The sequence below is a fragment of the Pseudomonas soli genome (genome assembly GCF_021283165.2).
GTDB lineage: Bacteria > Pseudomonadota > Gammaproteobacteria > Pseudomonadales > Pseudomonadaceae > Aquipseudomonas > Aquipseudomonas soli.
Genome location: NZ_CP128543.1, coordinates 4,357,619 through 4,413,985, shown reverse-complemented (window position 1 = coordinate 4,413,985; position 56,367 = coordinate 4,357,619). Strand labels below are relative to the sequence as shown.

Below are 56,367 nucleotides of genomic sequence, written 5' to 3'. Positions count from 1 at the left end.
TCCAATGTTCCCGTCGCATTAGGGGGGACGTTTCTCGACCCGTGCGAATCGTCCCTTAGCAAGAAGCCTTGCTTTCTTGAGAGTGCCTCTATCCGGCCGCGTGGTGTGGCCGGGCTTGATGGAGGTACATCCCATGCGACCTGCTCCCTCGCGGCCTGCCGCCGCTGCCGTCACTGCGACCTCGCAGCCTCAACGCTACCTGACAAACGACGAAGCCGCCGACTACCTGCGGCTGTCGCCGCGCACGCTGGAGAAGCAGCGGGTGATCGGCGGCGGCCCCAAGTTCCGCAAGTTCGGCCGCCGCGTCATGTACGCGGTGTCCGACCTCGATGCCTGGGCCGACCAGCGCAGCTACGAGGCCACGTCCGATCCCGAATACGCCGAGCGCCACGCGGGCGACTACCGTGATGGCCGCTGATCGTCGGCGCGTGGGTGGCCTTCGCCATGTCCAGCCCGCCAGGGCAAGCCTTGCCGCAGCGCGAACAGCTCGATCTGTTCCGCGCGCTGCCGGGCGACATGGCGCCACGCGATTCCCAGGACTTGATGGCCTTTCCGTTCTTCTCGCTTGCCAAGTCGCGGCGCACGGCGCCGATCGACTTCCGCAGCGGGAACGTCACCATTCGCGTGGAAGGCACGCAGGAGCACGGCATCGCAACGATATGGGATGCCGACGTGCTGATATGGGCCGCCTCGCAGATCGTGGAGGCGCGCGACGCGGGCCTGCGCCCGTCGCGCTGGATACGCGCCACGCCTTACGAGATTTTGCGCTTCATCGGGCGCGGCACGTCCCTCAACGACTACCAGCGCCTGAAGGCCGCCCTCGACCGGCTGCAATCGACCACGGTGGCCACGTCCATCCGCGAAACCACGGGAAGGCGCTTGCATCGCTTCTCGTGGATCAACGAGTGGAAGGAACTCGCCGACGCCAGCGGCACCCCGCTGGGCATCGAGCTGATCTTGCCGGACTGGTTCTATGCCGGCGTGCTCGACGCCGCCCTGGTGCTGACCATCGACCCGGCCTATTTCCGCTTGAAGGGCGGTATCGAACGCTGGCTGTACCGCCTGGTGCGCAAGCATGGCGGGCGGCAGGAGCACGGCTGGCAATTCGACTTCCGACACCTGTACCGCAAATCCGGCAGCGCGGCCCGCTTCTCGGACTTCGCCTACGACGTGCGCGCCCTGGTGGCGCGGCAGTCGTTGCCCGGCTACGTCCTCGGCATCGAGCGGATGCCGGACGACAACACCGAGCTGCTGACCTTCCGGCCCGTGCCGCACGCGGCACGGGGATAACTGCGGGAGAACCTGTGGACGGCCTCGTGCTATCAGGAGTACCGGGTATCGTGCTATCAGGAGTACGACCCTCGTGCTATCAGGAGTACGAAAACGCCGGAAAGCCAACAACGGCGCGGGTTTGCGTTCCCTCTAACTTACCTAACAAGAAATACATAACTTTTAGTAGAAGCGCGCCGTTTCGGTGGACAACCACGAAACGGCACGGCCAGGCCGGCTTTCCAGCTCGGAGGGCCGCGCCATGATCTTCGCGTTTCTCAACCAGAAAGGCGGCGTCGGCAAGACCACGCTCGCCACGCACATCGCCGGCGAACTGGCGATGCGCGGCCTGCATGTCATCCTGCTGGATGCCGACCCGCAGGGGTCATCGCTCGACTGGACGCAGCGGCGTAGCCAGCAGGGCCTGCCCCGTCTGTTCAGCGCCGTGGGCCTTGCCCGCGAAACGCTGCATCAGGAAGCGCCAGAACTCGCCAGGCGGGCCGATCACATCATCATCGACGGCCCGCCGCGCATCGCCGCCCTCGCGCGTTCCGCGCTGCTGGCGGCCGAGCGCGTGCTGATCCCCGTGCAGCCCAGCCCCTACGACGTATGGGCTTCTGCCGAGATGGTCGCACTGATCCGCGAAGCACAGGTGTTCCGGCCAGCGCTGCGCGCGGCCTTCGTCATCAACCGGCGCGTCAGCACCACCATCATCGGCAGGGAGGCACGGCAATCGCTGGCCGAACAGCCGCTGCCCGCGCTGCGCTCGGAGATCCACCAGCGCATCGTCTTTGCCGACAGCGTAGCCGCTGGCCGGCTCGCCCGCGAAACCGCGCCCGACAGCGCCGCTGCCCGCGAGATCGCCGCGCTCACCGACGAACTGCTGCGGTGGCCGACATGACTGGGAAGCCACCACCACGCAGCAAGCGCGTCGGCATCGGTGCGCGTCCCCCAGCGAATCCGCACGCCGAAGCGTGGATTCGCCAGGGCGACGCAGATGCCGTGCAGAAAGGCGACCTCTACACCGCTCGACTGACGCTCGACATCACGCCCGCCATGCGGGCGCGCATCAAGGTGTCGGCCTTCACGCGAGGCGTGACCGTAGCCGAACTGCTGCGCGACCTGCTGGAGCGGGAGTTTCCCCCGGAGGGCACGCCGTGAACGCATCCGCTTCGACCGCCCACACCCCCAAAGCAAGTGCGCCCACGGCTGCGCCGCCGCCGGCGCCTTCGACACTCGCCGGCCAGGCCGGCAACGTGCCGCTGACGCGCGTGGCGCTGGCCTACATCGAACCGCGCTTCAAGCTCTACCTGCGCTTCGGCGAACCGGCGCGCACGCTCCAGCTCGACCGCTGGCGGCGCTGCGCCGTGTTCCTGCCGAACGCGGTTCTGTGCCGCATCCGTTGGCAGGCCAACGACTACGGCACGATCCGCTGGCAGCTCATGGTGATGCAGACCGCCACGCCGCTGGACGCCGTGCAGCGCATCCCCGGCGTGCAGCCGGGCGCGCGTCTGCTGCTGCACGCCGAAGGCGATGCCAACGTGCGCGCCGTGCTGGAACGCATCGACGGCATCGAGGCGCTGGGCATCGCAGCCGCAGACACATCGCCCGCGTACTGGCGCACGCTCGCGAACCGGCTCGCAGCGCGCTCGGCGCTACCCACATACACCGCAGAACGGCACGCCGCCTGGCTGGCCGGGAGGGCATTGCCATGACCACGATTTCCACGACCGGCCCCGTGCCGCATCCTCGCTCGCGCCTGCGCGCTCGCCTCGTGCTGGCAGGCTTCGCCACCGTCGGCCTCGCTGCGCTGGCCTGGGCGGCGTTCGTGCAGCCCCTGCCGCGAATGGCCTACAACCCGTCCGACAGCGTGGCGGTCGGTTGGTATCGCATCGAACCGTTCGACCCGCGCACCGCCTCGCGGCCACGTCCGCTGTCCGTGGACAGCATCGTGCTGATGCCGCTGCCCGACAGGGCCGCCATGCTGGCTGCGCAGCGCGGCTACCTGCCGACCCGCGTTCCGCTGCTCAAACGTGTGGGCGCAGTCGCGCCACAACACGTTTGCATCGTCGCCGGCCAGGTTCGCATCGACGGCGTGCCGGTGGCCGCCGCCCTGCCTGCCGACCGGCTGGGCCGGCCGCTGCCATCCTTGCAGCTTTGCCGCCGTCTCCAACCGGGCGAACTGTTCCTGTTGAGCGCGACCAACCCGGCGTCGTTCGACAGCCGCTATTTCGGGCCGGTCAGCGCGTTCGCCGTGATCGGCGTTGCGCATCCGATCTGGCTGGAGACACGTCCATGATGGCCGCCGATTCGCTGCACTTTGCCGCGCCTCTCATCGTGCCATCGGGCATGTCGTTCTACTGTTCGTCGCCGTGTCGTCGCGCGTGCAGTGCGGGTGCATTCGCACCGCACTTCGCGCTGCCTTCGGCGCAGCCGCCCAACGTGCAGGCGTCTTGCCTCGAACGCGCCTGGCCTGCGGCCATTGGCGTGTTCGCCGGCGGGCTGGCTGCTCGTGCAGCAGCGCCGCCGGGCCGCCGATGCCCGGAGCGGGAGCGAGGGGCAAAGGCGGAAGGCAAGACAAAAGGGTTCGGCACTCTGCCGCCCGCAAAGCCAGTCTGCACGTGGGGGTGGCGCGGCACGGCGCGGCTTCGCCGCCGTGCCGCGTGGGGCGCGAGGCACGCGCCGATGCAGGCATGTCCGCGTGCTTCGCACGCTCGGACACGCCGGAGCTTGCAGGGAGCACAGCCATGACCGACCGCGGCGACCATGATTTCTGGGTGCGCCCTGGCGCGCCGAAGAACCGAGGCAAAGGCCAGGGCCAGAGCTTCGTTTCCAAGGTGCTCAAGCAGGCTGGCAAGGCCAGCGGCGGCAAGTCGGCGGTGCGCCGTCCTACCGCTGGCGGGAGCGGCCAGCACGCCGGCCAGCGGCCCGGCTCACGGCTTGGACGCGGCCATACGGCGGCGCGCTTCGCAGGCGCAAAGCTGACCCCTATGTCACGGCGCGTGACCATCAAGACGCTGCTGGTCAACCAGCGCAACGCCAGTCCGCAGTCGCTCGCCAAGCACCTGCGCTACATCGAGCGCGACGGTGCCGGCCGGAACGGCGAGCCGGGCCGTGCCTACGGGCCGCAGACCGACGAAGCCGACCTCGATGCCTTCAAGGAACGCTGCCAGGACGACCGACATCATTTCCGCTTCATCGTCTCACCTGAAGACAGTGCGGAGCTGGACGACCTGCGCACCTACACCCGGCACCTGATGAACCGGATGGAGGCCGACCTGGGGACGCGGCTGGATTGGGTGGCGGTCGATCACTGGAACACCGACAACCCGCACACGCACCTGATCGTGCGCGGACGCGACGATACCGGCAAAGACCTCATCATCGCGGGCGACTACATCGCCCACGGCTTCCGCCATCGCGCCGCCGAGCTGGCGACGGAATGGCTGGGGCCGCGCACCGAACTGGAGATCCAGCAGACCTTGCAGCGCGAGGTGGAGCAAGAGCGGTGGACGAGCCTCGACCGCACGTTGCAGCGCGAGGCCGGCGAGGATGGCCGGGTGCAGATCGAACGCTTCAACGAACCCCGGCTGCAACGCCAGCGCCTGCTGCTGATCGGCCGCCTGCAACACTTGCAGCGCCTGGGCCTGGCCGACGAGGTGCAGCCCGGCACCTGGGCCGTCCATGCGGACGCGGAGAAGACCTTGCGTGCCCTGGGCGAGCGTGGCGACATCATCCGAACGATGCAGCGGGCCATGAGCGGCAAGCCTCGCGAGCTGGCGGTGTTCGAGCCGGGCGACGACGGCCGCACTATCGTCGGTCGCGTGGCTGCTAAGGGTCTGGCCGACGAGCTGCACGACCGCGGCTATCTGGTCATCGACGGGTTGGACGGCAAAGCCCACTACGTCGCGTTGGACGCCCGCGACGAGCTGGCGAACTATCCCATCGGCGCGGTGGTGGAGGTACGCGGTTCCGCCGAGGTGCGGGCGGCCGACAAGAACATCGCCACGCTGGCGAGCAATGGCCTGTACCGCACCGATCACCACCTGGCGATCGAGCAAGGCCGAGCCAAGCCCGGCCGCGACCCGCAAGAGGCTGTGGCGGCCCATATCCGCCGGCTGGAAGCCCTACGGCGGGCCGGCATCGTGGAGCGCGTGGCCGAGGGGTTATGGAAGGTGCCGGACGACTTGGCCGAGCGTGGCCGCCAGTACGACGCGCAGCGGCTGGGCGGCGTGGCGGTCGAACTGAAATCGCATCTGCCGATTGAACGGCAGGCCCGCGTCATCGGCGCGACCTGGCTGGATCAGCAGTTGATCGGCGGCGGCAAGGGACTGGGCGACCTGGGCTTTGGCGGCGATGCTAGGCAAGCCTTGCAGCAGCGCGCCGACTTCCTCGAAGAACAGGGGCTGGCCCAGCGGCGCGGGCAGCGGCTGATTCTCTCCCGGAATCTGCTGGAAACGCTGCGCAATCGGGAGCTGGCGCAGGCCGCCCAGCACATTGCCGCCGATAGCGGATTGGAGCATCGGCACGTCACAGACGGGCAGCGCGTAGCCGGCATCTACCGGCGCTCGGTCATGCTCGCCAGCGGTCGCTATGCGCTGCTCGATGACGGCATGGGATTCAGTCTGGTGCCTTGGCGGCCGATAATCGAGCCACGACTGGGGCAGCAGATCGCCGCGACTGTACGCGGCGGCGGTGTGTCATGGGAGGTTGGACGGCAAAGAGGTCCTGGGATTGGATCGGGGCCGTAGGCTGTCGTACCGAGTTAAGGTGTCGAGCAGCGTTTTGGCCCTAGCTTCTGTGCTCCGTTAAGACGACTAGTCTGTGCTTATCGACGACGCTGTGGGTGCATGGTTGCTTGCCAATTCCGGTGCAACTCGCAAACGCGCTGCCCCGACCTGAACTGCCCATTCAACGATCTGCCCGGCCAATATATCCGTGGCGACACCGAACGCGCTCACCACATCGGCCTCTCGCTTGCTGCCTGTGGCTTGGATTGCTTCGAAGCGTCTACTGGCAATAGCAGTCCGTTTGGCCGGATCGACCAGTTGCACATCGAGCCGAACCGCGGCGATCGCTTCAGTGCCGCGGTATTCGAGCTGGAACGCCCGCAGCGTACTGCGCAACTCCATATCGGCGCTCATTGGGGTGCTATCGGTAATCACGGAAGTCGACCGCCCATCGCGCATGAAGGCTTCGACGATTCGGTCACGCAGCAGCACCGGTGCGGGGTCGGCCCAACGCACTCCTTGCCAAGCCGACAAGCGACCATCGGGCTGCGCAATGAACAGCCGCTCCGAATCCAGGACGCGACTACTCTCAGGGGCGTAGACGCGCAGCGCCCCGGGTCCCGGAACGGCGCGCGGCGTACTCTCCGCCTGGGCGATGTGATAGTCGGGCAATTTGTAGGTGACCATTGGAGCTGCTTTGGGAAGCACACTGCACGCGGACAAGCCGAGTACTAGCGTCATAGTCACGGCAGCGACGGGAATCATCCTGGCGGAAGTGTTCACGGCTTGGTTTCCTCAATGTTCTCTCCACCGAGCAGGTATTGCGCCGGATTGCGATCCAGTCGGCGCAGCACGGTGTTTAGATTGGCCAGCGCCTGCTGGAGTTCGTGCATGGCAGGACCTGTGGCGGCCAAGCCCTGGTTCAGCGATTCCTGATTGTTTTGCAGTAGCGTCTCAACCCTGAAAGCGGCGCGTTCGAGGGATGCCGTTGCATCACGCGTGTTCACCATGATTTGCTTACCATCGTTATTTAGTAGCAGGTTGGCATCGCGAAGAGTGCTATTTGCTTGGCGCACGGCAGCTGTCGATTCTCTGCTTGCTTCGGTCAGATTGCTGATTAACGTCGCGATCTCGGCCCTCTGGTCAGCGACCGCGCCCGTGGTCTGTTCAAGATTCACCAGACTGCGGTGCACAAGAGCCAAATTCTCCTTCGACAGTAACTCCTGCGTGCGCAGCAAGATGCCGTTGAGTGTCGTCATGCTGTTCCCCTCACCGGAGACCAGGGATGCCATCGCCGAACGTGGTGCGAGGATCAACGGTTCCTCGTCCTCTCTCCGATCCAGCAATGGCACGTTTGGCCCACCGTCGCTCAACTCGATCACCGCGTTGCCGGTAATTCCCGTGATGACCAATTCAGCGCGGGTATCCTGCCGGACCGGGATGGTGGCATTGATGCGTACGCGCGCTATCGCCCGCCTTGGGTCTCGCGGTGAAAGAGAAAGTGCAACGACTTCGCCAATCGTGATTCCGCTGTACTGAACCTGGCTGCCGGGCGTAAGCCCGGTCACTGGCTCATCGAACATAATCCGGTAATACTGGTAATCGTGGTCGGAACGTGTGTCGCTGAGCCAAAGCGCGAAGCCAATACCAATCGCACCGAGCAGCACGACGAACAGACCAATGAATACATGATGGGCACGTGGTTCCATGATCAGACCACCTCGTTCTCAGAGTTTAAATATTGCGTGCGCCCAGCCCAATGCGTGCGCGACGGAAGAATGATGCAGATGCGGAGGGGTTTCATGGCTGCGTCTCTTGGCTGGAAGCACCAGTGGCCTGTGCGGCCGCACGGCCACGGGGGCCGTGAAAGTATTCCTGTATCCACGGGTGCTTGAAGCGCTCGACTGCCTCGATGCCGTCGTTGATGAGTACCTTCTGGTTCGCCAGGACCGCGACACGGTCGCATATGGTGTACAGCGTATCGAGGTCGTGGGTTACCAGAAACACCGTGAGGCCCAGTGCATTGCGCAGGGTCAGAATCAATTGGTCGAAAGATGCAGCCCCGATTGGATCCAGTCCTGCGGTGGGTTCGTCAAGAAACAGGATGTTCGCATCAAGCGCCAAGGCTCTCGCCAGTGCTGCTCGTTTCACCATGCCTCCGGACAACGAGGCCGGATACTTGTCTCCCGCTCCGGCAGGCAACCCCACCAAGCCCAGCTTGCTTCTTGCCAAACGCTCGGCAAGAGGCCGCGCCAGACCGACATGCTCGATCAAAGGAAGAGCGACGTTCTCCAAGACGGTCAGCGATGAATACAACGCGCCCTTCTGGAACAGAATGCCGAACCTTCGCTCCATACGCGCGCGCGCAAGCCATTGGGCTCGCAGTAGGTCGCGCCCCCCGATACGGACCACGCCCGAATGCGGCTTCTGCAGCCCGACGACGCTACGCAAGAGCACGGATTTCCCGGTGCCTGACCCTCCCACCACGCCAAGGATTTCCCCGCGCCGCACGTCCAGGTCTAGGTCCTGATGGACCTGCTGGGTTCCAAACCTGTTGTCCAGGCCGCGCACTTCAATAGCGTGTCGCACACCGTTGTCGGTGTCTTGCTTCACCGCGCTCACCAGCCCATCTCCATGAAGAACAGTGCAGCGATGGCGTCTATCAGGATCACCATGAAGATTGATTGCACGACACTAGACGTCGTGTGGTCGCCTACCGACTCAGCGCTACCGGCGACCTTGAACCCTTCATGGCAGCCGATAGCGGCGATCATCACCGCGAAGAGCGGGGACTTGCTCATTCCGACAAGAAAATGGCGCACCTCGATTTTTTCCTGCACGATGGCAAGGAACTGTGCGGGAGGAATTTCCAAGCTCAGTGCGCATACGGTGGCGCCGCCCGCAATGCCAGCCAAGATGCCTACTAAGGTGAGCAGTGGCAAGGACACAAGAAGCGCCAGCACGCGTGGCAGCACCAGTAACTCGATGGGGTCGAGCGCGTTGGAGCGAAGCGCATCGATCTCTTCATTTGCCTTCATCGAACCGATTTGGGCGGTGTACGCGCTTGCGGTACGGCCTGCAATCAATATGGCCGGGAGCAGCACTCCGAACTCGCGCATGAACGAGAAGGCGACCAGATGCACCGAGAAGATGCTCGCACCGAAGTTGGCCAGCACCGTTGCTCCCAGGAACGCCACCACCATTCCTACCATGAAGCTCAGTAGCGCCACGATGGGAATGGCGTCCACCGCTGATCGCTGGATTTGAGCGATCACCGAGGTCGCGCGCCAGCGACGCGGGTGACGAACGGTACGGCTCCATGTTTCGATGATCTGGCCCACGAACCCGGCCAGACCAAGACACGCACGACAGCCCTGTTCCAAGGTCAGGCCTATGCGTCCCAGACCGCGGAGCAGAGGATTCCCGCTCACCGCTGCTTTCTCCGTCTTCTGCTGATCGGTAGCAGCGGCGGCCAGCGCTCTCATTAGGGCGAGGCGATCCGAGGACAGATTTGGAGCTGCCTCCGGCCGGTCGAGTATCGAGTCTGGCCCGAGAATTTCCACCAGCAGAGCCGCGCCGGCGGTGTCCAGTCTCTGGACTTGCGTCCAGTCGAGTAAGGGAGTGGCGTACCCCTCGGCATGACTGATGCGGGCGGCGGACACGGATTTTGCCAGACTGGCGTAGTGCTCTATCGTCCAGTCGCCACCCGCCAGCCATTTGTGATCACCGCCGACCATGGCATCCTGCCGGAGCCAAGCCTGTGAAGCGTTGCTCATGGCTGCGTGTCCCGCCAAGCGCTGTCGATGCGCTCGATGCAGTTCGTGATCGCCGCTTTGGCATGACCCAGCAATGTGTACGAACCGGCGAACTCTTTAATGACGTTGCCGCGCTCGAAGCAACTGGCGGCAGCAACCCGGCGTCCCGTCCTTAAATCGACTGCTTCGAACTCTAGGCTGGCACCACCCGTCGTCACGGGTCCAACCAGCAGGGTCGTCATTGCATTGACTGCCCGATTCGGTGTCTGCAGTTCGGTGACCGCTACACGCACCCGAACCTGTCCCGCGCCACCTGGGGGGGCGGGACTTTTGCCTTCCTGGCGTTTCAGTTCGCTCGTCACATGGTCTAGCACTTCGCGCTGCTGCGCGTCATCGAGCCCATCGATGCGACCCGAGGCGGTCTTGATCTGCGCTTCTTCCACCACGACAGCGGCATAACGCTTGGGCTCGAATCCCGCTGCGCGGTACATCAGTACGTTCTCGTATCGTGTCGGCGATAACTTCTCGTAGTCGCCGAGAAATCCGGAGCGCGTCATGCTGTTGGTCGCGCATCCAGAGAGCGCGCCTGCTACGCAAAAAAAGATGCCGCCGCGGATCAATGCAGTTTTGCTCTTCATAATGGGTCTCCTTGATCAAACGAAACTAAGACAGGCAATGCCTGCTGCGATGAGGGCGGTGCCAGACCAGCGCGTTACCGATGCGACATCGCCTAGTAGGAGGGCGCCGACGCCCAAGTTTCCAAGTAGCCCGATTCCTGCCCAGGCTGCAGAGGCCGCGCTGATCGGAATCCGCTTGAGCGCGAACCACAAAAGTGCGCCGCTGGCCGCCATGCACGTCACTGCCACACAGAGGCCGACCCAGCGCATCGGACCGCCCGCCGTGATGGCCCGCAGGCCCAGTGGATAGCCCGCTCCTAGAACCCCTGCGGCAATGACAATCGACCAGGATTTCCAGATCAGCGGATGGGTGCTGAATCGCATAAGCCTAGCGAGACATACGCATGAAGCGTGGGTGCATACGAATTCTGAGAATGCGCAGCACGCGGCGGCTCGCAAGAGACTCATGAGCGATCTCCATGCGCGGTGGCGACACTCAGGTTCCACGGCCCAATTCGCTTGATTCCAAACAGGACTTCGTAAAGCAGCGGAATCAAGCCCAACGTCACCAGCGTTCCGAGTGCCAGCCCACCGATCATCGCGATCGCCATCCCTTTCCATAATGGTCCGGAGAAGAGCATGAGTGGCACCAGTCCCGAAATGCAGGTGACCTTGGTCATCACGATTGGACGAAGCCGTTGTATCGCGGCCCCAACCAAGGCTTCATGGCGTGGCAGGCCTTCCGCTAGCCCCTGGTCGATGCGTTCCAGCAAGAGCACGGCGTTGTTGACAATGATCCCGAACAGGGCCAGTACGCCGAAGGTCGCCATGAAGCTGAAAGGTGTGCCGGTCAGCTTCAGAGCCAATACCACGCCGATAAGCGTGAAAGGGATCGTCGCGAGGATCACACCGAGCTTGCGGAAAGAATTGAACTGCCATACGAACAGCATCAGCATCGCCAGAAATGCGAGGGGCATGTAGGTCGACAGCGCGGCGTTCGATTCGGCGGCTTCCTCGATCTCGCCGCCAAGTTCAACCGAGTAGCCCGCGGGCAGGTCCAGGGCAGCGACGCTAGGCGCCAGGCGGTTGATGATCTCCTGGGCGGTGTAAGAGGTGTTCTGTCCTTGCACGGTGATCGTGCGGATGAGATTGCGCCGTTGGATGACCGAGGGCTCGCTCGCGAGCGATACGTCTGCGACCTGAGCCAGCGTCACCGCTGGACCGCCGTTGGTGGGATAGATGAGCGTCGCGCCTACGTCTGCCGTGCTGCGACGCTCGCTTACGATACTGCGCAGGACGATCGGGACGGAGGTGTCACCGTCGCGAATAACCGAGATCGATCTGCCGCTGTAGCGGACATCCAGCCCGCCAGCGATGTCTTCAGTCGTCACGCCCGCCCGACGCGCGCGGTCCTGGTCGACCCGTACGTCGATGCGGCCAACGCGCGTATCCCAATCGTTCTTGACGTTGATGGTGCCGGGCAGCTTGCGCAGCGCTGCTTCGATTTTGGACGCGGCCCCCAACAATACCTCCTCATCCGGACCGCTGACGCGATAAATGGCAGTCCCTGACTCGGTCGCACCGAGCGAGAAACGCTTGGGCTCGGCGCGCACGTCGCCATGTGCTTGCGCAAAGTAGCTGCGGGTGCGGGCGAGGACGGCGTCGATGTCGCTCTTCGGCTTCAATGTGACAACGAAGTACGCGATGTTCGATGCCGGCAGTGGTGGATTCAGGCTAAGGATGAAGCGCGGGCCACCATCGGCGACGTAGCCGATGTGATCGGAGACTTCTGGATTGATGTTCGTGTCGCCCAGCCAACCACTGATCTGCTTCACGCGGGCGAGCGTTTCGCGCGAGTCGGTACCGGGGGCGAGCTGCACCGGAATCTGGAACTGAAGCCGGTCGGACTTGGGCATGAAATCGTACGGCAGGGTGGTGAAGCCATACAGCGCAATGGCAAGCGCCGCGATCATCGACGCTACATAGACCGCCTTATGGTGGAGCACCCACTCCAGTACGCGCCGGTAGCCACGGTAGAAGCGGGTGTCATAGGCGTCGCCCTGCTCCTGCTTGTGATGGGGTTTGGCGAAGTGGTAGCACAATAGGGGCGTGACAGTCAGGCACAGCAGCCACGAAGCGAACAACGTCAGTGCCAGCACGACCACGAGATTGTGCAGATACTCGCTCGTGGCGTTCTGGCCAAAAAAGAACGGCGAGAACACGATCACGATCACGAGCGAGGACGTGAGCAGCGGAATGGCGAGCGTGCGGCCCGCCTCGAGGCAGGCATGCTTACGATCTTCGCCACCGGCCAGGCGGCGTTCGATGTCTTCGGCAATCACAATGCCGTTGTCCACCAACAAGCCGAGCGCAATGATGATGGCGCCCATCGAGACGTTCTGAAGCTCGATGTTCATCGCGCGCATGACGATGAGTGCACTGAGGATCGTCAACGGCACGATCATGCCCACGATGATCCCGGTGCGCCAACCGAGAAATAGCACGACGACACCGAGGACGACGATGATCGTCTCCATCATGACGTGGTTCATTTTGCCCATCTCGTGCTTGACGACATCGGCCTGGAAAGTGACGTATGACAGATCGAAACCCGCCGGCAGCAGCTTCTCCTGGTCTGCAACCCGTGCTTTGAGCGCTTTTCCGAACTGCTCCACGTTCTGACCGGAGGCCATCGAAACCGCCATGACGACAGCGGGCTGGCCTTTGTAGATGGCAGCAGATTCCGGCGGATCGGCTGGCCGCACACTCACCTGCGCCAGTTCACCCAATGCGATCGTCGGCACGGGCGCCGTACTACTTTGCGGTCGTGGCAGCGCGATCGGCATTGCTCGCAGGGAGGGAGCGTCACGCACTTCGCCACTGACCGCCAAGGTTGCATTGATGCCGCCGACAACAATTTGTCCACCCGAAGCGACGACGTTCTGTTTGACGAGTTGGTCGATCACCCCCTGTGGTGTCAGCTCCAATCGCGCGAGCCTAGGCCGATCGAATTCGAGATAGACGCGCTCTTCCTGCAGGCCGTAGAAAGTGATGCGCTCAATACCAGGCACGGTGTACAGGCGGTCGCGCATCTGCTTGAGCGCGACGCGCATCTCGCTCATGGAGTAACCTGGTGCAGTGACCGCAATCGAGGCAACCGCGACGCGGCCGAAGTCTTCGTCGACGAAAGGCCCCATCGTGCTCTGTGGTAAGGCATCCTTCGAATCGGCGACCTTGGCCCGGACGCGCTGCCAGATCGGTGCCAAGTCGGTGTAGCGGTCCCAGATCGTGACCTGGATCATGGCGCTGCCTGCGCGCACGGTGCTCGTCACGCGCTTGACCTCTGCCAGTTCGCGCAAGCGCTCCTCGATCGGCCGGGCAATGAGTTGCTCAACGCGTTCGGCGGGCAGCCCCGGGTTCAACGCCGTGACCATCGCATCGCGGACCGTGACAGTCGGCTCCTCCTGAGAAGGAAAATTCAGGAAGGTCGCGATGCCGGCGACGAAAATGATGAGCGCTACAAAGTAGGTAAGTCGACTGGCGCGCAGCGCCATCTCGGTGATCTTCATGATGAAGTAACCTGGTGGATCGCGTTAGCGCTTGGTCAATTGAGTGGTGGCTTCCAGTGGTGTCACTGGCTGTCCATCGGTGAGCCATCCTCCTCCGGCGGCAACCACCGTCTCGCCGGGCTTGAGTCCAGCGAGGACGCGCGCGCTGTCTCCTTCCTGTACCGGCGTGAAGCGCACCGCGCGACGGTGCACCTTCTTATCTTCAGGGGTGTAGACGAAGACGGAAGCCTCGCCCGGCTTCGTGCCGAGCACCAGCGAGGCATAAGGTATGGATACAGTCTCGGGCCGAGAGGTCTTGGAGGTTGCCGCAGGTGCGTCGAGCACGACCTGTACGGGAATACCTGGCCGAAGTGCGCGCGCTTGCGCGTTATCTTCAGGCACTAGCACCACGGGTAGGAGCGAGCCATTTTCGGCGCGCAGACCGACACGACGTACCACCGCTCGGATTGGTTGTTCGGCTCCGCTCCAGCTCAGTTCTGCGCGTTGGCCGACATCTATGTGAGGTGCCTGTGTAGTAGACGCGTTCGCGATGATCTCAGTGCCACTGCGCACGCCGTCGACCTGAAATACCGGCGCACCAGCAGCAATGTCGGTGAACGCCAAAGCCAGCTTTTCCGCCACGACACCATCGAAAGGAGCGACGATCATCGTGCCACGTTGTGCTCGTTCGGCCAGGCCAAGCGCCGCCTTGGCAGTGCGCGCTTGACCCTCTGCGACCGCTAGCTGCGCCTTCGCGCTCTCGAACGCAGCAGGGGAGATGACTTCGCTTTCGAGCAACCGGCGCTGTTGATCTGTCTGTACACGTCGATCCATCAGGCCGGCTTCGGCGGCCGCCAGGGATGCTTGCGCTTGTGTCACGCGAAGCCGGTCAGGTTGCGCATCAAGTTCTGCCAGGACTTGGCCGCGGGAGAACCGTTCACCCACGTCGACGTTCAACTTGGCGATCCGTCCTCCTGTTTCAAATCCTAGGATGCTGCGCTCGGTTGCTCGCGCCGAGCCAGTCAATTCGATGCGAGAGCTATGCGGGAGATCCGACTGCGCGGCGGCGAGCTTCACTGCGCGCGGAGGCTCGGATACGGTGGATTGCGAGTTTCCGCACCCTGAGAGCAGAGTCGAAATGGATAGTGTGCAAGCAACCGCCAAGGAGCGCGGTGCGCACGCGGTCATGACACCGCTACGGACGCGACTCATGTGCGTCCTTTTGCCGGGACAAGTTCGAGATGGCCCGAGGCGAGATCCTGGAGCGCCCGAAAGAAATGCCGCCGCTCTGCGGGTGCGAGTATTGGCAAACCCAGAAGATCGGCGAACAGGGCGCCATCCAATGCCAGCATGATGAGTGCCGCGGTCTCGGTGCCACGCGGGGATCGACGCACGCGTTCGTACTGCACGCGGTACCACTCGCGCAGTGGGTCGAGAAGTGTTGGATCTTCCGCAGCTGCCGCGAGCAGCGCTGCGCCCATCTTCTGCATCTCGTCGTCGGGCATCGCTTCCACCTGGCTCGACAGCCAGGGGTCCGGATCTCCGGCAAACCTGCGCTCGTGATTGGCTTGTACCGCGTCGAACGCCCGGATCATCTCGTCGATCAGTGTCACGAACAAATCGCGTTTGGTCTTGAAGTGATAGAGAAACGCCCCTTTGCTCAACCCGGCCCGCACAACGACGGCGTCCAGTGTCAAGCGACTGGCACCTTCCTCCAGCACCAGTTCGCGGGCGGCCTGCAGGATGCGGTCGCGAGTTCGCTGGGCTCCTTGCTGGAGGCCGGGCTGCGCATCGGCGCTGCTATGGGCAGTGGACGGGGGGGGCAACTTTGTTTTCGCGCGGGGCGGCATGGTCGTGCTCCAAAAAAGCTTGAGTCATATACAGTCCAGACGGTATAGTAGAAGCCATACAACAGTCCGTCAAGACTTTTTCGGAACGCAAGGAGCTGCCATGTCTCAAATTCTTGAACGCTATCGCCTCATTGCCATGATTTCTCCGCTACTGCTTCTTGCGGCCTGCAGCCATGCCCCGCACTCTGCCGATCCACCTCGCCTGGATGTACCGGCCCATTTCTCAAATGAAGAGGGAGGTGAAGGCATCTTGGACAAATCGTCCCGCCGTACTCTTCCCGTCGATTGGTGGACGGCCTACGGCGATCCGCACCTCAATGCCTTGGTCCGGGCGGCGCTGGAGCGCAATACCGAACTGACGATTGCGCGAGCGCGCGTGGACGAGGCATCGGCCGCCACGCGGCGAGCACGGGCCTCCCTGCTCCCCTCGTTGTCCGCGGGCACGCAGGCAACTCGAGGACGCGACTATTCAGAGAACGTTGCAATCGGCAATGATGGCCGCGCCACGTTGTCCGCATCGTGGGAGGCAGACCTGTCGGGACGGCTTTCGCAGGCAGCAGAAGGTGCGCGCCTGGATGCGGTGGCAGCCGAACAAGCGTGGGTTGCCACGCGGTGGCAGGTCGCGTTTGAAACAGTGTCGGCGGCTGTGCAGCAGCGCCAAGCCAGTGAGCTCGAAGCGCTAGCCGCGGCGCGGCTGGCATCCGCAGAACGACTCGTCTTGCTGATGCAACGGAAGTTCGAGGCCGGACAAGCTACCGGCTTCGACATCGAGCGTACCCGCGCCGGCGTCGTCGCACTGCGCGTGGAGCAAGAGCAACTGCGGCGTGCGCGCGGCGAGGCGACGCATGCACTCGATGTACTAGTGGGACAAACGCCCGGAGCGCCTGCAGCTTCCCCAACTCTTGCGTCGCTCGCCGTCCCGGACTGGACACCGACACGCATACCTGCGGACCTGCTGAGTGAGCGGCCCGACGTGCGCGCCGCCGAAGCGAAGTTCGCCGCCGAAACCGCGCGCTGGAACGCAGCCGAAGGCGAACGCTTCCCCAGGCTGGTGTTGGACCTGAGCGGCGGACGGCAGCGCGTAGAGAGTGTGGGAACCCGCATCACTGGAAACATTTTTTCACTTGGGGCCGGGGTGTCGTTGCCGATCTTCGATGGTGGCGCGATCCGTGCCGGCATCGAGACCGGAGAGGCGCGCAGCCGAGCTGCCCGTGCGGAGTTCGAGCGCACTTTGTTGAGTGCTTTGCAGGACGTAGAGAACGCATATCTCGGTTGGCATACGCAGCACGCAGCACTGGAGCATCAGGCCGAGGGTGTCGCAGTCGCGGAGCGTCAGCTCGATCGCAGCCGACGTCTGTTCGAGGCGGGACAAGTGGACGCCACGGTGGTGGCCGAGGCTGAGGCCGGGGTGCTGTCAGCGCAGGCTTCGCTGATCCGCACGCGGGCCGAGACAGCCATGCAATGGGGCGTCCTGGCAAAAGCATTATCCGGCTCTCCTGTTTGATCGCAGAAACATGCTGGAGCAGCTTGCGAAGGCTAGCTAAATAGCGTGACGCAAGGCGAAGGTGGTGAGGCCTGAGTGATGAGGAATGCGAACATGGAAATTCGACACCTGCGCTACTTTCTGGCGGTGGCAGAGGAGCTGCACTTTGCCCGAGCCGCAGAGCGCCTCCACATAGAGACATCGCCGCTGTCGCGCGCCATCAAGGAACTTGAGGAAGAGTTGGGCGTAGCGCTATTTGCGAGAACCACTCGGAGCACCCGCTTGACTCGTGCGGGCAGGCTCTTCTTTGAGAGCGTGCCGCGTGTCTTCGCAGCTTTGCAGCAGGCGCGCGACAGTGTGAACGCCGCAGCCAATGGCTTTCATTGCCAGCTCCGTATTGCATTGTCTGATGGAATCACGCCATCGCGCCTGCCTGCGTTGTTGGCGCTCTGCCGGCAGGAAGAGCCGGAAGTGGAAGTTCGCTTCTTCGAGGTGCCTTTGGCACAGCAAATCAAGGGATTGTGTGGCGAACTGTACGATCTCGGCTTCGCTCAATCGGATGAAGTCGGCGAAGGCATCATCGCCGTGCCGGTGTGGAGTGACCCTCTGATGGTAGCTGTGCCCGCACGGCACCCCTTGCTATCCCACAAACAGATTCCCCTAGAAGAGCTGTTGCGGTATCCGCTGGTGCTCTGCGACGCGGTGGCGTGTGAGGGCCATGCTCGGCAAGTTGAACGGGTGCTACGTCGCGTGGACATAGAGCCACTGATTGCCGAACGCGTGACTTCCAGCGATCTAATGATGGTCCTGGTTTCGGCGGGACTTGCACTAGGCCTCACAGGAGGCGCGCATATCACAGCCAGCAGGGAACAGGGGGTGGTCGCACGGCCGCTGACTGGACGTTCGCCAATGCTCACGACCTATCTACTACGGCCGGCCAGCGAGCCGTCAGAAATGCTGACTCGCTTCATGGAACGCGTTCATTCGATCAAATCTCCAGATGCCAAAGGTCGGCGGTAAACCATCACACAATCTCCCAAAGAAAATTAACCATGAAGAAGATTGCTCTCATATTGCTTTCCTCGACATTGGCAGCCTGCAGCCCATCTGGGAAACCAGATAAAGCCAACCTTCCGACAGTCGATGAATTAGCGCTCAATCCTGAGCGTCTGAAAGAGTTGCGCAAGCAATGCAAGTTGGATCGACCAATGCTGGGCGACCAACTATGTAACCGGGTTGCCGAGGCTACGCGAAAGCGCTTTTACGAAGATGGCGATGTGCCCCACACCACGCCTAAAGAGCCGCCGAAGTTCTAAGCTGGTGGTCATGCCGGAGTATGTATGCCGGATATGAAAAATTTGAAGGAGAATCGCAATGGGTTGGATCTATCTTGTTTTGGCTGGATTGTTTGAAATCGGATGGCCGGTCGGGCTGAAAATGGCGCAAGAGCCAACATCGCGTTGGAGTGGGGTCGCAGTAGCCGTCTCTTTCATGACAATTAGCGGCGCCTTCCTATGGCTTGCTCAGCGTCAGATACCGATTGGGACTGCTTATGCGGTGTGGACGGGTATCGGAGCGGCGGGAACTTTCTTAGTCGGAATTCATTTCTATGGCGACCCAACCTCCCTGATGCGATACCTTGGCGTGGCGTTGATCATCCTGGGCGTTATCACGCTCAAGTTATCGAGTTGATCGCTAGCTCCATTGGTAGCGTAGTCGCTAGGCGACCCAGCTCCCAGAGTGGATCGGGCGCTGGGAACTCGTACGGTCACCTCCTCTCTCTAGTCGCTATGTGACGAGCTTGCCGGCGCCTCGGGAGAGTTCGAGCCAGTGCGCGTAAGGCGGTGGGAGCACCCATTCCGGGTGGCTCCACCTTCAGTGCCTGCGCCAAGGTGACCTGAGTACGAACTTTGTAGCCAGTCAGGCAGTGAGTTCGGAGGGGATGCTATCGGATTGGATCCAGTTGCGCCGGATCGTCGCCGGCGGTTTGTAAGCATGCGCGCTATGCGGCCGCTGCTCGTTGTAGAACTGTCGCCAACGTTCGATCAGCACCTTCGCTTCGGTCCGACTGCGGAACCATTCGCGGTTGAGCAGTTCGTCGCCCATCGTTGCCTGCGAAGTCAGGACCAGCAGAATCCTGAGGGGAGTTCTCATCATGGTTTTCTCCGTTCAGACGCTTGGGATCAAGCGGCCGGAGACCACTACGCCTGCTTGGCTTTGCGCGCTGCCTCGACCAAGCTGTCGAGCCAGTCCTGATGGCCGTTGATCATCGGGTTGGGTTTGGCGTTGTGCAGCTCCTCGGCCGGTTTGCCCTTCTGAGTTTCCTGCGTGAGGATGCGCACGCGCCTGCCGTCCAGGTTCTCAACCAGCCAGGCGTGATGCACATCCAGGCGCGTATCTGTGCCTTCCTCGCCGGACCAGCCGTGCCAGGCCACGCGGCCGGGTTGCCCATCCGCAGGTGGCACGTATTCGTTGCACTGCCCCTCTACCGGGAAGCCGAAGGTCTCGAAGTAAAACCGATCGCCGTCGGCCAGTACCGGGCCTTTGCCGTCATGAAAGCACACGTTAGCCGAGTTGGCGTAGTAGCTTGGCCACAGCGATGGTGTGACGAGTAGAGGCCATACGTCGGCCGCGCTCAAGCCGGCGGCGATGATCTCATTGGAGGCGAAATTCTCAGTAAAGCCCGGCGTGTAGCCTTCGGGCCAGAGGATGGCGTTCTGTTGCTTGCTCATATCGAAGCTCCTTCACAAAATGTCGATGACGCAACAGGGGTGGCTGCGTCATTCAAGTGGTCATGGAGCAAATCATGAGCCTCCATCTGCAATAAGTGAAATCCTAAGTTTCTATTTTTGATATCATAAAATATGATATCAAGGCCTAGGTTCTGCCATCCACCGACTAGGCTATCTCGCAGCGGCGCTACGAAAGGGCGCGTCTCCAATTGAGCCGACTGATTGCTTATTTGTAGTGCGAGGTAGAGTTGTGCTGAGCATGACGATAGGAGCGATCTTGCCTACTTGTTGTTAGCACAGGAAGTGAACAGCAGTGCTCGTATCCAGCGATGTGCTGGATCGTGATGGGTGCGTTCGTGCCAAGCAGCCGTCTTGGTGAACCCCGGTATCTTCACCGGCGGCAGGGAGATAGCCAGCTTGTCCATACCGGCGACCAAGCGGCTCGGCAAGATCGCAACCATGTCACTGGCACGCAGGATGTCTGGCAAGATCAGAAAGCTCTTGACCGACAGTGTGACGCTGCGTCGTTTGCCCAACTGTTCTAGCGCATCGTCGGTGACGCCGCGGAAACCTCCACCATCGTAGGAAACAAGCGCATGGTCGAGAGCACAGAACTGTTTAACGGTCAGCTTGCGCCCCATAGCCGCAGGATGGTCTTCCCGCAGGACACACACATAGTGTTCCTTGAACAGCTCTCGGGCATGCAGATTTGGCGGAGTGATCTCTGGCGTCAGGAGGGCTAAATCGATCTGACCGCGCTCAAGCTGGTTCTGTAGCTGCCCGCTCTCGACTGGCACTAATGAGACTCGTACACGCGGTGCGTGCCGTTTAAGTGCCGATAGAAATGGGACAGCAACGGCACGCAGCGCATAGTCCGTCGCGGCGATGGAGAAGGTCAGTTGTGCGGTGGCCGGATTGAAGGAAGGTGGCTGGAGCAGCGCGTCGATTTCGGCGAGCACCTGCTTGACAGGCATCCCTAGATCCAGCGCCCGCTGCGTTGGAACGATACCCCGCTGCGAGCGCGCGAAAAGCGGGTCACCGAAGCTCTCGCGCAACCGCGTCAGCATGCCACTCAAGGCCGGCTGGGTTAGTCCCAGACGGGCCGCCGCCCGTGTCACATTGCGTTCGTCTAACAATGCGTCCAGCGCCTTGAGCAAGTTGAGATCCATACTCTTGATATTTTTCATTTTTATTCCAATCTTAAATATCATCGTTTTTCATGATATCTAAATATTGCCTATGAGTGGAAGCAAGGCCCATTGACGGCTTTTTTTGGGTAACTTGCTTGGAACTCTGTATGCGCCGCAGTGCGCTTTCGCTTGCGGCGCTTTTCTTTGACTCGCCACCGCGCTCATTCTTTCTTTTCCCTCGACCATTGTGCTGCGAACGGTCTTTGACCGGCACTAGCCCAGAACCGATCCTGACGCCTGCGACACCCCCTGTGCAACGCTTTCAATGAGACACCAGCGCAGGAGAAATCGGAGGACAGGTCATGCAAGGGACGAACGTTCTGTTCGGCCAGATCGCTGTGGTAATCGGCATCGTGATCGCCGGCGTCTGGGGCGCCACACAATGGACAGCAGCGACCCTTGGCTATCAAGTACGCCTCGGATCGCCCTGGTTCGATCTTCTAGGTGTACCGGTTTATCACCCGTGGCGCTTGTTCGAATGGTGGTTCTTCTTTGATGCCTACGCGCCGCACGTCTTCGACACAGGCGGTGCGATTGCGGGTGGTAGCGGTTTGTTCGCTTTACTCGTCGCCATCGCCATGTCGGTATGGCGTTCTCGGCAGTCGCGGCTGGTTACGACTTATGGTTCGGCACGCTGGGCCGATGCCGTCGACATCCGCAAAGCTGGACTGACCCTCCCGGCGGGCGTCTTCCTCGGCCAACACGACGACCAATACCTCCGACATGAGGGGCCGGAACATGTCCTGAGCTTCGCACCCACGCGCTCGGGCAAGGGCGTGGGCTTGGTGGTGCCTACGTTGCTTTCGTGGCCGGCGTCCGCCGTCATTCACGACATTAAGGGAGAGAACTGGAAGATCACGGCGGGCTGGCGTTCGCGCTTTTCGCACTGCCTGCTTTTCAACCCCACCGATAGGCAGTCGGCCGCCTACAACCCGCTGCTTGAAGTCCGGCGCGGCGCACATGAAGTGCGCGACGTGCAGAACATCGCCGACATTCTGGTTGACCCTGAAGGTGCGTTAGAGAAGCGCAATCATTGGGAGAAGACCAGCCACGCGCTACTGGTCGGTGCAATCTTGCATGTTCTGTACGCAGGCGAGGACAAGACGCTGCGCGGCGTCGCCAACTTCCTCAGCGACCCGGCGTGTCCGTTCGAGCTGACGCTGCACCGGATGATGACGACGAAGCACCTGGGCGATGCGCCTCACCCGGTTGTCGCATCCGCTGCCCGCGAAGTGCTCAACAAGTCGGACAACGAGCGATCGGGCGTGCTCTCCACCGCCATGTCGTTTCTCGGCCTGTACCGCGACCCGACCGTGGCCGAAGTCACATCGCGCTGCGATTGGCGCATCGCCGACCTGATTTCCGCCGAGCACCCGGTATCGCTCTATCTGGTGGTGCCGCCCTCCGACATAAGCCGCACCAAGCCGCTGATCCGGCTCATCTTGAACCAGATCGGGCGGCGGCTGACCGAATCGCTCGACGGCAGCGATGGCATCGCGCGCCGGCACAAGCTGCTGCTGATGCTGGACGAGTTTCCGGCGCTGGGTCGCCTCGATTTTTTCGAGTCCGCGCTTGCCTTCATGGCCGGCTACGGCATCCGCAGCTTTCTCATCGCTCAAAGCCTGAACCAGATCGACAAGGCGTATGGGCAGAACCATTCCATCCTCGACAACTGCCATGTCCGGGTGACTTTCGCCACCAACGACGAAAGGACGGCGAAAAGGATTTCCGAAACCCTCGGCACCGCCACCGAGCTTCGCGCGCAGCGCAACTACGCGGGCCACCGCCTCGCTCCGTGGCTGGGGCACCTGATGGTGTCGCGTCAGGAAACTGCACGTCCGCTGCTGACGCCCGGCGAGGTGATGCAGCTTCCACCTGAGGACGCCGTAGTCATGGTGTCCAGCGTTGCCCCGATCCGCGCGAAGAAGCTGCGTTACTACGTCGACGCCAATTTCAAGGATCGCGTCCTGCCACCGCCCGTGCTCGCAGTCGGGAGGTACGCCGACGCGCCGCCAGCCCGCCCCGACGACTGGAGCGGCTTGGCGATCCCGGCCGTACCTACGGCGCCGACCTCGGTATCCGCCGATGGTCCGGGCGGCACCGATGACGGCGGCCCGCGCCGCCAGCTCGAACTCTCCGAAACCGTCGCCTACGAGCCCGAGTTGGACGCGTGTGCGAACGACCTGGAGCTGCTCGATGACGACGACCTGGCGCTCCCGCTTCCCGGCCAGCTCGACCCGGCCATGCAGCGCACGGCCCGGCTGGCTTCTCTCGACCCCAACGACGGAATCGACCTATGAGCCAATACCGCCTCAATCTTTTCATCCAGCCCGAGCACGCCAAGCGCCTGGATGAACTTGCCGCCAAGAAAGGCGTGTCCAAGTCCTCCATCGTCGCAGCGGCCTTGGCGTCCTGGCTGTCACCCGATGCGGGCGACCAGCGTGAGGCCGCCATTGCCAAGCGGCTGGATCGACTGTCGCGGCAGACCGAACGCATGGAGCGCGACCAGAACATCCAGATCGAAACGCTGGCGCTGTTCATCCGCTATTTCTTGACCATCAGCACGCCGGTGCCAGAAGCCCACAAGGACGCGGCCCGCGCCCAGGGCAAAGCGCGCTTCGAGCAGTTCGTCGAGCAGTTGGGTCGCCACCTGCTGCGTGGCCGCAGTCTGGTGCGCGACGTGGTGGAGGAACTGCACCCCGATCCGATGCGGATGGATGACGCAGCAGCGATGGCGTCCGCCGATGAGCGAGCTGCAGAGCGTGCGTCATGAGTGCCGTTCCGCAGATTCCGCCTGAATCTCGCTCATCCGCCGCGGCGTCCCAGGATCGCCGCATCCAGATGCTGCGCACGGCGATGGGGCCGCTGATCGCCGCTGCGCTCGAAGATCCGGATGTTGTGGAAATCATGCTCAACCCCGATCGCACCCTGTGGGTGGATCGGCTGTCGTCGGGTCGCTCGCCGCTGGGCGTGGAGATGCCCGAGGCCGATGGTGAACGCATCATCCGCCTGGTCGCCGCGCATGTCGGCGCGGAGGTGCATCGCGGCCAGCCGCTCTTGACCGCCGAGTTGCCGGAAACCGGCGAGCGTTTCGAGGGCATCCTGCCTCCGGCCGCCCCGGGGCCAGCCTTCGCGCTACGCAAGCGGGCCGTGAGCATCATCGGCCTGGATCGCTACGTGGCCGACGGCATCCTGACCGCCGGGCAGGCCGAGTTCCTGCGCCGCGCCGTGCGCGAGCGGCAGAACATCCTGATCGCCGGCGGCACCAGCACCGGCAAGACCACGCTGGCGAACGCGCTGCTGGCCGAGATCGCCGCCACAGGCGACCGCGTGCTGGTGCTCGAAGACACCATCGAGCTGCAATGCGCGGCCCGCGACCATGTGCCGCTGCGCACCCGCGCCGGCGTCGTCACAATGACCGAGCTGGTGCGGGCCACGATGCGCCTGCGGCCTGACCGCGTGATCGTCGGCGAAGTGCGTGGCGGCGAAGCCCTGGACTTGGTGAAGGTCTGGGGCACCGGCCACCCCGGCGGCATTGCCACCATCCATGCCGGCTCCGCCTTGGGCGCACTGCTGCGTCTGGAGCAACTGATCCTCGAAGTGGCAGTGAATCCGCCCCGCGCCCTGATCGCCGAGGCGGTCAACGTGGTGATTCACATCGCAGGCCGTGGCCGCAAACGTCACGTCGAAACCATCTCCCGTGTCGTCGGCTTCGACGGTGCGGGCTATCGCCTGACAGATGCGCTGGAAACGCCGTTTCCCGAGCTGCCGCCGGTTCCTCTTGCAGCCGCTGCCGCTGCGCCTTCCTCGACCCCTGACCAACCTGGAGAACTGCCATGACGCACGTTGATGCTTTCCGTCTTTCCGTAAATCCTATTTCTCGCCTGTCCAGCATGGCGCGGCTGCGCCACCTGGCCCGTCCCGCAGGGCAAGGGCTGCTGCTGGCCGCGCTGATGCTGTTGCTGGCGGGCACGGCGCAGGCCGCCGGTTCCTCGATGCCGTGGGAAGGGCCGCTGACCTCCATCCTCGAATCCATCCAAGGGCCAGTCGCCCGGATCGTGGCGGTGATCATCATCATCTCGACGGGGCTTGCGCTGGCGTTCGGTGATACCAGCGGCGGCTTTCGCAAGCTGATCCAGATCGTGTTCGGCCTGTCCATCGCGTTCGCCGCGTCCTCGTTCTTCCTGTCGTTCTTCAGCTTCTCCGGAGGGGCCGTCGTATGAGTAAGGCCACCGATCTTCCGGGCTTTGAAGTGCCGCTGCATCGCTCGCTGACCGAGCCGATCCTGCTGGGCGGTGCGCCGCGCACCGTGGCGATTGCCAACGGCACGCTAGCCGCCGCCGTCGGGCTGGGCCTGCAACTGTGGATTCCCGGCGTGGTGCTCTGGATCGTCGGCCACTCGCTGGCCGTATGGGGTGCGCGCGTCGATCCGCAGTTCATGCAGGTCTTCGCGCGGCATATCAAACACCGCCCGCTTCTGGACGTGTGAGGGGAGGACGCCATGCTGAACCTTGCCGAATATCGTCAGCGCCCGGCCTTGCTTGCCGACTGGCTGCCCTGGGCCGGGCTGGTCGCGCCGGGCGTTGTGCTGAACAAAGATGGTTCGTTTCAACGCACGTTCCAGTTTCGCGGCCCCGACTTGGACAGTGCGACACAGGGCGAGCTGATTGCCACGTCGGCGCGGCAGAACAACGCGCTTCGCCGTACCGGGTCTGGCTGGGCCTTCTATATCGAGGCCGAGCGGATGCGGGCATCGAGCTATCCGCAATCCTCCTTTCCCGAACCACTGTCCTGGCTGGTGGATGAGGAGCGACGCGCGGCGTTCGAGGAGTCGGATGGCCATTTCGAGAGCGTCTATCACTTCACGTTGCAACACCTACCGCCGCAAGAGTCTCGCGCCCGTGCGGCTGGGATGCTGTACGAGAACCGGCCCACTGAGGGTGTGGACTGGCGTGGTCGGCTTGATTCCTTCGTGGCAGAGACCGATCGCGTGTTCGACCTGCTCGATGGTGTGATGCCGGAGATTGCCTGGCTGGACGATAGCCAGACGCTGACCTACCTGCATGCCACAGTCTCCACGCGGCGCTATCGCGTCGGCGTGCCCGACGTGCCGTTCCATATCGACGCACTGCTGGCCGATGCCGCGCTGGTCGGCGGCCTGGCGCCCATGCTGGGCGATCAGCACCTGCGCGTGGTGTCGGTACGAGGCTTCCCGACCTCGACCTGGCCGGGGATCTTGGACGACCTCAACCGCCTGGGCTTTGCGTATCGCTGGAGTACGCGCTTCCTGTGCCTGGACAAAGCCGAGGCGGAACGGGAATTGGGGCGCTTGCGGCGCCAATGGTTCGCCAAGCGCAAGAACGTCATCGCGCTGCTGCGCGAAACGATCTTTCAGCAGGAAAGCCCGCTGGTCGATACCGATGCCAGCAACAAGGCCGCCGACGCCGATGCCGCCTTGCAGGAGCTGGGCAGCGATCAAGTCGCCTTCGGCTACCTCACCGCCACGGTGACGGTGCTCGACGCCGACCCGGCCGTGGCCGACGAGAAGCTGCGCATGGTGGAGCGCGTCATCCAGGGCCGGGGTTTCGTGACCATCCCCGAAACCCTCAACGCAGTCGATGCCTGGCTGTCGTCCGTCCCCGGCAACGCATACGCGAACGTGCGTCAGCCCATCGTTTCGACGCTGAACCTGGCGCACATGATGCCGATGTCAGCGGTATGGGCTGGGCCGGAGAAGAACGAACACCTCGATGGCCCGCCGCTGATCGTCACCCGCACCGATGGCGCGACGCCGTTCCGGCTGGTGACGCACATCGGCGACGTGGGGCACACCCTTGTCGCCGGGCCGACCGGCATGGGCAAGTCGGTGCTGCTCGCCATATTGGCCATGCAGTTCCGGCGCTACTTCGGCTCGCGGATCTTCGCCTTCGACATGGGGCGCTCGATGCGCGCCACCATCCTCGGCCTTGGCGGTGAGCACTACGACCTCGGTGCCGATGGCGGCATCGCCTTCCAGCCACTCGCGCGAATAGCCCACGAGGGCTACCGCACCTGGGCCGCCGAATGGGTGGAGGGCCGGCTGCTGCACGAAGGCGTGACGGTCGGCCCGGACGAGAAGGCTGCCATTTGGTCGGCGCTGCGAAGCCTTGCCGGTGCGCCAGTGGAGCAGCGCACCATGACCGGCTTGTCGGTGTTATTGCAGTCCAACGCGCTGCGCCAAGCGCTCGCGCCCTATGTGTTGGGCGGCGCCCACGGCAAGCTGCTGGACGCTGACCACGACCGGCTGGGCATGGCCGACGTGCAGGGCTTTGAGATGGAAGAACTGATGCACAGCCCCGCCGCCGTGCAAGCAGTGCTGCGCTACCTGTTCGCCCGCTTCGACGAACGTTTTGACGGCGCGCCCACGCTGCTGATCCTCGATGAAGCGTGGCTGTTCCTCGATGAGCCGTCCTTCGCGGCCCGCATCCGGCAATGGCTCAAGACGCTCAGAAAAAAGAACGTCAGCGTCATCTTTGCCACGCAGTCGCTGGCCGACATCAAGGACTCGACCATCGCGCCAGCCATCATCGAAAGCTGCGCGAGCAGGATCTTCTTACCTAACCCGCAGGCCACCGAGCCGCAGATTCGCACGATCTACGAAGGCTTCGGCTTGAACAGCCGCCAGATTGAGATCGTGGCGACCGCACAGCCCAAGCGCGATTACTACTACCAGTCGCGCCTCGGCAATCGCCTGTTCGACCTCGACCTGGGGCCTGTCGCGCTCGCATTCGCGGGCGCATCCACCCCTCAAGACCAACGCGATATTGACCGCGTGCTGACGCAGGCCGGCGCTCCCGGCTTCGCCGGCGCGTGGCTGCGCCATCGCGGCCTCGGCTGGGCCGCCGACCTGCTGCCGTCCGCTCCGGCGGCAGCTTCCTTTCTCGCTTCTCAACCGCTGGAGGTTTCACCATGAAGACCAAGCCCCGTTTGCTCTCTGTCTCACTCGCTGCCGTGCTGTCGGTATCGCTGCTGGCCGTGCAGCCCGCATCCGCGCTGACGGTGTTCGACCCGTCCAACTTCGTGCAGAACACGCTGACCGCCGTGCGCACGCTGGAACAGATCAACAACCAGATCAACCAGCTTCAGAACGAGGCGCAGATGTTGATGAACCAGGCCAGGAACCTGGCAAATCTCGACTTCAACATCGTCAACCGCCTGCGCTCGACGCTCGCCACCACCGAGCGCCTGATCGCCGAGGCGCGCGGCTTGGCCTACGACGTGCAGAGCATGGATGCCACGTTCGCCCGCCTGTACCCGGAACAGTACGCCGCCACCATCAGCGGCGACCGCATGGCACAGGACGCCCGCGAACGCTGGCAGAACACCTTGAACGGCTTGCACACCGCGATGCGGATGCAGGCGCAGGTGTCGCAGAACCTCGCCCAAGACGAAAGCGCGCTGGCCGATCTCGTGAGCCAGAGCCAGTCGGCCACCGGCGCGCTGCAAGCGATGCAGGCGACGAACCAGCTCCTGGCTTTGCAGGCCAAGCAGTCGATCCAGGCGCAGCAGCTCCAGATCACGCAAGACCGGGCCGCTTCACTGGAACTGGCGCGGCAAGCGGCGGCTATGGAGCGCGCCCGCGAAGTGCGGCGGCGCTTTCTGGGCACCGGCACGCCGTACACGCCGCAGTCCGTCAACTTCTATAACAACTGACCGGAGGCGGCCATGCGATGCGCTTCCGTCCTGATGGCCGTGCTGCTGACCGCGTGCGGCCAGCAGCCGGCCGAGAACCTGGCCGACGCCCTGGCCGCAGATCCGGTGCGGCTCAAGGCGTTGCGCGGGCAATGCGCGGCCGACCGGCAGGCCGTGGGCGAGGATGCCTGCCGCGCCGCCGCTGAAGCCTTCCGGCGGCGCTTCTTCGCCGGCCATACCGGGCCGGATGAATACAACTCGCTGGCTGAACTCCCGCCGATTCCGCCGAGCTTCGATACGCCCGCAGATGAATTGCCAGAGGGCGCCGTTCCGCTCACTCCGCCCGAGGATTCGCCATGAACGACGTGACCATCATCGACCGTTTCCTCGATACGTTCTCGCGCTACATCGACTCGGGCTTCGGCTTATTGCAGGGCGAAGTGGCATTTCTCACCGCCACGCTCATCGTCATCGACATGACGATCGCTGGCCTGTATTGGGCCATGAGCCACGCCACCGGCCAGGGCGACGACGTGATCGCCAAGCTGCTGCGCAAGGTGCTCTGTGTCGGCGCGTTCGCCTACATCATCGGCAACTTCAACTGGCTGGCGAGCATCGTGTTCCGCTCGTTCGCCGGCTTGGGAATTACCGCTACCGGCTCGGCCATCACGATGGAGAACTTCCTTCAGCCGGGCCGGCTGGCGAAGACCGGCATCGACGCAGCCGCGCCGATTCTGGAACAGATCGGGGACATGGCTGGGTTCCCCGAGGTGTTCGTGAACATCGACCCTATCGTGGTTCTGTTCATCGCCTGGCTGGTGGTGATCCTCTGCTTCTTCGTGCTGGCCGTACAGCTTTTCATCACGCTGATCGAGTTCAAACTGACTACGCTCGCCGGCTTCGTCTTGATCCCGTTTGCACTCTGGAACAAGACCTCGTTCCTCGCGGAAAAGGTGCTAGGCAACGTGGTGTCGTCAGGCATCAAGGTCTTGGTGCTGGCCGTCATCGTCGGCATCGGTTCAGGCCTGTTCGCCGAGTTCCAGGTGCATCCCGACGAACCATCCATCGACCACGCGCTGGTCGTGATGCTGGCCTCGCTCGCGCTGCTGGCGCTGGGCATTTTCGGCCCCGGTATCGCCACCGGCCTGGTGTCCGGTGCGCCACAGCTTGGTGCGGGCGCGATGGCTGGTGCTGCGGTCGGGGCTGTCGGCACCGGCGTTGCCATCGGCGCCGCCGTAACGGGCGTGGGCGGCGCCGTCATGGCCGGGGCACGAATGGCCCCGGCGGCCGCAAAGCTGGCCGGTGCCGGTGCGCGTGCCGCGACTTCGGCGGCCGGCAGTGCCCGATCGGCGTTCCAGGCCGGTTCCGCTGCGGCCGGCGGCGGTGCCAAGGGCGCGGCGGCTGGCCTCGGCAATGTCGCCAAGACTGGCGCACAAGCCGCAGGCCGCAGCGTCACCTCTGGTGCTTCCGCTGTTGGGCAGAAGGTGGCCGACTCCTTCCGCGCTGGCTGGAACGGCACAGAAGCCGGCAGCGACGGTGCTGGCCCCGGCCAGACCGCAGACGGCACCGCAGGCTCGCAGAAGCAAGAGCAACCGGCCTGGGCCAAGCGGATGCACCGCCGCCAGCAGGCTACCCATGCCGCGACCACTGCCGCCCACACGCTGCGCGGCGGCGACGGCGGCGGCTCCGGGCAAGGCCCGAGCCTGCGGGATTCCGATACCTAACCTTCAAGGAGAACACCCATGCGATTCAAACGACCGCAGGTGCGCTACGCCGATACGCCGCAGCCTGCCACCCCGTATCAAGCCGCCGCCCAGGTGTGGGACGACCGTATCGGCTCCGCCCGCGTGCAGGCGAAGAATTGGCGCCTGATGGCCTTCGGCTGCCTAGTGCTCGCGCTGTTGATGGCCGGCGGCCTGGTGTGGCGCTCGGCGCAGTCCATCGTGACGCCCTATGTCATCGAGGTCGATCAAGCCGGGCAGGTGCGCGCCGTGGGAGAGGCCGCCACGCCGTACCGGCCCGGCGACGCGCAGATCGCGCACCACCTGGCGCGCTTCGTGACGCTGGTTCGCTCGCTGTCCATCGACCCCATCGTGGTGCGGCAGAACTGGCTCGATGCCTACGACTACACCACCGACAAGGGCGCGGCGGTGCTCAACGACTACGCCCGCACCAATGACCCATTCGCCCGCATCGGCAAGGAATCGGTAACGGTGCAAATCACCAGCGTGGTTCGCGCGAGCGACACGTCTTTCAACGTGCGCTGGACAGAGCAGCGCTATGTCAACGGTGCGCCCGCCGGCACCGAACGCTGGAACGCCGTGCTTTCGACCGTCCTGCAAACCCCGCGTACTGAACAGCGCCTGCTCAAGAACCCATTGGGTATCTACGTCAACGGCCTGTCATGGAGCCGCGAACTGGATTCTTCCGAAGGAGCCAAACCATGAAACTTCGTTTCCGCCTTTACGTTGTTCCTTTGACGCTGCTGGCCCTCGCGGGCTGCGCCTCGCAGGGGAAGCCGCCGCCATCCATCTCGCTCGACGAGACGGTGCTGGCCCAGCCGTTGCCCGAACCGCCCAAGCCCGTCGAAGTCGTCGCCGTCCCTGAACCGCTGGCGCTGCCGGCGCAGTTGAAGCCCCTGCCGGAACTCGATGAGGCCCCCGTTGCGCCGGAGCCGGCCGACGAAAAGGTGCGCGTTTCCCGTGCCAATGCAGAAGCGCGTATCGCGCCTACCCGTGAGGGCTACGTCAACGCGATTCAGGTGTGGCCGTTCACCGATGGCGCGCTTTATCAGGTCTATGCGTCGCCGGGGCGCGTGACGGTGGTTTCGCTTCAACCGGGCGAGGAACTGGTAACGGTCGCCGCCGGCGATACCGTGCGCTGGATCGTGGGCGACACGTCCAGCGGCGGCGGGGCCGATCTGCGCGTCAATGTGCTGGTCAAGCCTATCCGCTCCGGTCTGAAAACCAATCTCGTCATCACCACCAGTCGGCGCACCTACCTGCTGGAGCTGACCTCGACCGAGAGGGCATGGATGGCGTCGGTGTCCTGGGACTATCCGAAAGACCGAATGCTCGCGTTGCAGCGCCAGGCGCAGGCAGCGCAGGCAACAACGCCTGTCGATACGGGCCTGTCGCTGGACAAGATCCGCTTCCGCTACGCGGTATCGGGCAGCAACCCGCCGTGGAAGCCTCTGCGCGCCTTCGATGATGGAGAGAAGGTCTATATCCAGTTCCCGCCGGGCATCGCCCAGGGCGAGCTGCCGCCGCTGTTTGTCATCGGCGCGCAGGGCGACGGGCAACTGGTGAACTACCGTTTTCGCTCGCCGTACTACGTCGTGGATCGCCTGTTCGGCGCGGCCGAACTGCGGCTGGGCGGCGATGGCGGCGACGTGGTGCGGATCGAGCGCACCGATGGTGTTGCACGGAGGAACTGACCATGAGCCAGGATGACACTCCCGACCTTGCCGCGCCGCAGGCGGACAAGGTGGCGCCGGAGGCAGTGGCGCTGCGCGCCCAGCCGCGTCCAGTCACACGCCTGAACCGGCGCTCGCTGGCCATCCTTGCCGGCGTCCTAGCGGTCGCCGTGCTCGGCGCGCTGATGTGGTCGCTGCAACCTCATCGACGCAGCACAGGCGAGCAGACCGAGCTTTACAACGTCGATCGCGTGTCAAAGTCGGAAGGACTGGATGCGCTGCCGACGGACTATTCCAAGCTGCCGCCGGCGTTGCTGCCTGCCGTTCCCGAACTAGGGCCACCGCTGCCGGGCGATCTTGGCCCGGCTATCGTGAAGTCGCAGCAACCGGCGACGGCTGCCTACGCGGCCCCCGGTCACGACCCGAACGATGCCCTGCGAAAAGAAGCCGAGGCGGCCGCGGCCTCGTCCGTGTTCTTCCGCTCGGGTGGGCAGAATGCGGCGCCGGTAGCGCAGACACAGGTGGCCGCTGCGCCGGGCTTCGCCGCCAATGCGGCGTTTGACCCGCTGGCGGCCGGGCCGGCCTCCACGGCGGCCCAACCTGCTGACCCGACAGCGGTGCAAAACCGGCAAGACCAGAAAGAGGCTTTCATGAAAGCTGGCCCCACTGAAACCCGTAATTCCGGCAATCTGACTCTGCCAATTTCGCCGTATCAGGTTATGGCCGGAACAGTGGTCGCAGGTGCCTTGGTGACGGGCATCAAGTCGGACTTGCCCGGCGACGTGATCGCCACGGTGACGGAGCCGGTCTATGACACAGCCACCGGGCGCTTCCTGCTGATTCCGCAGGGTTCGCGCATCCTGGGCAAATACAACAGCCAGGTCAGCTACGGGCAGAGCCGCGTTCAAGTCGTCTGGAACCGGATCATCCTGCCGGACACGTCTTCGCTCACGCTCGACAACCTGGCCGGCACCGACCCAGCCGGCTATGCCGGGCTGGAGGACGATGTGGACTACCACTGGGGCCGCATCTTTGCCGGTGCGGCACTCACCACGCTGCTGGGCGTCGGTGCCGAGCTGGCCGCGCCGGAGAACCGGCAGGATGGTGATCGCGTCATCATCGCTGGGCGCGACAGCGCGCAGGACAGCATCAATCAGGTCGGCCAGGAGATGACCCGGCGCAACCTCAACATCCAGCCGACCTTAACGCAACGGCCGGGCCTGCCGGTTCGCATCATCGTCAACCGGGATCTGGTGCTGCGGCCGTACCAGCCGCTGTTCTTCAACCGGGGGACTTCACGATGAGCACGACCAAGAAGCTGCGGCTCGGCCCGCTGCCGAAGACCGAGAGCACCAAGCTGACTTTCGTTTGCCCGACCAGCTTGAAAGTCGACCTCGACCGCTACGCCGCGCTACACGCGCAGGCGTATGGCGAGGCCGTTGATGCGGCGACGCTGATCCCGCATATGCTGGAAGCGTTCATGGCGGGGGATCGAGGATTCAGGAAGGGCACGGCGACCCGCAGCACACCACCGAAGCCGCCATGATTGCACCGCATGCTATTCAACGGCATCCATCGAACGCGCAGCCCAGGCTGCGCGTTCTTCATTCTGGATGCCGCCGAGCCTGTTGGGCTATGATGATGCGACAGGCCCGCCGTTCCTCGGCAATCCAGCACTACACAGTGCGATGCGGCTTTCTCTCCCAACGCTCCTATGTCGCTCCTAGCCGACAACGCCGCTCTTCTTCTAAGCGGCCCCGAAAGGAGCTAACCTACTGTCCCATATACGGTTTCAAGTCCTTCTTGATTTGCGCGAAAGAATTGACACCGGCACTTTTTTGTCCGCATTTCTGCTGTCAGGCGCGATCCCCGCCTGGCGTAGTTGCCAGCTGGCAAGATCGAAACGATCAGGCAGGTCCCGCAAGCTTTCTCGATCCCACGCAATGAGGTAGTGGTCATAAGCCTGTTGCCAGTGTGATTGCGACCATGGCGGCGACTCGGTGAGGATACCCTGCAACTGCGCCCACTCAGCGAGGGTTTGGGCCAGAACCCGTTCGAACACCGCGGTGTCCTTCTCAGGCAGGTTGGTGGCGCCCTCCGCAGCGTCGAAGGTCACCGGTTTGCGCCGGGCCTGCAACAGGTAGGCGCCTTGGCGCAGGTTGGCCCAGCGCAAGTCGGGCTCATACAGATAGTCAGGGGAGTCATCGTCGATCAGCAATTCTGGCGCGAAACGGCGTATCAGCAGTTCGGCGGCGATTTCCGCCATGGCGGGTACACCGCCGAGATGCATGTAGAGACTGTTGACCAGGTCGAGCCGAATCTCGCTGAAGTGTTCGTACTTGTTATGGGCATTGAACAGCTCGAAATCCAGAATGTGGCCTGGTCGGCGCTGCTCCGCTGGATAGAGTGCATCGATCAGCGCCTGCTCAGCGAGGGCGCGATGCAGTGCAGCGGTTGTCGGGGTGTAGTCCCCTTGGGCTGCCGTCGCCAGGCGCTGGCCCAGGCGTTCGAAAGCTCTGGCGCCAAGCAGCGCTTCGACGACCTGTCCAGGCGGTGCATTCAGGGCCGAACCGTCCATTGCGATGCGCCCAGAAGGGTTCGCCAGCCCGCCCGCCTCGCGCTCGCGAGTGGTGGGATGCCTGTATCGCAATCCTTGGTAGTAGAACGACGCCTGCGCTTGGTTGAGCAGCTTTTCGAACAGGCTGCTGCCGGGAGCATGTGCGAACAGGTGGCCGGCGAGGAGCGGGAGATCAAGGTACTTGCTGGTTTCCAGGGGGGCGTGCCAGCCGCGGTTGGATGCTGCGGTCAGTTGGCCGCGAAGCAGCAGCGTTGCTATGAGATAGGCGTCCGTCCGTCTGAGACTCGGGTAATGGTGCCAAAGTGCTTGGCCAAAGCTGCAGACTGCATAAGAGGCGTCCAGATGCGCTCGTGGAAGCAGTTCGGGAAACTTGTGGGTGTCGGCGTCTTTGATGAGCTGTCTGGCCAAGCTTGCATAAAACAGCGCGCAATCGTCCAGGTTCACCTGCAGGGACGTTTCACGCCCTAGAAAATGATTAAGGTGCTGTTTAGCGCTGTCCTTGGCCAGAGCTGCATCCAGGGCGCCTTCAAGCTCCAGGTCAAGCAGCGTTGACGGGTAAAGTGCGCCAAGATCGAATGCTCGATCAAAATGGTCGCTCAGTGAGGTGGCGACGTCTTGTGCGCCGGAAAGCTCACTGATGACAACGACCTGTGCCGGGGTAAGTGCGCGAATCCTAGCCCTTTCGGCAGAATCGAGGGTCGAGCGACGTGACATGGCGGCCTCCGCTGTGTGAAAGGCGTCAGTCTGTCGAAACCGGGTACGGCCAGGGCGGTGCCAGGGCACCACACACTGGTGGGGAGCTGGCGGTGTGAAAACGTGATGACGGGGATATCCCGCAGGTCAGCCGTTTTCACACTGTCGCAGGGGTGCGCGGCTATTCCTGGTCGGCGCTGGATTGATCGTCACCGTCCTGCTCGACGCCGGGCGTCGGTTCAGCGTGGACAGCAACGGATTGCTCTTCAGGGTTCAGGCTTGGGAAGGGAAGATTCGGGATTTCATGCATCTCGTCGTTCCTCGCAAGTGTGAGTGAAAAGGCAGCGCTTGGCGCATATGAGGCTTCGAAAAGCTGGGGCAGGATACAGCAGTCTGGATGACAGTTTGCGATTTTTCATGGGCGCTGGTCGATTTTCGCGGGCGGCTATCGAACATCGGGAAGCAGGAAGGGCGCGAGAGCGAGCAGCCCGCGACAGTGTTATCGCGGGCTGCTCGCGGGCCATCGGCCAGGTTCAGCGACAGACGTCGGCGACGGCCGCTGCCAGCTGTTCCAGGCGCTTGGCGTCCGCTCCGGCGATGTTCGCCCGGCCGGTACCGACCATGTATACGCTGTGTCGCTCGCGCAGCAGACGCACCTGTTCGGGATTCAGCCCGGTGTAGGAGAACATCCCGCGTTGCGCGGCGATATGCGCGAAGCGCCCGGCCAGGCCATGGGGCTCCAGCGCTTTCACCAGGCCGACGCGAAGCTCGGCGATGCGCTGGCGCATGGCGTTCACTTCCTCGATCCACAACGCCTTGAGTGCCGGGTCACCGAGAATCTCGGCGACCACCGCCGCGCCATGGTCTGGCGGCGTCGACCACAGGTTGCGCGCAATGAACGCCAGCTGGCTGCGCACATCCTGCAGTTTATCGGCGTCGTGGCTGCACACCAGCAGGGCGCCGGTGCGCTCACGGTACAGGCCGAAGTTCTTCGAGCAGGAGCTGGTGATCAGCAGTTCCGGCAGTTCGGCGGCGAACAGGCGCACTGCCCAGGCGTCCTCCTCCAGGCCGTCACCGAAGCCCTGGTAGGCAAAGTCGATCAATGGCAGCAAGTTGCGCCGCTTGACGATGTCGAGCACCGCGCGCCAGTCGTCCCGGCCCAGATCGAAGCCGGTGGGGTTGTGGCAGCAGGCGTGCAGCAATACCACGTCGCCTTCCGGTGCTTGCTCCAGTGCGGCGAGCATGGCGTCGACGTTCAGGCGGTTGTCCGCGCCCACGTAGGGGTAGTGCGACACCTTGAGCCCGGCACCGGCGAAGATCGTCTCGTGGATCGGCCAGGTCGGGTCGCTCAGCCAGATACCGCGGCCCGGCAGGCAGTGGGCGATAAACTCCGCCGCCAGGCGCAGGGCACCTGTGCCGCCAGGGGTCTGGGTGGCGCCGGCGCGCTGGCTTTTGAGCAGCGTGGAATCGCTGCCCAGCACCAGCTCGCTGACCAGGCGTCCAAAAGCTGCATCGCCATGACCGCCAACATAGCTCTTGGTGGCTTGCCGCTCGACCAGGCGTTGCTCAGCCTGCTTTACCGCCGCCGGAATCGGCGTCAGCCCCTGAGCGTCCTTGAACACGCCGACACCCAGGTCGAACTTGGCCGGGTTGCCGTCGCGGGCGTAGGCTTCCATCAGCCCCAGGATCGGGTCGCCAGGGACCCGAGCGATGGCGGCGAAGTGCATCACTTGCGCCCTTCAGCAGTTTTGGCGACCTCGTCGGTGCGCGCGCACATGATGAAGTCGTTGCGGTGCAGGCCTTTGATCGAGTGGCTCCACCAGGTCACGGTGACCTTGCCCCACTCGGTCAGCAGGCCAGGGTGGTGGCCTTCGGCTTCGGCGATCTCGCCGATGGCGTTGGTGAAGGCCAGGGCGTGCTTGAAGTTCTTGAACAGGAACACGCGCTCGAGCTCCATGTGGCCGTCGCGGGTTTCGATGTTCCAGTCCGGGATCAGTCGGATCAGTTCCGCCAGCTCCTCGTCGGTGACTTTCGGCGCATCGGCGCGGCAGGCTTCGCAGTGGGCTTGGTTCAAGGCATTCATGGGTGTTTTCCGGTTTGAGTTGTTATCGACAGGGGCGCTCAGGCAGCGACCTTGGGTGGAAACTTCGGTGCGTGCAGGCCCAGCTGCATGGCCTGGTGGACCATGGTCATGATGTCTTCGTGGGCCAGGTCGAACAGACGCTTCATGTTCGGCAGGACGAAGTACAAGGGCTGCAGGATATCGATGCGGTAGGGCGTGCGCATGGCTTCGATCGGGTCGAAGGCCTGGTGCTCTGGTTCGCTGGACAGGCTGTAGACCGTCTCTTTCGGCGAGGAGAGGATGCCGCCGCCGTAGATCTTGCGGCCTTGCGCGGTCTCCATCAGGCCGAACTCGATGGTCATCCAGTACAGGCGCGCCAGGTAGACACGCTGTTCCTTGGTCGCCGCCAGGCCGAGCTTGCCATAGGTGTGGGTGAATTCGGCGAAGAACGGGTTAGTCAGCAGCGGGCAGTGGCCGAAGATCTCGTGGAAGATGTCCGGCTCCTGCAGGTAGTCCAGCTCTTCCGGGGTGCGGATGAAGGTGGCGACCGGGAAGCGCTTGCTGGCCAGCAGTTCGAAGAAGGTCTGGAAGGGGATCAGCGCAGGGACGCGGGCGACCTGCCAGCCGGTGGTGGCGCCAAGCACCTTGTTGACTTCGCCCAGCTGCGGGATGCGGTCATGGGGCAGCTTGAGCTGGTCGATGCCGTCGAGGTACTCCTGGCATGCCCGGCCTTCGATCACTTTCAACTGACGGGTGATCAGGGTGTTCCACACCGCATGCTCTTGCTGCGGGTAGTCGATAAAGCCATGCGCATCGGGCTCGCGTGCCACGTACTGCGTCTGTTTCATGTGGCTCTCCTGGTGAGGGCGTTCTTGTTATGTACAGGACATACCTTAGGAATATCCCTACAAACGAGGTTTTGCACCGGGGTGCGCGCCCGTCCTGCGCCGCCGTTTATCTTCTGTGCGTAACGATAATTTTACAAAATTAGCGTCATCCCGGAAAATCACGGACATCGAGCTGGGCAGACGGCTATTTTTGTCAGCTTATCTTTACGACTTTTCCGTGGCGCGAGCAAAAACTCGGCCCCTTAGAGAGCCTTCATGCGCATCAAAGTGCATTGCCAGAACCGCATCGGCATTTTGCGGGACATCCTCAACCTGCTGGTGGAGTACGGGATCAACGTGTTGCGCGGCGAAGTGGGGGGAGACCATGGCAATGCCATCTACCTGCACTGCCCGAACCTGATCAACCTGCAGTTCCAGGCCCTGCGGCCCAAGTTCGAGTCGATCGCCGGGGTGTTCGGGGTCAAGCGCGTCGGCCTGATGCCCAGCGAGCGCCGGCACATGGAGCTCAATGCGCTGCTGGGGGCGTTGGACTTCCCGGTGCTGTCGATCGACATGGGCGGCAGCATCGTCGCCGCCAACCGTGGCGCGGCGCAGCTGCTCGGCGTACGGGTGGACGAAGTGCCGGGCATTCCGCTGTCGCGATATGTCGAGGACTTCGACCTGCCGGAGCTGATACGGGCCAACAAATCGCGGATCAACGGCCTGCGGATCAAGGTCAAGGGCGATGTGTTCCTGGCCGATATCGCACCGCTGCAGTCCGAGCATGACGACAGTGAAGCCCTGGCCGGCGCGGTAATCACCTTGCACCGCGCGGACCGTATCGGTGAGCGCATCTACAACGTGCGCAAGCAGGAGTTGCGTGGGTTCGACAGCATCTTCCAGAGCTCACGGGTAATGGCCGCCGTGGTGCGCGAGGCGCGGCGCATGGCGCCGTTGGACGCACCGCTGCTGATCGAGGGCGAGACCGGCACCGGCAAGGAGCTGCTGGCGCGGGCCTGTCACCTGGCCAGCCCGCGTGGCCAGGCGCCGTTGATGGCGCTCAACTGCGCCGGCCTGCCCGAGTCGATGGCCGAGACCGAGCTGTTCGGCTATGGGCCGGGGGCGTTCGAGGGCGCGCGGGCCGAGGGCAAGCTGGGGCTGCTGGAGCTGACGGCCGGCGGCACGCTGTTCCTCGACGGGGTGGGGGAGATGAGCCCGCGCTTGCAGGTCAAGTTGCTGCGCTTCCTGCAAGATGGCTGTTTCCGTCGGGTCGGCAGCGACGAAGAGGTGTACCTGGATGTGCGGGTGATCTGCGCGACCCAGGTCGACCTGTCCGAACTGTGCGCCCGTGGCGAGTTCCGCCAGGACCTCTACCACCGCCTCAACGTGCTGTCGCTGCACATCCCGCCGCTGCGCGAATGCATGGATGGCCTGGAAGGGCTGGTGCAGCATTTCCTCGACCAGGCCAGTCGGCAGATCGGCTGCCCGCTGCCGCGCCTGGCGCCGCCGGCGATGGAAAAACTCGGCCAGTATCATTGGCCGGGCAATGTGCGCCAGTTGGAAAACGTGTTGTTCCAGGCAGTGTCACTGTGCGAAGGCGGGGTGGTGAAGAGCGAACATATCCGCTTGCCGGATTATGGCGCGCGTCAACCGTTGGGCGAGTTTTCCCTGGATGGCGATCTTTCGCAAATTGTCGGGCGGTTTGAAAGGGCGGTATTGGAAAGTTTGATGAGTGAATTTCCAAGTAGTCGGGCGCTGGGGAAAAGATTAGGCGTTTCCCATACGACCATTGCCAACAAGTTGCGAGATTATTCGCTGAACAAGTCGGCGGAATAATCTGGAAGTTTATCGAGGCTTGAATTGATCGCGGGGCAAGCCCACACACGAATGCAGTGGTGGGAGGGGCTTGCCTCGCGATAAGCCTATGGTCTCAGCCGTTGGAGCAACCGTTGCCCATCACGCGGTATTCGAGAATGTGCTTCTGGCCCTGGGAGTCCTCATAGGTCATGCGCGCAGGCACCACTTCGCAGACGTTCGGCACTTCGCTCATGGAGATGACGCGGGCGATATCCAGGTGCTGCGAATAACTGTACTGTTCAACCGGAATCTGCTCGACATCTTTTGCTTCGCCGGCCAGTGCCGCGCCGCAAAAACCGCCAAGTACCAATACCAGTAAAGCTTTCATTTTCAATTTACCTGTCTAAGGTCGTGAGGGGGCGCGCGGCGCTTGTGGCGCCGCGAGTGCAACTAAGTTTCAACTATCAGGATAAGGTGCGGATTAACGTTGCCTTCGTGGGGGCTGTTTCCAAGTTAATCGCGTTGCCGTTGCTGGCGAGGTGAATTCTAGGAGGGTGGTCCGGGCTGAAACAGAGCGGGTTTTGATAAAGTCTTTTGACAGAATCTGTAACAATCACTGGCAAAGCGCTGCCTTTTGCCGCCGGCGATGGCTGGATGCCATGCGCTAGAGCGGTTGCTGTAAATTCGTGGGCTGACGGTTCGTCGCGTTACTACCAACGTCGAATGGTCTTTGTCGCTCTGGTACAGTTACAAACGCTTCCATACAAAAACAACTATTACACCGAGGTAACACAGATGAGTGCGGCTCCACTGTATCCCGTTCGTCCCGAGGTTGCGGCCAGTACCCTGACCGACGAGGCCACCTACAAGGCCATGTACCAGCAATCGGTGATCAACCCGGACGGCTTCTGGCGCGAGCAGGCCCAGCGTCTTGACTGGATCAAGCCCTTCACCAAGGTCAAGCAGACCTCGTTCGACGACCACCATGTCGATATCAAATGGTTTGCCGACGGCACTCTGAACGTCTCCTACAACTGCCTGGACCGCCACCTCGAAGAGCGCGGCGACCAGCTGGCGATCATCTGGGAAGGCGACGACCCTTCCGAGCATCGCAACATCACCTACCGTGAGCTCCACGAGCAGGTCTGCAAGTTCGCCAACGCCCTGCGTGGCCAGGACGTGCACCGGGGTGACGTGGTCACCATCTATATGCCGATGATCCCCGAGGCCGTGGTCGCCATGCTGGCCTGCGCGCGCATCGGGGCGATCCACTCGGTGGTGTTCGGCGGCTTCTCGCCCGAGGCGCTGGCCGGCCGCATCATCGACTGCAAGTCCAAGGTGGTGATCACCGCCGACGAAGGCCTGCGTGGTGGCCGCCGTACCCCGCTCAAGGCCAATGTCGACCTGGCCTTGACCAACCCTGAAACCAGCAGCGTGCAAAAGATCATCGTGTGCAAGCGCACTGGTGGCGACATCGCCTGGCACCAGCACCGCGATATCTGGTACGAAGACCTGATGAAGGTCGCCTCCAGCCACTGTGCGCCGAAAGAAATGGGTGCGGAGGAGGCGTTGTTCATCCTCTATACCTCCGGCTCCACCGGCAAGCCCAAGGGCGTGCTGCACACCACCGGTGGCTACCTGGTGTATGCCGCGCTGACCCACGAGCGCGTGTTCGACTATCGCCCGGGCGAAGTGTACTGGTGCACCGCTGACGTGGGTTGGGTCACCGGCCACAGCTACATCGTCTATGGCCCGCTGGCCAATGGTGCGACCACGCTGCTGTTCGAAGGTGTGCCGAACTACCCGGACATCACCCGCGTGTCGAAGATCGTCGACAAGCACAAGGTCAACATCCTCTACACCGCGCCGACCGCCATCCGCGCCATGATGGCCGAGGGCGAGGCGGCGGTCGCCGGCGCCGATGGCTCCAGCCTGCGCCTGCTGGGTTCGGTGGGCGAGCCGATCAACCCTGAAGCCTGGAACTGGTACTACAAGACAGTCGGCAAGGAACGTTGCCCGATCGTCGATACCTGGTGGCAAACCGAGACCGGCGGCATCCTCATCAGCCCCTTGCCGGGCGCCACGGGGCTCAAGCCGGGTTCGGCGACCCGTCCGTTCTTCGGCGTGGTGCCGGCACTGGTGGACAACCTGGGCAACCTGATCGACGGCGCCGCCGAGGGCAACCTGGTGATCCTCGATTCCTGGCCGGGCCAGTCGCGTTCGCTGTACGGCGACCACGACCGCTTCGTCGACACCTATTTCAAGACCTTCCGTGGCATGTACTTCACCGGTGACGGCGCCCGTCGCGACGAAGATGGCTACTACTGGATCACCGGCCGCGTGGATGACGTGCTCAACGTTTCTGGCCACCGCATGGGCACCGCCGAGATCGAGAGCGCGATGGTGGCGCATCCGAAGGTCGCCGAGGCGGCGGTGGTGGGCGTGCCGCACGACATCAAGGGGCAGGGCATCTATGTCTACGTCACCCTGAACGCCGGCGAGGAATCGAACGAGCAATTGCGCCTCGAGTTGAAGAATTGGGTGCGCAAGGAGATCGGCCCGATCGCTTCGCCGGACGTCATCCAGTGGGCGCCGGGGCTGCCGAAGACCCGCTCGGGCAAGATCATGCGCCGCATCCTGCGCAAGATTGCCACTGGCGAGTACGATGCGCTGGGCGATATCTCCACCCTGGCCGATCCAGGGGTGGTGCAGCACCTGATCGATACCCACAAGGCGATGAGCCTGGCTTCGGCCTGAGTCGAACCATCGCGGCAAGTCGGCTCCTGACGGTCGTGGGAGCGGGCTTGCCTCGCGATGAGGCTGTCACAAAAACCCCCGCCCATATCCGGCGGGGTTTTTGCTTTACTGATACAAACTGTTACTCCGAGAGTCATCGGTAACCGTCGCTGTCACCGATTGCGCCCAAATGCGGGGCTTGTGGAAACATCTGTATGCCAAATGGGTGCATTCTGCGAGCGTTTCGTGCAGGCTCGCACGCTGCGCTTGCCGGAATACAAGGCTTTGCCAATAATGGGCCCGCTTATTGCTTTGGGTATAGGTTATTTCTCTTTTGCTCTTGCATATCTCGCGGGAGCTGTCAATATCGCCCGCCGCGGTTCCTGGCGCTTCTGTAATTAGTTGTCGCTTTGAAGAAATATCGACCACCGGGCTGTCGCTAGAATGCCACTCACTCGCTCGTGGTCTGCGACCTTGGTCGAAACCTGCGCGGCTCGCGCTGTACCCATTCGCATATCGGGCAGCTGTTACAACTGCCTTGTATTGCCCCGTACCGATGGAGTTACCTGATGAAGAAGCTCGCACTGCTTGGCGCCTTGGCGCTTTCCGTGTTTTCCCTGGTATCGCAGGCCGATGAGAAGCCGTTGAAGATCGGTATCGAGGCCGCCTACCCACCCTTCGCCTTCAAGCAGCCCGATGGCAGCCTCGCCGGCTTCGACTACGACATCGGCAACGCCCTGTGCGAACAGATGAAAGCCAAGTGCACCTGGGTCGAGCAGGAGTTCGACGGTCTGATCCCTGCACTGAAAGTGCGCAAGATCGACGCCATCCTGTCGTCCATGTCGATCACCGACGACCGCAAGAAGTCGGTCGACTTCACCAAGCGCTACTACCTGACCCCGGCGCGCCTGGTGATGAAGGAAGGCACCACCGTCAGCGACAGCCTGGCTGAGCTCAAGGGCAAGAAGATCGGCGTGCAGCGCGGTTCGATCCACGACCGTTTCGCCAAGGAAGTCCTGGCCCCGCAAGGCGCCACCGTGGTGCCCTACGGTACCCAGAACGAAATCTACCTGGATGTCGCCGCCGGCCGCCTGGACGGCACCGTGGCCGATGCCACCCTGCTCGAGGACGGCTTCCTGAAGACCGATGCTGGCAAGGGCTTTGCCTTCGTCGGTCCGGCCTTCACCGACACCAAGTACTTCGGTGATGGCGTCGGTATCGCCGTGCGCAAGGGCGACACCGCCAACGCCGAGCGCATCAACGCCGCCATCGACGCGATCCGCGCCAACGGCAAATACAAAGAGATCGAGAAGAAGTACTTCAACTTCGACATCTACGGTCCAGACTCGAAGTAACCATCGAGTTTCACCTGTGCAATGGTGCAAACAGCAGAATCTCTGAGGTTTGCACCATTTTTCATTCCCAAGCCCTGAGGAATTCGAATCATGTTGAAAGGCTATGGGGCAGTCATCCTCGACGGGGCGTGGCTGACGCTGCAGCTCGCCCTGTCGTCGATGGCCCTGGCCATCGTCCTCGGCCTGATCGGCGTGGCGCTGCGTTTGTCGCCGGTGCGCTGGTTGGCCTGGCTGGGGGACCTGTACTCCACGGTGATCCGTGGCATCCCTGACCTGGTCCTGATCCTGCTGATTTTCTATGGCGGCCAGGACATCCTCAACCGGGTGGCGCCGCTGCTCGGCTATGACGACTATATTGACCTCAATCCCCTGGTCGCTGGCATCGGCACGCTGGGCTTCATCTTTGGCGCGTACCTGTCGGAAACCTTCCGCGGTGCCTTCCTCGGCATCCCCAAGGGCCAGGCAGAGGCGGGCGCGGCCTACGGCATGAGCGGTGTCCAGGTGTTCTTCCGCATCATGGTGCCGCAAATGATCCGCCTGGCGATCCCGGGCTTCACCAACAACTGGCTGGTGTTGACCAAGGCGACTGCGCTGATTTCGGTGGTCGGCCTGCAGGACATGATGTTCAAGGCCAAGCAGGCGGCGGACGCCACCCGCGAACCCTTCACCTTCTTCCTCGCGGTGGCGGCGTTGTACCTGGTGCTGACCAGTGTCTCGCTGCTGGCGCTGAAGTATCTCGAGAAGCGCTACTCGGTGGGCGTCAAGGCGGCTGAACTATGATCTTCGACTACAACGTCATCTGGGAAGCCATGCCGCTGTACCTGGGCGGTCTGCTGACCACCCTCAAGCTGCTGGCGCTGTCGCTGCTGTTCGGCCTGCTGGCGGCCATCCCGCTGGGCCTGATGCGCGTCTCGAAACAGCCGCTGGTGAACATCAGCGCCTGGCTGTACACCTACGTCATTCGCGGCACGCCGATGCTGGTGCAGCTGTTCCTGATCTACTACGGCCTGGCCCAGTTCGAGGCGGTGCGCGAGAGCATCTTCTGGCCGTGGCTGTCCAGCGCGACCTTCTGCGCCTGCCTGGCTTTTGCCGTCAACACCAGCGCCTACACCGCCGAGATCATCGCCGGCAGCCTCAAGGCCACGCCCCATGGCGAGATCGAGGCGGCCAAGGCCATCGGCATGTCGCGCATGAAGATGTACCGCCGCATCCTGCTGCCTTCAGCGCTGCGCCGGGCGCTGCCGCAGTACAGCAACGAAGTGATCATGATGCTGCAGACCACCAGCCTGGCGTCGATCGTCACCCTGATCGACATCACCGGTGCCGCGCGCACGGTCAACGCCCAGTACTACCTGCCTTTCGAGGCCTACATCACGGCGGGCGTGTTCTACCTGTGCCTGACCTTCATCCTCGTGCGCCTGTTCAAGATGGCCGAACGCCGCTGGCTCGGTTACCTGGCGCCGCGCAAGCACTGACCGCTCTGTGAGATCCGACAGTATGTACAAACTCCAAATCCAAGACCTGCACAAGCGCTACGGCAGCCATGAGGTGCTCAAGGGCGTCTCCCTCGAAGCCAAGGCAGGCGACGTGATCAGCATCATCGGCTCCAGCGGTTCGGGCAAATCGACCTTCCTGCGTTGCATCAACCTGCTGGAGCAGCCGCACGCGGGCAAGATCCTGCTCAACAACGAAGAGCTCAAGCTGGTCGCCGGCAAGGATGGCGCGCTCAAGGCTGCCGACCCGAAACAGCTGCAGCGCATGCGTTCGCGCTTGTCGATGGTGTTCCAGCACTTCAACCTGTGGTCGCACATGACTGCGCTGGAAAATGTCATCGAGGCGCCGGTGCACGTGCTGGGCGTGAACAAGAAGGAAGCGCTGGAGAAGGCCGAGCACTACCTGGCCAAGGTTGGCGTATCCCACCGCAAGGACGCGTTCCCCGGGCACATGTCCGGTGGCGAGCAGCAGCGTGTGGCCATTGCCCGCGCCCTGGCCATGGAACCGGAGGTGATGCTGTTCGACGAGCCGACTTCGGCGCTGGATCCGGAGCTGGTGGGCGATGTGCTCAAGGTCATGCAATCTCTGGCCCAGGAAGGCCGCACCATGGTAGTGGTCACCCACGAGATGGGCTTTGCACGCGAGGTTTCCAACCAGCTGGTGTTCCTGCACAAGGGCCTGGTGGAAGAGCGGGGCTGCCCGCGTGAAGTGCTGGTTAATCCACAGTCGGAGCGCCTCAAGCAGTTCCTTTCCGGCAGCCTGAAGTAAAGGCTGCACTTTTGCACCATGATGGGGCATGCTGCGCAACGCACGCAGCATGCCCCGGCGCCACAAGCGCGACCCTCCTTTTCAGGTTTCGGACCACGCCCTATGACCACCCAGCGAATCGGATTTCTCATCTGGCCCAGCACCAAGCCGCTGACCCTGGCGTTGGCCGAAGAGGTGTTGCAGGTGGCCCAGCGGGTGCATCCGGATGTGGTCTACACAATGTCCTTCCTGCAAGCCGAGGCTGGGCAGGAGGGCGCCTGGCGCCTGCCGGGCGAAGCGTGGGTCGGACGCCTGGAGGGCTATCACAAGCTGTTCCTGCTGGCTGATGAGCCGCCGGCGGCGATCGGTTCGGCATTGTCCGCCGCGCTCAAGCAGTTGGCGCGCAGCGGTTGCATGATCGGTGGCTTGTCGGCCGGGGTTTATCCGCTGGCGGCGCTGGGCCTGCTCGACGGCTACCGCGCCGCGGTGCATTGGCGCTGGCAGGATGATTTTGCCGAGCGCTTCCCCAAGGTGATCGCCACCAGCCATCTGTTCGACTGGGATCGCGATCGCCTGACTGCCTGCGGCGGCATGGCGGTGACTGACCTGCTGCTGGCGGTGCTGGCCCGGGACCATGGGGCGGAGCTGGCCGGCGCGGTGTCGGAAGAGCTGGTGGTCGAGCGCATTCGCGAAGGTGGCGAGCGCCAGCGCATCCCGCTGCAGAACCGCCTGGGCTCCAGCCACCCCAAGCTCACCCAGGCGGTGCTGCTGATGGAGGCCAACATCGAAGAGCCGCTGACCACCGACGAGATCGCCCAGCATGTGTGCGTGTCCCGCCGCCAGCTGGAGCGGATCTTCAAGCAGTATCTCAATCGCGTGCCCAGCCAGTACTACCTGGAGCTGCGCCTGAACAAGGCGCGGCAGATGCTGATGCAGACCAGCAAGTCGATCATCCAGATCGGCCTGTCCTGCGGGTTCTCCTCCGGGCCGCATTTCTCCAGCGCGTACCGCAATTTCTTCGGCGCCACGCCGCGCGAAGACCGTAACCAGCGACGTAACAGCAGCCCGTTCGAGCTGAGTTCGGCGCCGGCCGAGCGCGGCTGAAGACCTCCCTGCCAGCGAAGACGCTAGCGTGGGGCAAGCCGGCTCCCGCGCAGTGTATTGCTGGTGGGGGCGGGCTTGTCCCGCGATGCGATTTGTATATGTGAACACCCGTTCACCCAATTCTCACCGAGCATCTCCCCGCCACCCCCTGCTGCCGTTACACTGCGCGATTGCGACACTGTTTGTCGCATTGCCGAAAACCGCGTGAAAACTCGGTTTGGCGCTGTAACAAGTTGTCGCCTGGCAGCAAGGACAGGCGCCGATCAGTCCTTACAATCCCTTCATCGCTCGCCACTTCCAGGCCAGCGTTCCTCTTCAGGAGACTCAGATGTCCGTTGAGCAAGCCCCGGTGCAACGTGCCGATTTCGACCAGGTCATGGTTCCCAACTACTCCCCGGCGGCCTTCATTCCTGTGCGAGGCGAGGGCTCCCGAGTATGGGACCAGTCCGGGCGCGAGCTGATCGACTTCGCCGGCGGCATCGCGGTCAACGCACTCGGCCACTGCCATCCGGCGCTGGTCAAGGCGCTGACCGAGCAAGCCAATACCCTCTGGCATGTCTCCAACGTGTTCACCAACGAGCCGGCCCTGCGCCTGGCGCACAAGCTGGTGGACGCGACCTTTGCCGAGCGCGCCTTCTTCTGCAACTCCGGCGCCGAGGCCAACGAGGCCGCCTTCAAGCTGGCCCGCCGTGTCGCCCATGACCGTTTCGGCCCCGAGAAGCACGAGATCATCGCCACCGTTAACAGCTTCCACGGTCGCACCCTGTTCACCGTCAGCGTCGGTGGCCAGCCCAAGTACTCCGACGGCTTCGGGCCGAAGATCACCGGCATCAGCCACGTGCCGTACAACGACCTGGAAGCGTTGAAGGCGCAGATCTCCGACAAGACCTGCGCCGTGGTCATCGAACCGATCCAGGGCGAGAGCGGCGTGGTGCCGGCCGACAAGGCCTACCTGGAAGGCGCGCGCAAGCTGTGCGACGAGCACAATGCGCTGCTGATCTTCGATGAAGTGCAGACCGGCGTCGGCCGTACCGGCTCGCTGTATGCCTACCAGCACTACGGCGTCACCCCGGACATCCTGACCAGCGCCAAGAGCCTGGGCGGCGGCTTCCCGATTGGCGCGATGCTGACCACCAGCGACCTGGCCAAGCACCTGGCCGTCGGCACCCACGGCACCACCTACGGCGGCAACCCGCTGGCCTGTGCCGTCGCCTGCGCCGTGCTCGATGTGGTCAACACCCCGGAAACCCTGGCGGGCATCAAGGCCAAACATGAGCGCTTCAAGACCCGCCTGGAGAAGATCGGCCAGGATACCGGCCTGTTCACCCTGGTGCGCGGTGTCGGCCTGCTGATCGGCTGCGTGCTCAGTGACGCCTGGAAGGGCAAGGCCAAGGACATCCTCAACGCCGCCGAGAAGGAAGGTGTGATGGTTCTGCAGGCAGGCCCCGATGTCGTGCGCTTCGCCCCGAGCCTGGTGGTCGAGGACAGCGATATCGATGAAGGCCTGGAGCGCTTCGAGCGCGCTGTGCGCAAACTGACCCAGGGCTGATCCTGCGGTTCTGTCGCCGGCCTCTAGCGAGGCCGGCGATACCTGATTCCAGTGCGGGCACCTGCTTGCAGGTAGTGGCGCGTGCCCGCCGTTTTTTCGTGCCGAGTTGATCGGTGCGCTTTCCCGAAAGGAGTGACACCATGCTGGTGATGCGCCCCGCGCAAATGGCTGATCTGAACGAAGTGCAGCGCATGGCTGCCGACAGCCCCATTGGTGTCACCTCGCTGCCGGACGATGCTGGCCGCCTGGGCGACAAGATCGCCGCGTCGGAAACCTCTTTCGCCGCCGAGGTCAGCTTCAACGGCGAGGAGAGCTACTTCTTCGTGCTCGAGGACAGCGCCACCGGCGAGCTGGTCGGTTGCTCGGCCATCGTCGCCTCGGCCGGCTACTCCGAGCCGTTCTACAGCTTCCGCAACGAGACCTTCGTGCACGCCTCCCGCGAGCTGAAGATCCACAACAAGATCCACGTCCTGTCGTTGTGCCACGACCTAACCGGTAACAGCCTGCTGACCAGCTTCTACGTGGTGCCGGAGCTGGTGACCAGCGCCTTTGCCGAACTCAACTCGCGTGGCCGCCTGCTGTTCATGGCCTCGCACCCGGAGCGCTTCGCCGAGTCGGTGGTCACCGAGATCGTCGGCTACAGCGACGAGCAGGGCGAATCACCGTTCTGGGACGCTATCGGCCGCAACTTCTTCGACCTCAACTATGCCGACGCCGAGCGCCTGTGCGGCCTGAAGAGCCGCACTTTCCTGGCTGAACTGATGCCGCATTACCCGATCTATGTGCCGCTGTTGCCGGACGCCGCCCAGGAAGCCATGGGCCAGGTGCATCCGCGGGCGCAGATCACCTTCGACATTCTCATGCGCGAAGGCTTCGAGACCGAGCACTATATCGACATCTTCGACGGCGGACCTACCTTGCATGCCCGTACCTCGGGCATCCGCTCCATCGCCCAGAGCCGGGTGGTGCCGGTCAAGCTAGACGGCGCGTCGGTCAAGGGCGGCCGTCCGTACCTGGTGTGCAATGGCCAGTTGCAGGACTACCGCGCGGTGCTGCTGGAACTGGACTGGGTGCCGGGCAAGCCGGTCAGCCTCAGCGGCGAAGCTGCCGAGGCCCTGGGTGTCGGCGAGGGCGCCAGTGTGCGCCTGGTCGCGGTCTGAACCGCCGCAACAGAGAGTTTTGCGGCAGGCACAGACCGCCGCACAAGGAGATAGCATGATCGTTCGTCCTGTACGCAGCAGCGATTTACCCGCGCTGATCGAGTTGGCCCGCAGCACCGGTACCACCGGGCTGACGACGCTGCCTGCCAATGAGGAGCGCCTCGGCCAGCGGGTTGGCTGGGCGGAAAAGACTTTCCGCGGCGAAGCCGAGCGCGGCGATACCGACTACTTGTTCGTGCTGGAGAACGACGAGGGCCTGGTGGTCGGCATCAGCGCCATCGCTGGCGCTGTCGGCCTGCGCGAGCCCTGGTACAACTATCGGGTCGGCCTGACCGTCAGCGCTTCCCAGGAGCTGAACATCTACCGCGAGATTCCCACGCTGTTCCTGGCCAACGACCTGACCGGCAACTCCGAGCTGTGTTCGCTGTTCCTGCGCAGCGATTACCGCAGCGGGCTCAACGGGCGTCTGCTGTCCAAGGCGCGAATGCTGTTCATCGCCGAGTTCCCGCAACTGTTTGGCAACAAGATCATCGCCGAGATGCGCGGCATGTCCGACGAGGCAGGTCGTTCGCCATTCTGGGAAAGCCTGGGCCGGCACTTCTTCAAGATGGAGTTCAGCCAGGCCGACTACCTCACCGGCGTGGGCAACAAGTCGTTCATCGCCGAGCTGATGCCCAAGTTTCCGCTGTACACCTGCTTCCTCTCGGAAGCGGCGCGCAACGTCATTGGTCGCGTGCATGCCGATACGGAGCCGGCGTTGGCCATGCTCAAGCGTGAAGGTTTCAACTACCAGGGCTACGTCGACATCTTCGACGCAGGCCCCGCAATCGAATGCGAGACCTCGAAGATCCGCGCCGTGCGTGATAGCCAGACCCTGGTGCTGGCCGTTGGTACACCAGGCGACGACGCCACCCCTTTCATCATCCACAACCGCAAGCGCGAAGACTGCCGCATCACGGCCGCGCCGGCGCGCCTGGCCGCAGGCACCCTGGTGGTCGATCCGCAGACCGCCAAGCGCCTGCGCCTGGGCGCCGGCGACAACGTGCGTGCCGTGCCACTGTCCGCCGGTCGGGAGGCCCAGTAAATGAATACGCATTACATTGCCGGCCAGTGGCTGGCTGGCCAGGGCGAAGCCCTGCAGTCGCTCAACCCCGTCACCCAGGCGGTGATCTGGCAAGGGCAGGGCGCCGATGCCGCGCAGGTCGAGAATGCCGTGCAGGCTGCCCGCCAGGCGTTCCCCGCCTGGGCATCGCTGAGCCTGGATGCGCGTATTAACGTTCTGGAGGCCTTCGCCGAGAAGCTCAAGGCCAATGCCGAGGCGTTGTCGCGCTGCATTGGCGAAGAAACCGGCAAGCCGCTGTGGGAATCGGCCACCGAAGTGACCAGCATGGTCAACAAGGTTGCCATCTCGGTGCAGAGCTACCGCGAGCGTACCGGCGAGAAGAGCGGTCCGCTGGCCGACGCCACTGCCGTACTGCGCCACAAGCCCCATGGCGTGGTGGCGGTATTCGGCCCATACAACTTCCCCGGCCACTTGCCCAACGGCCATATCGTTCCGGCGCTGCTGGCGGGCAACTGCGTGGTGTTCAAACCCAGCGAGCTGACTCCCAAGGTTGCCGAGCTGACGGTCCAGTGCTGGATCGAGGCCGGGTTGCCGGCTGGTGTGCTCAACCTGGTCCAGGGCGCTCGTGAGACAGGCGTGGCGCTGGCCGCCAACCCAGGTATCGACGGCCTGTTCTTCACCGGTTCCAGCCGTACCGGCAACCTGCTGCACCAGCAGTTCGCCGGCCGCCCGGACAAGATCCTGGCCCTGGAGATGGGCGGCAACAACCCGCTGGTGGTTGACGAGGTCAAGGACCTGGATGCCGCGGTGTACACCATCATCCAATCGGCCTTCATCTCCGCCGGCCAGCGTTGCACCTGTGCCCGCCGCCTGCTGGTACCGCAGGGCGCCTGGGGTGACGCGCTGATCCAACGCCTGGTCGAGGTGAGCCGCAGCATCAGTGTCGGCGCCTTCGATCAGCAGCCCGCGCCGTTCATGGGGTCGGTGATTTCGCTGCAGGCGGCCCGCGCATTGCTGGCGGCCCAGGCCGAACTGCTCGGCAAGGGCGCCGTGGCGCTGCTGGAGATGACCCAGCCGCAGGCTGACGCCGCCTTGCTTACCCCCGGCATCATCGACGTCACTGCTGTGACCGGGCGCCCGGACGAGGAATTCTTCGGCCCATTGCTGCAGGTGATCCGATACGCCGATTTCGATGCGGCAATCGAGGAAGCCAACAACACCCAGTACGGCCTGGCCGCCGGCCTGCTGTCGGACTCCAATGCCCGTTACCAGCACTTCTGGCTGCGCAGCCGCGCCGGCATCGTCAACTGGAACAAGCAGCTCACCGGTGCTGCCAGCAGCGCGCCGTTCGGTGGTGTCGGTGCCAGCGGCAACCACCGCGCCAGCGCCTACTACGCGGCGGACTACTGCGCCTACCCCGTGGCTTCGCTGGAGACCGCGAACCTCGTACTGCCGGCGACCCTGACGCCGGGCGTCACCCTATAACAACAGGTCTCGGAGCCTTGCCGATGAAATCCTTTGAAGTGAATTTTGATGGCCTGGTGGGGCCGACCCACAACTACGGCGGCCTGTCCTACGGCAACGTGGCCTCGCAGAGCAACAGCCAGCAGGGTTCCAACCCGCGCGAGGCGGCGCGCCAGGGCCTGGCGAAGATGAAGGCGCTGATGGAAATGGGCTTCAAGCAGGGCGTGCTGGCCCCGCAGGAGCGCCCGGATGTGGCCGCATTGCGCCGCCTGGGTTTCACCGGCAATGATGCCGAAGTGATCCAGCGTGCCGCCAAGGAAGCCATGCCGCTGCTGGTCGCCAGCTGCTCGGCGTCGAGCATGTGGGTGGCCAACGCCGCCACCGTCAGCCCCAGCGCCGATACCGCTGATGGTCGTGTGCATTTCACCGCCGCCAATCTCAACTGCAAGTACCACCGTAGCATCGAGTACCCGACCACCAGTCGGGTGCTGGGCGCCATGTTCAGTGATGACAAGCACTTCGCTCATCACCAGGCCTTGCCGGCCGTGGCGCAGTTCGGTGACGAAGGCGCGGCCAACCATACGCGGTTCTGCCGTGCCTATGGCGAAGCGGGGGTGGAGTTCTTCGTCTATGGCCGCAGCGCCTTCGACAGCCGCTACCCCGCGCCGCAGAAGTATCCGGCGCGCCAGACTCTGGAGGCTTCCCAGGCCGTCGCCCGCCTGCATGGGCTGAGCGATGATGGCGTGGTCTACGCTCAACAGAATCCGGCAGTGATCGATCAGGGCGTGTTCCACAACGACGTGATCTCGGTAGGCAATGGCGAAGTGCTGTTCTACCACGAGGACGCCTTCCTCGAGACCGATGCGGTGCTTGGCCAGCTGCAGGCTAAACTGGCCAGCAAGGGTGGCCGCTTCCAGGGCATCTGCGTGCCGCGTGCGGCGGTGACGGTGGAGGACGCGGTGCGTTCCTACCTGTTCAACAGCCAGCTGCTCAGTCGCGAAGACGGCTCGATGCTGCTGGTGGTGCCGGAAGAGTGCCGCAACAACGAGCGGGTCTGGGCGTACCTGGGGCAACTGACCAGCCAGGGCGGTCCGGTGAAGGAGGTCAAGGTGTTCGACCTCAAGCAGAGCATGCAGAACGGCGGTGGCCCGGCTTGCCTGCGGCTGCGCGTGGCGTTGAAGGAAAACGAACTGGCGGCGGTGAACCAAGGCGTTATCATGACCGCCCCGCTGTACGACACCCTGGTGCAATGGGTCGACAAGCACTACCGCGATCGCCTCGGCGAGGCGGACCTGGCCGACCCGCAGTTGCTGGTGGAATGCCGCACGGCACTGGATGAACTGACCCAGATCCTCAAGCTGGGTTCGGTCTATCCGTTCCAACGCCAACCTTGAAGAGAGAAATTGCAATGTCCGACGCCCTGCGCCTGATCCTGGAAGATGAAGACGGCACCCAGCTGGAAACCTCGTGCACCCGTTTTGCGGTGGTCTGGCAAGGCAAGGAGGTGTGGATCCAGCAGGACGGTCGCGGCCAGCTGCTGATCGGCGTCGATGTCGAGGAAGACGACACCGAGTACGCCAACCTGCTGCTGCGCCCGATGGCCACCAACCTGGTCAGCCTGCAACTGGAAATGGAGCCGGCCGATGTCGCCGGTGACGACGACCACGTCCACGGCCCGGACTGCGGCCACCACCACTAAGGAAGCGCCTATGCTCGCCCTTGGCAAACTGCTTGAGCTGACCCTGACCGATCACGAACCGGCCGAGAAGACCCAAGTGACCACCCGGGGCGTGCGTTTGCGCTGGCTGGGGGAGGGTGCGTTGGAAGTGCGCCCGCCCGAAGGTGAGGATTGCGGGCTCGACCTGCTGCTGTCGGCTGGTATCCATGGCAACGAGACAGCGCCGATCGAGTTGCTCGAAAGGCTGCTGCACGGCGTGGCCAACGGCAAGATCAAGCCACGTGCGCGGGTGTTGTTCCTGTTTGGCAACCCGGCGGCGATCCGCAAGGGTGAGCGTTTCATCGAGCAGGACATCAACCGGCTGTTCAATGGCCGGCATGAACTGTCCAGTGGCTTCGAGGCATTGCGTGCCGCAGAGCTCGAGCAGTTTGCCCGGGTATTTTTCAGCAAACCCGAGCGCACCCGCCTGCATTACGACCTGCATACCGCCATTCGTGGGTCGAAGATCGAGCAGTTCGCGCTGTATCCCTACAAGGAAGGCCGCCAGCACTCCCGCCGAGAGCTGGCGCGTCTGGCGGCGGCCGGTATGGAGGCGGTGCTGTTGCAGAGCAAGTCGTCGATCACCTTCAGCGCCTTCACCTATGAGCAGCTCGATGCCGAGGCCTTCACCCTGGAGCTCGGCAAGGCCCGCCCGTTCGGGCAGAACGAGGAGGTCAACCTCGACAAGCTCGAAGCGCGCTTGATCCAGCTCATCGAAGATACCGAGCCGCAGATCGAGCAGTCCCTGGATGGCCTCAAGCTGTTCAGCGTCGCCCGCGAGATCATCAAGCACAGCGACAGTTTCCGCCTGCACCTGCCGGCGGACATCGAAAACTTCTCCGAGCTGAAAAAGGGCGATCTGTTGGCCGAGGACCTGGCCGAGACGCGTTGGGTGGTGGAGGAGGAGGGCGCACGGATCATCTTCCCCAACCCCAAGGTGAAGAACGGGCTGCGCGCCGGCATCCTGATCGTCCCGGATTCGGGGCAACGCCTGGCCTGATACCCGTAGGCGCGGGGCAAGCCCGCGCCTGCGATTTTGGATCCCTTCGGTGATGAAATTCTTTTAATTCACCAACCTGTTAATTTTCCCTGCCCCGGGACCGTAATTGGCTTGCCAGTAGCGAAACGCTGGCGATAGCATCGCGGTCATGCCGTTTTTAATTGCTTTAGCCCTGCAAGCCGTCCAATCGACGGTTTCTATCGCATAAACACACTGCACCGAGACTGCAGGACCGATATAATGCGGCCCTTTGCCGTCGTTTCGTCGATTCGACGTGTGGCCGCCGTTTCCGTGGAAGAACCTATGAAAAGCGCAGAAATCCGTGAAGCCTTCCTCCGCTTCTTCGAAGAGCAGGGACATACTCGCGTTGCCTCCAGCTCCCTGATCCCGGGTAATGACCCGACCCTGCTGTTCACCAACGCCGGCATGAACCAGTTCAAGGACTGCTTCCTCGGCCAGGAAAAGCGCGCCTACACCCGCGCCGTGAGCAGCCAGAAGTGCGTGCGCGCCGGTGGCAAGCACAACGACCTGGAAAACGTCGGCTACACCGCCCGTCACCACACCTTCTTCGAGATGCTGGGCAACTTCAGCTTCGGCGACTATTTCAAGCGCGATGCCATCACCTTCGCCTGGACCTTCCTGACCTCGGACAAGTGGTTGAACCTGCCCAAGGAAAAGCTGTGGGTCACCGTCTACGCCAGCGACGACGAAGCCTACGACATCTGGACCAAGGAAGTCGGCGTGCCGGCCGAGCGCATGGT

Annotated in this window: 57 protein-coding genes and 1 pseudogene (2 of these 58 only partly in view); 40 read left to right on the top strand and 18 right to left on the bottom strand. The window is 63.4% G+C overall.

The annotated features are described in order from the left end of the window. From LU688_RS20425 to LU688_RS20390, 8 genes are all read left to right on the top strand, one after another. Positions 1-22 carry the 3' portion of a DUF2285 domain-containing protein gene (locus tag LU688_RS20425; protein ID WP_003092318.1) on the top strand. Its footprint begins 749 nt before the window's first position, so the window shows 22 of its 771 coding nt (coding positions 750-771); its start codon lies beyond the left edge, outside the window; it ends in the stop codon at positions 20-22. Positions 23-133: 111 nt separating this feature from the next. After that, the gene (locus tag LU688_RS20420; protein WP_001247107.1) at positions 134-418 is read left to right on the top strand and encodes a helix-turn-helix transcriptional regulator; all 285 of its coding nucleotides are present in this window, start codon (positions 134-136) and stop codon (positions 416-418) included. A 26-nt stretch (positions 419-444) separates the two neighbouring features. Further along, positions 445-1,290, top strand: a complete 846-nt coding sequence (locus tag LU688_RS20415) for a replication initiator protein A (protein ID WP_022652188.1) — start codon at positions 445-447, stop codon at positions 1,288-1,290. A gap of 241 nt (positions 1,291-1,531) precedes the next feature. Further along, complete coding sequence (gene parA / locus LU688_RS20410) at positions 1,532-2,170, top strand: ParA family partition ATPase (RefSeq protein ID WP_003092312.1); 639 nt, start codon at positions 1,532-1,534, stop codon at positions 2,168-2,170. Then, positions 2,167-2,430 (top strand): hypothetical protein, encoded by a 264-nt coding sequence (locus LU688_RS20405; protein ID WP_000147048.1) that lies wholly within the window; start codon positions 2,167-2,169, stop codon positions 2,428-2,430. The genes parA and LU688_RS20405 overlap by 4 nt, the downstream gene beginning before the upstream one ends. After that, positions 2,427-2,984 carry a DUF2840 domain-containing protein gene (locus LU688_RS20400; RefSeq protein WP_023093372.1) on the top strand — a complete coding sequence of 186 codons (558 nt, stop codon included), beginning with the start codon at positions 2,427-2,429 and terminating at the stop codon, positions 2,982-2,984. Before LU688_RS20405 ends, LU688_RS20400 begins: the two co-directional genes overlap by 4 nt. Then, on the top strand, positions 2,981-3,568 hold the full coding sequence (locus LU688_RS20395) for a S26 family signal peptidase (RefSeq protein ID WP_003092304.1): 588 nt from the start codon (positions 2,981-2,983) through the stop codon (positions 3,566-3,568). The genes LU688_RS20400 and LU688_RS20395 overlap by 4 nt, the downstream gene beginning before the upstream one ends. A 448-nt stretch (positions 3,569-4,016) precedes the next feature. Then, complete coding sequence (locus tag LU688_RS20390) at positions 4,017-6,020, top strand: relaxase/mobilization nuclease domain-containing protein (RefSeq protein WP_000132148.1); 2,004 nt, start codon at positions 4,017-4,019, stop codon at positions 6,018-6,020. Between the two features lie 66 nt (positions 6,021-6,086). On the opposite strand, the gene LU688_RS20385 is transcribed toward LU688_RS20390, so the two are convergent. From LU688_RS20385 to LU688_RS20345, 9 genes are all read right to left on the bottom strand, one after another. Continuing rightward, entirely contained in the window at positions 6,087-6,686 is a 600-nt protein-coding gene (locus LU688_RS20385; protein WP_003124411.1) for an ABC-type transport auxiliary lipoprotein family protein, read from the bottom strand. Between the two features lie 92 nt (positions 6,687-6,778). Next, positions 6,779-7,708, bottom strand: a complete 930-nt coding sequence (locus LU688_RS20380; RefSeq protein WP_000433686.1) for an MlaD family protein — start codon at positions 7,706-7,708, stop codon at positions 6,779-6,781. Between the two features lie 91 nt (positions 7,709-7,799). Next, positions 7,800-8,612, bottom strand: coding sequence for an ABC transporter ATP-binding protein (locus LU688_RS20375; RefSeq protein ID WP_024944155.1), 813 nt, complete (start codon positions 8,610-8,612; stop codon positions 7,800-7,802). 5 nt (positions 8,613-8,617) lie between these two features. Then, entirely contained in the window at positions 8,618-9,775 is a 1,158-nt protein-coding gene (locus tag LU688_RS20370; RefSeq protein WP_000063629.1) for an MlaE family ABC transporter permease, read from the bottom strand. Beyond that, complete coding sequence (locus LU688_RS20365) at positions 9,772-10,392, bottom strand: DUF3313 family protein (RefSeq protein ID WP_000837791.1); 621 nt, start codon at positions 10,390-10,392, stop codon at positions 9,772-9,774. The genes LU688_RS20370 and LU688_RS20365 overlap by 4 nt, the downstream gene beginning before the upstream one ends. Before the next feature lie 15 nt (positions 10,393-10,407). After that, positions 10,408-10,755 carry a DMT family transporter gene (locus tag LU688_RS20360; RefSeq protein WP_038421338.1) on the bottom strand — a complete coding sequence of 116 codons (348 nt, stop codon included), beginning with the start codon at positions 10,753-10,755 and terminating at the stop codon, positions 10,408-10,410. 80 nt (positions 10,756-10,835) lie between these two features. Beyond that, positions 10,836-13,940: an efflux RND transporter permease subunit gene (locus tag LU688_RS20355; RefSeq protein WP_003092293.1), complete on the bottom strand. Its 3,105-nt coding sequence runs from the start codon at positions 13,938-13,940 to the stop codon at positions 10,836-10,838. 24 nt (positions 13,941-13,964) lie between these two features. Beyond that, entirely contained in the window at positions 13,965-14,996 is a 1,032-nt protein-coding gene (locus LU688_RS20350; protein WP_225984323.1) for an efflux RND transporter periplasmic adaptor subunit, read from the bottom strand. A gap of 131 nt (positions 14,997-15,127) precedes the next feature. Beyond that, positions 15,128-15,769: a TetR/AcrR family transcriptional regulator gene (locus tag LU688_RS20345; RefSeq protein ID WP_023093369.1), complete on the bottom strand. Its 642-nt coding sequence runs from the start codon at positions 15,767-15,769 to the stop codon at positions 15,128-15,130. Positions 15,770-15,869: 100 nt separating this feature from the next. On the opposite strand from LU688_RS20345, the gene LU688_RS20340 reads away from it, so the two are divergent. The 4 genes from LU688_RS20340 (at position 15,870) to LU688_RS20325 (ending at position 18,944) form a co-directional block, all read left to right on the top strand. Beyond that, complete coding sequence (locus LU688_RS20340; protein ID WP_000078291.1) at positions 15,870-17,273, top strand: efflux transporter outer membrane subunit; 1,404 nt, start codon at positions 15,870-15,872, stop codon at positions 17,271-17,273. Positions 17,274-17,366: 93 nt separating this feature from the next. Further along, complete coding sequence (locus tag LU688_RS20335) at positions 17,367-18,272, top strand: LysR family transcriptional regulator (protein ID WP_000405670.1); 906 nt, start codon at positions 17,367-17,369, stop codon at positions 18,270-18,272. Positions 18,273-18,304: 32 nt separating this feature from the next. Next, the gene (locus tag LU688_RS20330; protein ID WP_000717310.1) at positions 18,305-18,568 is read left to right on the top strand and encodes an EexN family lipoprotein; all 264 of its coding nucleotides are present in this window, start codon (positions 18,305-18,307) and stop codon (positions 18,566-18,568) included. A gap of 58 nt (positions 18,569-18,626) precedes the next feature. Then, positions 18,627-18,944, top strand: a complete 318-nt coding sequence (locus tag LU688_RS20325; RefSeq protein WP_000539741.1) for a DMT family transporter — start codon at positions 18,627-18,629, stop codon at positions 18,942-18,944. Positions 18,945-19,172: 228 nt separating this feature from the next. Here LU688_RS20325 and LU688_RS20320 read toward each other — a convergent pair. The 3 genes and pseudogenes from LU688_RS20320 to LU688_RS20310 all read right to left on the bottom strand — a co-directional run. Continuing rightward, positions 19,173-19,352, bottom strand: a pseudogene (locus tag LU688_RS20320) (integrase core domain-containing protein); the annotation flags it as partial. A 101-nt stretch (positions 19,353-19,453) separates the two neighbouring features. After that, on the bottom strand, positions 19,454-19,984 hold the full coding sequence (locus LU688_RS20315; protein WP_000043569.1) for an SRPBCC family protein: 531 nt from the start codon (positions 19,982-19,984) through the stop codon (positions 19,454-19,456). A gap of 281 nt (positions 19,985-20,265) precedes the next feature. Next, positions 20,266-21,171 (bottom strand): LysR family transcriptional regulator, encoded by a 906-nt coding sequence (locus LU688_RS20310; RefSeq protein WP_023093368.1) that lies wholly within the window; start codon positions 21,169-21,171, stop codon positions 20,266-20,268. A gap of 305 nt (positions 21,172-21,476) precedes the next feature. Between LU688_RS20310 and LU688_RS20305 the strand changes: the two genes are divergently transcribed. Genes LU688_RS20305 through LU688_RS20245 form a run of 13 tightly spaced genes read left to right on the top strand, consistent with a single transcriptional unit; the run spans position 21,477 to position 33,806 of the window. Beyond that, positions 21,477-23,474 carry a conjugal transfer protein TraG gene (locus LU688_RS20305; protein ID WP_001163195.1) on the top strand — a complete coding sequence of 666 codons (1,998 nt, stop codon included), beginning with the start codon at positions 21,477-21,479 and terminating at the stop codon, positions 23,472-23,474. Continuing rightward, positions 23,471-23,947: a ribbon-helix-helix protein, CopG family gene (locus tag LU688_RS20300; RefSeq protein WP_000085131.1), complete on the top strand. Its 477-nt coding sequence runs from the start codon at positions 23,471-23,473 to the stop codon at positions 23,945-23,947. Before LU688_RS20305 ends, LU688_RS20300 begins: the two co-directional genes overlap by 4 nt. Next, a complete protein-coding gene (trbB, locus tag LU688_RS20295; RefSeq protein ID WP_023093367.1) occupies positions 23,944-25,014 on the top strand; it encodes a P-type conjugative transfer ATPase TrbB in 1,071 nt (356 codons plus the stop codon). Before LU688_RS20300 ends, trbB begins: the two co-directional genes overlap by 4 nt. After that, positions 25,011-25,397 (top strand): TrbC/VirB2 family type IV secretion system protein, encoded by a 387-nt coding sequence (locus LU688_RS20290; RefSeq protein ID WP_000150010.1) that lies wholly within the window; start codon positions 25,011-25,013, stop codon positions 25,395-25,397. The genes trbB and LU688_RS20290 overlap by 4 nt, the downstream gene beginning before the upstream one ends. Next, on the top strand, positions 25,394-25,663 hold the full coding sequence (locus LU688_RS20285) for a VirB3 family type IV secretion system protein (protein WP_003092280.1): 270 nt from the start codon (positions 25,394-25,396) through the stop codon (positions 25,661-25,663). Before LU688_RS20290 ends, LU688_RS20285 begins: the two co-directional genes overlap by 4 nt. Positions 25,664-25,675: 12 nt before the next feature. Further along, on the top strand, positions 25,676-28,126 hold the full coding sequence (gene trbE / locus LU688_RS20280) for a conjugal transfer protein TrbE (protein ID WP_000933135.1): 2,451 nt from the start codon (positions 25,676-25,678) through the stop codon (positions 28,124-28,126). Next, on the top strand, positions 28,123-28,866 hold the full coding sequence (gene trbJ / locus LU688_RS20275) for a P-type conjugative transfer protein TrbJ (protein ID WP_003092277.1): 744 nt from the start codon (positions 28,123-28,125) through the stop codon (positions 28,864-28,866). Before trbE ends, trbJ begins: the two co-directional genes overlap by 4 nt. Before the next feature lie 12 nt (positions 28,867-28,878). Then, the gene (locus LU688_RS20270) at positions 28,879-29,205 is read left to right on the top strand and encodes a hypothetical protein (protein ID WP_014603538.1); all 327 of its coding nucleotides are present in this window, start codon (positions 28,879-28,881) and stop codon (positions 29,203-29,205) included. Continuing rightward, positions 29,202-30,569, top strand: a complete 1,368-nt coding sequence (gene trbL / locus LU688_RS20265) for a P-type conjugative transfer protein TrbL (RefSeq protein ID WP_001000746.1) — start codon at positions 29,202-29,204, stop codon at positions 30,567-30,569. The genes LU688_RS20270 and trbL overlap by 4 nt, the downstream gene beginning before the upstream one ends. Before the next feature lie 18 nt (positions 30,570-30,587). Next, a complete protein-coding gene (gene trbF / locus LU688_RS20260) occupies positions 30,588-31,292 on the top strand; it encodes a conjugal transfer protein TrbF (RefSeq protein WP_001211312.1) in 705 nt (234 codons plus the stop codon). Next, positions 31,289-32,281, top strand: coding sequence for a P-type conjugative transfer protein TrbG (gene trbG / locus LU688_RS20255; protein WP_000776560.1), 993 nt, complete (start codon positions 31,289-31,291; stop codon positions 32,279-32,281). Before trbF ends, trbG begins: the two co-directional genes overlap by 4 nt. 2 nt (positions 32,282-32,283) lie before the next feature. Beyond that, positions 32,284-33,564, top strand: coding sequence for a TraB/TrbI/VirB10 family type IV secretion system protein (locus tag LU688_RS20250; RefSeq protein ID WP_003092274.1), 1,281 nt, complete (start codon positions 32,284-32,286; stop codon positions 33,562-33,564). Then, a complete protein-coding gene (locus tag LU688_RS20245) occupies positions 33,561-33,806 on the top strand; it encodes a DUF2274 domain-containing protein (RefSeq protein ID WP_000108283.1) in 246 nt (81 codons plus the stop codon). The genes LU688_RS20250 and LU688_RS20245 overlap by 4 nt, the downstream gene beginning before the upstream one ends. A 246-nt stretch (positions 33,807-34,052) precedes the next feature. Here the strand turns inward: LU688_RS20245 and LU688_RS20240 are convergent, their stop codons facing one another. The 5 genes from LU688_RS20240 to phhA form a co-directional block, all read right to left on the bottom strand. Further along, a complete protein-coding gene (locus LU688_RS20240; RefSeq protein ID WP_232888128.1) occupies positions 34,053-35,552 on the bottom strand; it encodes a hypothetical protein in 1,500 nt (499 codons plus the stop codon). Between the two features lie 160 nt (positions 35,553-35,712). After that, the gene (locus LU688_RS20235) at positions 35,713-35,841 is read right to left on the bottom strand and encodes a hypothetical protein (RefSeq protein WP_023628479.1); all 129 of its coding nucleotides are present in this window, start codon (positions 35,839-35,841) and stop codon (positions 35,713-35,715) included. Positions 35,842-36,064: 223 nt separating this feature from the next. Further along, positions 36,065-37,261 carry an amino acid aminotransferase gene (locus LU688_RS20230; protein ID WP_177182928.1) on the bottom strand — a complete coding sequence of 399 codons (1,197 nt, stop codon included), beginning with the start codon at positions 37,259-37,261 and terminating at the stop codon, positions 36,065-36,067. Next, positions 37,258-37,614, bottom strand: coding sequence for a 4a-hydroxytetrahydrobiopterin dehydratase (locus LU688_RS20225; protein ID WP_023628481.1), 357 nt, complete (start codon positions 37,612-37,614; stop codon positions 37,258-37,260). The genes LU688_RS20230 and LU688_RS20225 overlap by 4 nt, the downstream gene beginning before the upstream one ends. A gap of 38 nt (positions 37,615-37,652) precedes the next feature. Continuing rightward, entirely contained in the window at positions 37,653-38,441 is a 789-nt protein-coding gene (gene phhA, locus LU688_RS20220) for a phenylalanine 4-monooxygenase (RefSeq protein ID WP_094011863.1), read from the bottom strand. A 255-nt stretch (positions 38,442-38,696) separates the two neighbouring features. On the opposite strand from phhA, the gene LU688_RS20215 reads away from it, so the two are divergent. Then, a complete protein-coding gene (locus LU688_RS20215; RefSeq protein ID WP_094011864.1) occupies positions 38,697-40,256 on the top strand; it encodes a sigma-54-dependent transcriptional regulator in 1,560 nt (519 codons plus the stop codon). Between the two features lie 94 nt (positions 40,257-40,350). On the opposite strand, the gene LU688_RS20210 is transcribed toward LU688_RS20215, so the two are convergent. Then, positions 40,351-40,605 carry a DUF2790 domain-containing protein gene (locus tag LU688_RS20210; protein WP_023630669.1) on the bottom strand — a complete coding sequence of 85 codons (255 nt, stop codon included), beginning with the start codon at positions 40,603-40,605 and terminating at the stop codon, positions 40,351-40,353. Positions 40,606-41,012: 407 nt separating this feature from the next. Here LU688_RS20210 and acs point away from each other — a divergent pair, with 407 nt between their 5' ends. The 14 genes from acs to alaS all read left to right on the top strand — a co-directional run. Next, complete coding sequence (gene acs / locus LU688_RS20205) at positions 41,013-42,974, top strand: acetate--CoA ligase (protein ID WP_038706576.1); 1,962 nt, start codon at positions 41,013-41,015, stop codon at positions 42,972-42,974. Positions 42,975-43,522: 548 nt separating this feature from the next. Next, positions 43,523-44,308 (top strand): ABC transporter substrate-binding protein, encoded by a 786-nt coding sequence (locus LU688_RS20200; protein WP_023630943.1) that lies wholly within the window; start codon positions 43,523-43,525, stop codon positions 44,306-44,308. Positions 44,309-44,398: 90 nt separating this feature from the next. After that, a complete protein-coding gene (locus LU688_RS20195) occupies positions 44,399-45,088 on the top strand; it encodes an ABC transporter permease (RefSeq protein WP_023630944.1) in 690 nt (229 codons plus the stop codon). Next, positions 45,085-45,783 (top strand): ABC transporter permease, encoded by a 699-nt coding sequence (locus LU688_RS20190; RefSeq protein WP_094011865.1) that lies wholly within the window; start codon positions 45,085-45,087, stop codon positions 45,781-45,783. The genes LU688_RS20195 and LU688_RS20190 overlap by 4 nt, the downstream gene beginning before the upstream one ends. Before the next feature lie 22 nt (positions 45,784-45,805). Further along, entirely contained in the window at positions 45,806-46,570 is a 765-nt protein-coding gene (locus LU688_RS20185) for an ABC transporter ATP-binding protein (RefSeq protein WP_023630946.1), read from the top strand. A gap of 102 nt (positions 46,571-46,672) precedes the next feature. Beyond that, on the top strand, positions 46,673-47,653 hold the full coding sequence (argR, locus tag LU688_RS20180) for a transcriptional regulator ArgR (protein WP_094011866.1): 981 nt from the start codon (positions 46,673-46,675) through the stop codon (positions 47,651-47,653). Between the two features lie 328 nt (positions 47,654-47,981). After that, positions 47,982-49,202, top strand: a complete 1,221-nt coding sequence (locus tag LU688_RS20175) for an aspartate aminotransferase family protein (RefSeq protein ID WP_038706574.1) — start codon at positions 47,982-47,984, stop codon at positions 49,200-49,202. Positions 49,203-49,342: 140 nt separating this feature from the next. Next, positions 49,343-50,362 carry an arginine/ornithine succinyltransferase subunit alpha gene (gene aruF, locus LU688_RS20170; protein ID WP_038706573.1) on the top strand — a complete coding sequence of 340 codons (1,020 nt, stop codon included), beginning with the start codon at positions 49,343-49,345 and terminating at the stop codon, positions 50,360-50,362. A 55-nt stretch (positions 50,363-50,417) separates the two neighbouring features. Beyond that, positions 50,418-51,446 carry an arginine N-succinyltransferase gene (gene astA / locus LU688_RS20165; RefSeq protein ID WP_094011867.1) on the top strand — a complete coding sequence of 343 codons (1,029 nt, stop codon included), beginning with the start codon at positions 50,418-50,420 and terminating at the stop codon, positions 51,444-51,446. Continuing rightward, complete coding sequence (gene astD / locus LU688_RS20160) at positions 51,447-52,910, top strand: succinylglutamate-semialdehyde dehydrogenase (RefSeq protein WP_094011868.1); 1,464 nt, start codon at positions 51,447-51,449, stop codon at positions 52,908-52,910. Positions 52,911-52,933: 23 nt separating this feature from the next. Further along, entirely contained in the window at positions 52,934-54,283 is a 1,350-nt protein-coding gene (gene astB / locus LU688_RS20155; protein ID WP_094011869.1) for an N-succinylarginine dihydrolase, read from the top strand. 14 nt (positions 54,284-54,297) lie between these two features. Then, positions 54,298-54,588, top strand: coding sequence for a hypothetical protein (locus LU688_RS20150; RefSeq protein WP_011534960.1), 291 nt, complete (start codon positions 54,298-54,300; stop codon positions 54,586-54,588). Between the two features lie 10 nt (positions 54,589-54,598). Continuing rightward, positions 54,599-55,606, top strand: a complete 1,008-nt coding sequence (gene astE, locus LU688_RS20145) for a succinylglutamate desuccinylase (RefSeq protein WP_094011870.1) — start codon at positions 54,599-54,601, stop codon at positions 55,604-55,606. Positions 55,607-55,909: 303 nt separating this feature from the next. Next, positions 55,910-56,367, top strand: the beginning of a protein-coding gene (gene alaS, locus LU688_RS20140) for an alanine--tRNA ligase (RefSeq protein WP_160291116.1). 2,167 nt of this gene lie beyond the right edge of the window; the window shows 458 of its 2,625 coding nt (coding positions 1-458); the start codon lies at positions 55,910-55,912; the stop codon falls past the right edge of the window.

Bases quoted from the DNA above. Each gene is read 5' to 3' on its own strand.
- LU688_RS20420 (WP_001247107.1), top strand. From the start codon at position 134: ATGCGACCTGCTCCCTCGCGGCCTGCCGCCGCTGCCGTCACTGCGACC.
- LU688_RS20415 (WP_022652188.1), top strand. From the start codon at position 445: ATGTCCAGCCCGCCAGGGCAAGCCTTGCCGCAGCGCGAACAGCTCGAT.
- parA (WP_003092312.1), top strand. From the start codon at position 1,532: ATGATCTTCGCGTTTCTCAACCAGAAAGGCGGCGTCGGCAAGACCACG.
- LU688_RS20405 (WP_000147048.1), top strand. From the start codon at position 2,167: ATGACTGGGAAGCCACCACCACGCAGCAAGCGCGTCGGCATCGGTGCG.
- LU688_RS20395 (WP_003092304.1), top strand. From the start codon at position 2,981: ATGACCACGATTTCCACGACCGGCCCCGTGCCGCATCCTCGCTCGCGC.
- LU688_RS20390 (WP_000132148.1), top strand. From the start codon at position 4,017: ATGACCGACCGCGGCGACCATGATTTCTGGGTGCGCCCTGGCGCGCCG.
- LU688_RS20385 (WP_003124411.1), bottom strand. From the start codon at position 6,686: ATGGTCACCTACAAATTGCCCGACTATCACATCGCCCAGGCGGAGAGT.
- LU688_RS20380 (WP_000433686.1), bottom strand. From the start codon at position 7,708: ATGGAACCACGTGCCCATCATGTATTCATTGGTCTGTTCGTCGTGCTG.
- LU688_RS20370 (WP_000063629.1), bottom strand. From the start codon at position 9,775: ATGAGCAACGCTTCACAGGCTTGGCTCCGGCAGGATGCCATGGTCGGC.
- LU688_RS20365 (WP_000837791.1), bottom strand. From the start codon at position 10,392: ATGAAGAGCAAAACTGCATTGATCCGCGGCGGCATCTTTTTTTGCGTA.
- LU688_RS20360 (WP_038421338.1), bottom strand. From the start codon at position 10,755: ATGCGATTCAGCACCCATCCGCTGATCTGGAAATCCTGGTCGATTGTC.
- LU688_RS20355 (WP_003092293.1), bottom strand. From the start codon at position 13,940: ATGAAGATCACCGAGATGGCGCTGCGCGCCAGTCGACTTACCTACTTT.
- LU688_RS20345 (WP_023093369.1), bottom strand. From the start codon at position 15,769: ATGCCGCCCCGCGCGAAAACAAAGTTGCCCCCCCCGTCCACTGCCCAT.
- LU688_RS20340 (WP_000078291.1), top strand. From the start codon at position 15,870: ATGTCTCAAATTCTTGAACGCTATCGCCTCATTGCCATGATTTCTCCG.
- LU688_RS20335 (WP_000405670.1), top strand. From the start codon at position 17,367: ATGGAAATTCGACACCTGCGCTACTTTCTGGCGGTGGCAGAGGAGCTG.
- LU688_RS20330 (WP_000717310.1), top strand. From the start codon at position 18,305: ATGAAGAAGATTGCTCTCATATTGCTTTCCTCGACATTGGCAGCCTGC.
- LU688_RS20325 (WP_000539741.1), top strand. From the start codon at position 18,627: ATGGGTTGGATCTATCTTGTTTTGGCTGGATTGTTTGAAATCGGATGG.
- LU688_RS20315 (WP_000043569.1), bottom strand. From the start codon at position 19,984: ATGAGCAAGCAACAGAACGCCATCCTCTGGCCCGAAGGCTACACGCCG.
- LU688_RS20310 (WP_023093368.1), bottom strand. From the start codon at position 21,171: ATGAAAAATATCAAGAGTATGGATCTCAACTTGCTCAAGGCGCTGGAC.
- LU688_RS20305 (WP_001163195.1), top strand. From the start codon at position 21,477: ATGCAAGGGACGAACGTTCTGTTCGGCCAGATCGCTGTGGTAATCGGC.
- LU688_RS20300 (WP_000085131.1), top strand. From the start codon at position 23,471: ATGAGCCAATACCGCCTCAATCTTTTCATCCAGCCCGAGCACGCCAAG.
- trbB (WP_023093367.1), top strand. From the start codon at position 23,944: ATGAGTGCCGTTCCGCAGATTCCGCCTGAATCTCGCTCATCCGCCGCG.
- LU688_RS20290 (WP_000150010.1), top strand. From the start codon at position 25,011: ATGACGCACGTTGATGCTTTCCGTCTTTCCGTAAATCCTATTTCTCGC.
- LU688_RS20285 (WP_003092280.1), top strand. From the start codon at position 25,394: ATGAGTAAGGCCACCGATCTTCCGGGCTTTGAAGTGCCGCTGCATCGC.
- trbE (WP_000933135.1), top strand. From the start codon at position 25,676: ATGCTGAACCTTGCCGAATATCGTCAGCGCCCGGCCTTGCTTGCCGAC.
- trbJ (WP_003092277.1), top strand. From the start codon at position 28,123: ATGAAGACCAAGCCCCGTTTGCTCTCTGTCTCACTCGCTGCCGTGCTG.
- LU688_RS20270 (WP_014603538.1), top strand. From the start codon at position 28,879: ATGCGATGCGCTTCCGTCCTGATGGCCGTGCTGCTGACCGCGTGCGGC.
- trbL (WP_001000746.1), top strand. From the start codon at position 29,202: ATGAACGACGTGACCATCATCGACCGTTTCCTCGATACGTTCTCGCGC.
- trbF (WP_001211312.1), top strand. From the start codon at position 30,588: ATGCGATTCAAACGACCGCAGGTGCGCTACGCCGATACGCCGCAGCCT.
- trbG (WP_000776560.1), top strand. From the start codon at position 31,289: ATGAAACTTCGTTTCCGCCTTTACGTTGTTCCTTTGACGCTGCTGGCC.
- LU688_RS20250 (WP_003092274.1), top strand. From the start codon at position 32,284: ATGAGCCAGGATGACACTCCCGACCTTGCCGCGCCGCAGGCGGACAAG.
- LU688_RS20245 (WP_000108283.1), top strand. From the start codon at position 33,561: ATGAGCACGACCAAGAAGCTGCGGCTCGGCCCGCTGCCGAAGACCGAG.
- LU688_RS20240 (WP_232888128.1), bottom strand. From the start codon at position 35,552: ATGTCACGTCGCTCGACCCTCGATTCTGCCGAAAGGGCTAGGATTCGC.
- LU688_RS20235 (WP_023628479.1), bottom strand. From the start codon at position 35,841: ATGCATGAAATCCCGAATCTTCCCTTCCCAAGCCTGAACCCTGAAGAG.
- LU688_RS20225 (WP_023628481.1), bottom strand. From the start codon at position 37,614: ATGAATGCCTTGAACCAAGCCCACTGCGAAGCCTGCCGCGCCGATGCG.
- phhA (WP_094011863.1), bottom strand. From the start codon at position 38,441: ATGAAACAGACGCAGTACGTGGCACGCGAGCCCGATGCGCATGGCTTT.
- LU688_RS20215 (WP_094011864.1), top strand. From the start codon at position 38,697: ATGCGCATCAAAGTGCATTGCCAGAACCGCATCGGCATTTTGCGGGAC.
- LU688_RS20210 (WP_023630669.1), bottom strand. From the start codon at position 40,605: ATGAAAGCTTTACTGGTATTGGTACTTGGCGGTTTTTGCGGCGCGGCA.
- acs (WP_038706576.1), top strand. From the start codon at position 41,013: ATGAGTGCGGCTCCACTGTATCCCGTTCGTCCCGAGGTTGCGGCCAGT.
- LU688_RS20200 (WP_023630943.1), top strand. From the start codon at position 43,523: ATGAAGAAGCTCGCACTGCTTGGCGCCTTGGCGCTTTCCGTGTTTTCC.
- LU688_RS20195 (WP_023630944.1), top strand. From the start codon at position 44,399: ATGTTGAAAGGCTATGGGGCAGTCATCCTCGACGGGGCGTGGCTGACG.
- LU688_RS20190 (WP_094011865.1), top strand. From the start codon at position 45,085: ATGATCTTCGACTACAACGTCATCTGGGAAGCCATGCCGCTGTACCTG.
- LU688_RS20185 (WP_023630946.1), top strand. From the start codon at position 45,806: ATGTACAAACTCCAAATCCAAGACCTGCACAAGCGCTACGGCAGCCAT.
- argR (WP_094011866.1), top strand. From the start codon at position 46,673: ATGACCACCCAGCGAATCGGATTTCTCATCTGGCCCAGCACCAAGCCG.
- LU688_RS20175 (WP_038706574.1), top strand. From the start codon at position 47,982: ATGTCCGTTGAGCAAGCCCCGGTGCAACGTGCCGATTTCGACCAGGTC.
- aruF (WP_038706573.1), top strand. From the start codon at position 49,343: ATGCTGGTGATGCGCCCCGCGCAAATGGCTGATCTGAACGAAGTGCAG.
- astA (WP_094011867.1), top strand. From the start codon at position 50,418: ATGATCGTTCGTCCTGTACGCAGCAGCGATTTACCCGCGCTGATCGAG.
- astD (WP_094011868.1), top strand. From the start codon at position 51,447: ATGAATACGCATTACATTGCCGGCCAGTGGCTGGCTGGCCAGGGCGAA.
- astB (WP_094011869.1), top strand. From the start codon at position 52,934: ATGAAATCCTTTGAAGTGAATTTTGATGGCCTGGTGGGGCCGACCCAC.
- LU688_RS20150 (WP_011534960.1), top strand. From the start codon at position 54,298: ATGTCCGACGCCCTGCGCCTGATCCTGGAAGATGAAGACGGCACCCAG.
- astE (WP_094011870.1), top strand. From the start codon at position 54,599: ATGCTCGCCCTTGGCAAACTGCTTGAGCTGACCCTGACCGATCACGAA.